This is a genomic window from Rhodococcus ruber (assembly GCF_027270735.1).
GTDB classification, from domain to species: Bacteria; Actinomycetota; Actinomycetes; order Mycobacteriales; family Mycobacteriaceae; genus Rhodococcoides; species Rhodococcoides rubrum_A.
The window spans coordinates 1-56923 of sequence record NZ_JAPWIJ010000008.1 but is presented as its reverse complement, the minus strand read 5'-3'; the positions used below and the strand labels follow the sequence as shown (position 1 = coordinate 56923).

Genomic DNA, 56923 nt, shown 5'->3' with positions numbered 1-56923 from the left:
AAGCCGAAGCGCTCCGTGATCTGCTCGGTGGACCAGCCGAGAGCCTTCAGCAGCACCGTGACGGGCTGGCGACGCTTGCGGTCGATGCGGACACCGACGGTGTCGCGCTTGTCGACGTCGAACTCGAGCCAAGCACCGCGGCCGGGAATGACCTTGACGCTGTGCAGGTCCTTCTCGGTGGTCTTGTCGATCGAATGATCGAAGTAGACGCCCGGAGAACGCACCAGCTGCGAGACGACGACACGCTCGGTGCCGTTGATGATGAAGGTGCCCTTGTCGGTCATCATCGGGAAATCACCCATGAAGACCGTCTGGCTCTTGATCTCGCCGGTGTTGTTGTTGATGAACTCGGCGGTGACGAACAGCGGAGCTGCATACGTCATGTCCTTGTCCTTGCACTCATCGGTCGAGGCCTTGACCTCGTCGAATCGTGGGTCGGAGAAAGACAGCGACATCGAGCCCGAGAAGTCCTCGATCGGAGAGAGCTCGGTCAGGATGTCCTCGAGTCCGCCGGAGACACCGCTGTCTCCGCGGGCGGCGGCACGGTCGCGCCAACTCTGCGCACCTACCAGCCATTCGAACGAATCCGTCTGTACATCGAGGAGACCGGGTACCTCCAACGGCTCGCGAATGTTCGCGAACGAAACCCTCCTCGGGGCTCCCGGTGTTCCGACAACTGCCTTGGTCTGGCTAGAGACTGCCAAGATGCGTCCTTCCAGCACCTCACGCGGGTCGCGCCGTTCTGTCGACTGACAGGACCTGTCAGCTGACACGACATGGCGACCGCCGCTGTATCTGTTTGCTATATGTGGGGCGAATTTCGGCTGGTCGCAACCAGACCGAATCCCCATTACAGAGGCCCGAAGACGAGTCTTCGAGCAACAGCAATCGAGAGGTGGACAGGAGGCAGCCAGCGCAACGTCCAAAGGTACCCCAAATGTGCGCACAGCGCAACGGGGGCATCAAAAGTAGCACCCGAGGTCCGTTCGCGCGCCGAGTCGGCAGCAGCGTGTCGACCTTCCTCGCCGCGACCCGATCGAGAGCGTCCGCGAAACGAACGCCGTACGGGCCGGCAACCGACAACGAACAGCTGCGGCGAACAGAAAGCTGTGGTGAACGATCGTCTACGGTCGTCACACCACGGGGGTGCTCCTTCACGACAAGAGTGAACCCTGCGTCTTCCTTCGTCAAGAGGTCCGGGGGAATCCGCCGCCGCTATGGCAATCGAGCGCGGCTTCTGCTTGTATTTCTTCTGTCGCAACCGGGGGTGGCGTCGTCCGGCGATGGGGTTCGCCGCATGACAGATCTCCTCTGTGCCACAGGCATATTCACGGAGCGCTCACATCACGTCTCGCGGGGGGACAACATGGTTACGGTGGTAGTGGTCGACGCCCGATGCAGGTGTCGATCCTTCGGTGGTCCCGCGTGACCAGGGTTTCGCCCGTCGTCGACTTCCTCGTTGCCCGTGCCCGCTCGGTCCTGGCGGTCGTGGTTGCGACCGTTCTGCTCGCCGGAACCTGGGGCCTCGGCGTCGTCGACGAACTCAGTCTCGGTGGCTACAGCGACCCCGACAGCGAGTCGGCGAAGGTCGACGCTCTCGTCGAATCCCGGTTCGGCCGCGACGTTCCGGACGTCGCCGTGATCTACACCCCGACGGACGGACGAACGGTCGACGAGATCGCCGATGCGGTCGGAGCGAGCCTCGCCGGTATCGACGCGGGAGTGCTGGCCCGCAATCCCGTCACCTACTGGACGGTTCCCGACGCCTTTGCTCCAGGCCTGCGGTCGTCGGGCGGAAACTCTGCCCTCGCGGTGCTGACCCTGACCGGCGACGAGGATCAGCGCGTCAAGTCCTACCAGGACCTGCGGGAAAAGCTGACGATCGACGGCGTGAGCGTGCAGTTCGGTGGATTCTCGGCCGTCGTCGACGCGTACAACGAGCAAGCGCGAGCAGATCTGGTACGAGCCGAGACCATCACCTTCCCGATTCTTCTGGTTCTGCTCCTGATCGTCTTCGGCGGACTCGTCGCCGCAGCCACTCCGTTGGTGATCGGCGGACTGAGCGTGCTCGCGTCCCTGGCCGTGCTGCGAGCATTGAACAGCGTCTCCGAGGTGTCGGTGTTCGCGACCAATATCGCGTCCCTGGTCGGACTCGGAATGGCCGTCGACTACAGCCTGTTCGTGATCACCCGGTTCCGCGAGGAATTGCGCAACGGGCGCGGAACGGTGGACGCGGTACACCGCACGATGTCCACCGCAGGCCGAACCGTGGCGTTCTCGGCACTGTTGTTGATCTGTGGGTTCATCGGCATGCTCATCTTCCCGCAGGCGATGATCCGCTCACTGGGCTTCGGCGGCATTTCTGCAGTGGCCGTTGCCGCCGTGATCTCGCTGACTGCCCTCCCCGCCGCACTCGTCCTCCTCGGCCCCCGCATCGATTCGCTGAGCTGGCGCAAGGGTGCGATCGACCGAGGCGAGGCACGGGCGCAGAAGTTCTGGGGCACAGTGGCAGACCGCGTGATGCGCAGGCCCATCCTCGTCGCCGCTGCCATCATCGGCGTGCTGGCCGTGCTCAGCGCGCCCATCTCCGGAGTAACTCTGGGCGATCTCGACCACACCGGTCTGCCCCAGGACTCGCCCGCCCGGATCGCCACGCAGAAACTGATCACCGAATTCACCCTCGCCAACAGCGGTGCCACTGTCGTCGTCGAATCGCTCACCGATGCACCGCCGAGCCCTGCCGCGATCGCAGAAGTCACCGACGCCATGGGCCGCGCGGACGGAGTCGCAGCAGCGTTTCCCAGTGGCAGCGCCGACAATCTGACCGTGGTCGATGCCATCATGACCTCGGCCGATCGCACCCCGGCTGCACTCGCGACACTCGATGCGATTCGGTCGATCCCCGCTCCGGCCGGGACCACGCTGAGAGTGGGTGGCAGCACCGCGCAGAGCGAGGACGGCATCGCCGCGATCTACTCCACAATTCCGTGGATGTTGGCCATCATGGTGCTGGCCACATTCACGATGACGACACTGGCATTTCGTTCGATCGTGCTCAGCCTCAAGGCAATTGCCATGGCGATGGTCAGCCTGGCGGCCACCTTCGGTGTGCTCACCTGGATCTTTCACGACGGCCACGGCAGCGCGCTGATCGGCGTTACTGCAGGCCCTGTGCAGTCCACGATGAGCATCCTGGTCATGGCGGTCGTGTTCGGCCTCTCCACCGACTACGAGATCTTTCTGCTCTCACGCATCGTCGAGGCCCACGACAACGGAGCCACCACCCGAGAGGCCGTGCGCATCGGGGCCGCTCGCACCGGACGCATCGTGACGGAAGCTGCGCTGCTGCTCATCAGCGTCACCGCATTCTTCTCGTTGTCCGAACTGTCGATGATGCGACTCGTGGGCATCGGCATCATCGTCGGTCTCGTCATCGACGCCACCATCGTGCGGATGATGCTCGTGCCCGCCCTCGTCACGCTGATGGGACACGCGAATTGGTGGTGGCATCCCACCCCGAAACGATCGACGGAGACCAGGCAGGACGGGGCCGGGCAGGACGGGGCCGGAGTCCACGAACTTCCGGGAACTCCGGCCCCAGCCGATTACTGACTACCTTCGCGCCATCGGGTGGCCTCGGCGAGCGCGAACCCGTGGACGTCGGCCAGCTCTCCCAACCGTTCGACACTCTCTCCGTCCAGAGTGGTGCCGATGCTGCGGAGGTCGAACTCACCCGACAACGCGATCAGCATCGTCTCGGCCATGCAGGCATACGTCAGGCCCGGAGCCAACCCGTAGGTCAAACCGAAATCCGAACCCGATGGCACCCGCACGATGCCGCCGTCGAACACCGTCACGTCCGGCCGCTCACCGCGCACGTCGCGGCCGATGTTCGGCGGCTGCGCAACATCGCAGACGATGGCCCCGTCCATCAGATCGGACGGGTCGATCAGTGCGTGCGGTGCCGACGTGGCCGCAATCACGATCAACGAATCCTTCACCGCAGCAATGGGATCGGTGAAGAACTCGATGTGCCGTGACCTGATCAGATCGTCCAGGTCGCCGTTCACCTCGAGTGCAGCGCCGGCGAGATCCCCTGAGCCGGATCCGGCCGTCGCACTCGCCACCATCTCCTGCGCCGCCGCCCACAACTTCGGCGCGATAACCGAGCTCTCACCCTGCCTACCGACCAGAGCAATACTGCCGACCTCGCCGGCCAACTGCTTGCCGATCGTCCGCCCGATGGCACCGGCAGCACCGAGAATCGTCACCCTGGCCTGTGCGACGTCGATTCCGCGTTCACGGCACACGCGTCGAACAGCCCGCAGACTCGCCGCGGCGGTGAACGTGTTGCCGGTGGTGATCGGCCGAGACGTTGCACCGAGACCCAACCCGTTCCCGGTGATCACCGACGAATAGCCGCCCAACCCGACGACCGTCGCACCGCGCGAGATCGCGAGTTCGACGGCACCGCCCACCACCCGCAGCGCCTGCTCGGTCGGCAGATGCAGCAGCTGCTCCGAGGTGTAGGGCAGACCGATCAGGTCACCGTGTGCCGTCGCGTCCCCTCCCCCGACTACCCGGCCACTGCCGATGACGAACGACGCGGGGTCGAGCTCGGACGTCGATGCAGCGAACCGCCGAAGCAGATCCTGTCGTTCGGAGTGGTCGAACACGTCGAGCGCAGGATCGAAGGCGGCGAAGAACCCCAGATCCAAAGGGTGTGCGATGAACGCGAACCGGCGATCCGCGGGGCGCACGGCGATGTCGGGGGTGCGACCCGGGCGCAGCGCGGTGAGCGATGGTGGGGTGCCGACGGTCGGGCGGCCCAGCAGGTGCCCGAACAACCCGTCCAAGTCACCTACCGCCGCATATCCCAGCGCCCGATCCAACGCGGCCACCAGACGCGCGCACTGCGCCGCCGACACCGTCAGCGGTGGCTCGATCCGAATCACTCGTGTACCGAACAGCGTCGGAGCAACCCGGATCCCTTCGACGTTGAGCAGGTAGGAGCAGATCACCGCAGTCAGATTGTGTTGCTGGGCAATCGAACCCAACAGCGACTGGCGCCCCACGAAGTTCACGTCCGCGGTCAGCTCGATTCCGAGCAACAAGCCGCGGCCGCGAACATCGGTGACCACGGACGGATACTTCTCGGCCAACGCACCGAGATCCTTCGTCAACTGCCGACCGAGCACGGCCGCATTCGTCACCACCGCACAGTCGTCCCTGGTGAGCTCGTCGATGACTGCGATACCCACCCGAGCCGCCAGCGCGTTGCCGGCGAATGTCGATGTGTGGCGCAGTGCGAAGCTCTCGTCGACCAGCCTCGGTGCGCACAATACTGCGCCCACCGGCACGATGCCACCACCGAGCGCCTTCGCCACGGTCAGAATGTCGGGCACCACCCCCTCGTGTTCCGCCGCGAACATCCGCCCGGTCCTGCCGAGACCGGTCTGCACCTCGTCGAGAGCAAGGAGCACCCCGTGCCGATCACAGATATCCCGCACCCGACGCAGATAGCCGTCGGGCGGACACACCACTCCGCCCTCACCCTGAATCGGTTCCACGAGGAACACCGCATAGTGATCCGGCGCGGCCGTCAGGGCCGCATCGAGTGCATCCGCGTCACCGAACGCGATGTGATCGAACCCGGCCACCGGTGCCCCGAATCCACTCTGGTACTTGATGTTTCCGGTCGCAGACAGCGCTCCGAGCGTCTTACCGTGGAAGCTGTTTCCGGTGGTCAACACGCCCAGTCGCCCGGTGTGCGCTCGCGCGAGTTTGAGCGCAACCTCGGTGGCCTCGGTACCACTGTTGACGAACGTCGTTCGCGTCAACCCGTCGGGTGCGATGCGCCCCAACCGATCTGCCAGTTCACCTGCTGCCGTCAGTACCGAGGGCTGCACGAAAATTGCCTCTCCACTGCACCGAACATCGTTGATCGCCTGCCAGATCGGCGTGGGGCCGTGCCCGAACGGAAGTGCCCCGTACGCCCCGGCAAAATCGAGATAACGTCGGCCCGAGGCGTCGAACAAGACGGTCCCGTCGCCGCGCACGTACTCGCGATCCAGATCGAGGGCAGACAACAATCGGTAGAGTTCGGGATTGACGTTCTCGGCGAAGCCCGATCGACCGGACCTCGATTCCAGCACGGATAGATCGATAGTTGTGTCAGTCATGACCAGCATGCTCCGTTTTCATCGGATCCACCCCTGGCTGTCGAGCGTCGAAATGGTTGTCCCGAACAACCAGGGCTCGTCCCAAGCCAGGACGCAAACGCGATGGTAATCCGGTTGTGCACATGCGACAGATGAGCGCACAACGCACGAAAAAGCCCCGTCCGAGCAGGGCTTCTGCGTCGAACGGGGCTGAATCGTAAAGCAGGGCTGAATCGAAGAGCAGGGCTAGCGGGTACCGGTCCTACTGATCGTCGATGGCCGACAGCTTCCAGGTGCCGTCGACCTTCTCCATGTTGACCGTCAACGGGCCCTCGGCACTACCCGATGCCACACCGTCCTGCGTGGCGCTGATGTTCACGTTGGCGATCAACTCGGCCTTGTCGTCTTCCAGGCGAGAGACACCGATGTCGGTAACCATGGCCTCGGTTCCCGTCTTCGTTTGCACCACAGCGGATTTGGTGGTGTCCGCGGTGGAGTTGAACTCATCGAGCATCGACTGATTGAGCACCGCACGGGCAGCATCGAAATCGGCATCGATCGTGTCGGCCTTGTACGTGTACAGAGTCTGAAGCGCGTCGGTCGCCGCCGAAGTGACTTCCTGGGTGGCTGCAGAATCCACCCAGGCAGCATTGTCGATCGTGGCGAACGGCTTGAACGCCGCAACCGCAGCGAATGCACCGAGCACCGCGGCGATGATCGCGACGACGATCACGTGCTTGTAACCGATACCCGACGCCTTGCGTGAAGTGACAGCCGAGTCGGCTACCGGGTCCGCGTCCGAAGCCTTCGAGGTCGCGGACTCGAGCGGAGTGGCGGCCTTCTCGGTGGCGGTCTTCTCGGTGGCGGTCTTGGCCAGTGAGGGCTTCGAAGTCGCGGGCTTGTCGACAACAGGCTTGTCGACCGCAGGCTTGTCGACCGCAGGGCTGCTCGGTACCGGTGTTGTGATCGCGGTCGTCTCGGTCGCGTCCGAACCCTCCGCGGTGGTCGAACCCGCGTCGGACGCTGTGGGCTTACCGGTGCCGGCCACCTTGCGGCGCACCTTGCTGGTGGTGGTGGGTGGGACGATCTTACGACGCTGGGGAGGCACTACAGAACTCCTTCGAAACTCACTGCACTACAGACGGAAACGACACTGCCCGGGAACGTCAGTTGCCACCGGAATCCGGCTGTGGGGCCGGCGTCGCTTCTGCACTGGGGGTTGCCGCATTCGGGTCGGTAGCACCCGGTTCGCTCGGTATGACGGGATTGGTGTTGGGATTGTCCAACGAGATCCGCGAACCGATGGGGTCGACCTTGTTGGTCTTCCACACCCCGTCGACCTCTTCCATGGCCAGTCGCATCGTGAGCTTGCTTCGCTCGACGCGGTCGGGCCACGTCGTAGTCGTCTTGATGACCACGAGAGCCGTAGCGGTGTTCTCGTCGGTACTGAGCTCCGTCACCGCGGCGTGCAACACCTCGGCCTCACTCTTGGCACCCGACTGACGGACCTGATCGGTGATACCCGAACGCGTCTGCTCGAGGTCGTTGAGCATCAAGTCACCGGTGATCGAGGACTTCATGTTGTCGAACGACTGATCGATGTTGGCGGCGTCGACCGTGTTCAGGTTGACGGCCGCCTGCTGGGCACCGGTGAGGGCAGAGTCGCGAGTATCTTCCGTCGGCTTCTGGCTGAACAACGCCGTGCCCCAGCCGTAACCGAAGAACACTGCCGCTGCGAGAGCAGCCACGGCGATCACCGTGACGACGGCAAGAAGAATTTTCGCTGTCTTGTTCTGCCCTGGAGTCGCTGGGGACTCCAGGGCTTCGGTGCTCGAGTTCACAATTTCACCCTACTACTCGGTAATATCCGGCCGAACCACTCTCGGCCCGACGGCAGTGCTGAGCAGCAGTTCTTCCTATCTCGCTACTTCGGCGTAACGCCGATGAGCGGTGCCAACTGGGTGGCGATGGGGTTGAGGTTGAGCTTCTCGGGATCGACCTTGGGGTTGAGGTCCCACGGCTGCGGCACGTCCGGATCGGCGAAGACGATTCGGTTCGCGCTACGAACACCCGTCACGCTGCCCTGTGGCGTCGCACAGTTCGCGTCGAGGTTCAGCGGGTAGTTCTCTCGGGTCGGATCGAAGTTCGGGTTCTTCCGCTTCTCCTCGTCGAGGATCGCCTGCGAGCCCTCGTAGCCGACCGTGCAGGGCGGCGGGTTGTTGACCTCGAGCAGCAGACCCTGATGGATCGTGCCGTCGTTCGGGACGATAGTGGAGATACCAGCACCGAGCGCAGGCAGGAATGTCAGGAACGGTCGAAGAGCGAGATACCGCGGCTCGGCCTGAGCGGCGACCAGCGCCAGGTTGTTGATGTCGGTCGTCAAGGCCGGGCCGGCTTCGGTGATCAGACCACCGAGCTGATCACCCGCGGCGGTTCCGGTGTCGATGAGCCGACGAATGTCGGGATCGCTGGACTTCAGCTGAGCCGTCACCTGATCCAAGCTGGTACTGAACTCGCGGATCAGATCCGACTGCTCGGACTGGGTGTCGAGCACCGGAACCGCGTCGCGCACCAAAGCCAGCGTCTGCGGGAGCGCCTCGTTGCCCGCCTCGGAAATATTGCCGAGCGAGTCGACGAGCGATTGCAAGTCGTTGCCCTTGCCGTCGAACGCCACGCCGAGCTCGTTGACCACCTTCGTCAAGTTCTCCAGCGGTACCGATCTGACCAACGTGTCGGTATTGGCGAGCACGTCCTGCACCGGAACGGGAGTCGAGGTGTTCGCCGCCGCAATCTGGGAGCCGTCGACCAAGAACGGTCCTTGATCGGTCTGCGGCTGAAGATCGACGTACTGCTCGCCGATCGCGGACCTGTTCGCCACGACGGCCTTCGTGTCGGACGGGATGTCCGGACCGCCGTTGTCGAGCTTGAGCTCCACCTGAACACCGTCCGGCGTCAACTGCAGGCCACCGACGGTACCGACCGGCACACCGCGGTACGTGACCTCCGCGTTGGTGAAGATTCCACCGGAATCGGCGAGATTCAGCGCCACCTTGTATTGCCCGAACCCGAGCATGTTGTCCAGACGAACGTACTTTCCGCCGACGAAGATCAACCCGACGAGGGCGATCACGACGAATACCACCAACTGGTACCGAACGAGCTTCGATCTCACTGGCCAACTCCGAACTGTTCGAGCAGATCATTCAACGGGGCCAACGGGTCGAACGGCGCTGGCTCTGCCGCGGCGGCCTGACCGCTCGGTGCACCCGGCCCGGGAACCGGTGACGGGATGATCGGCGGCAACGGCAGCAACGAGATCGTCGGCCAGCCCGGACGCGGTCCGTTTCCGTTGTAGTACGGGTTCGACGGATCGACCACCGGAAGCGTGTTGCCGTACTTCGGCTGGACGTAGACCGGATCTCCCTCGCCTACACCGAAGTTACGAAGCGCAGTTCCGATCGACAGGTCCAGTGACAGGAACAGGTTGGCCGAGTTGCCCTCGATGATCTTTTCCGTGCCGTCGGCGAACGGAAGTGTGGGGATCACCGACAGTGACGTCACCACGTCGTCCGCGGAATCTGCCAGTGCCTGCAGCGTGGGACGTAGCGCCCGTAGGTCTGCGATCAAATCGTCCTTGGATCGGTTGATCACGTCGGTGCCGACCGAGCCGAGACGATCGAGCGCACCGAGCATTTCGGTCAGCTGCGGTCGCTGCTGCTCGAGTACGTCGGTGGCGATCGGCAGGTCCTTGAGCACTCCGTCGATCTTGTCGGTCTGCGAGTTGACCCGCCCGCTGAGCGTGTCGAGACCGTCGATGGCACGGGTGATGTCGTCACGCTGCTGATTGAGTCCATCGATCAGCGTGTTCGCCTGCTGCAGAAGCTCTTTGGTCTTACCTTCTCGACCGTCGAACGCCGTGCTCAGTTCCTTGACGATAGGCGAGAGCTGACCGACGCCTCCGCCGTTGAGCAGCAGCGAAAGCGCGCCGAGGACCTGTTCGATATCGGTGGCGTGGCGAGTTCGATCGAGCGGGATCGTGGCACCGTCCTGCAAACGCGCGGCTTCCTCGTCACCCGGAGGTGCCGACAGCTGCACGAACTTCTCGCCGAGCAGGTTGGTCTGCTGGACCGACGCGATCGCGTTGGCCGGCAGGTCGACGTCGGAGTTCAGGATGACGTTGACGTCGGCGGTCCAACCGTCGTTCGGAACCGTGATCGTGTCGACGCGGCCGACCGCCACACCGTCGACCTTGACGGTCGACTGCGGGACGAGGTCCAGCACATCGTCGAACTGCACCGTCAGGTTGAACGGGTTGTCCCCGACATCGGCACCACCCGGTAGCGGGATGGCGTAGATGCCTGCCGACGAGCACGCACCGGCCGACAGGGCCACCACGCACAGTCCTGCGCCGAGGGACAACGAACGCTTCACGCGAGCTCGATTCCGATTCACAGAGGTACTCACTGTCCCCCACCTCCGATGTACGACTGCTCCAGACCCGGCATCGAGCTGGTTCCGAGCTTGGGCGAGACCACGCCCGGGACCGTGCCCGGCACGGACTGGTTCTGCTGGATGTCGTTGGTGAGAACACCGAACGGCAGCACGAGCCGGTTCTGGTCGGCGAGAGGGGCCTGAATCATGGTGGTGATGTTGGCGCACTGATCGATGATCGGCTGAATCTGCGCTCCCAGAGCCTCGAAGCGCGGATCACCGGGTACCAGCTTGCCCAGGTCGATCAACCGGCAGACGGTGCCGAGCGGATCCTGGGTCTCGTTCTGGAGATTGGCGCGCGAGGCGAGCGTGCCCGACTCGGCGTCGTACGCATTGACCAGGTTGCTGATCGCCAGTGGCAGCAACGTCAGGGTCTGCACCAGCTGCTCGCGGTTGTCGGCCAGGGTTTGAGTGGGCTGTACGAGCCCGTTGGCCGCGTCGGTCAGTTCGGTGCGGTTGTCCGCGACGAACGTTGCGACGTCACCGAGTGACACCGACAGTTGTTGCAGTGCAGCACCGAGGTCTTCACGCTGACCCGACAGGAAGCCGGTCAGGTCGGCCAACTGAGTGTTGAAGTTGCGTACCTGCTGATCGTTCACGGACAGAGCGCTGACGAAGGTCTGCAGATTCTTGATCGTGTCGAACACGTCGGTACGCGAGTCGCTCAAGGTCCGACCGGCCGCCGAGAGCTGAGTGATGCTGTTGCCCAGCGCTTCACCGTTGCCCTCGAGGTTGGCGGCACCGGTGTTCACGAAGTCCGTGAGCGCACCGTCCTTGTTGGCCCCGTCGGGTCCGAGAGCTTTGGACAGGTCGTTGATCGACGAGTAGAGCTCGTCGACCTCGACGGGTGTGGCCGTGCGATCGCGACCGATCGTCGTTCCGCTGGCCATGGTGTCGCCGCCGGTGTACGCGGGTGCGAGCTGAACATAGCGATCGGCGACGAGCGACGGGGTGACCTGGACGGCCTTCGCATCGGCCGGAATGTCGATGCCCCGGTCGACTCGGAGGACCACCTCGACATCGTCGCCCATCGGGGTGACGGAGTCGACGGTGCCGACCTTGACGCCGAGCACACGCACCTCGGAGCCGGAATAGATGCCGACCGACTTGTCGAAGTAGGCGGTGATCTTGGTCGTTCCGGCCCTGGTGAACAGCCACCAGCCTGCGACAGCTACGACCAGTGCCACCACCACCACGACGGCGATGATTGCGAGCTTGTTCTTGTTACGCGGCGCTGCCTGAGTGTCTGTCATCAGTTCCCCGCCAACTTGTCGACCGAGGGCTCGCGGTAACCAGGTATCAACGGAACTCCGGGTGGTGTGAGGTTGGCCAGGACGATATCGAGCCACCGGCCGTTACCGGTCACGTTGGTGTAGAGGCGAATGAACGGCTCGTACAGCTTCAGTGCCCGGTCGAGATTGTCGTTGTTGCGCTGCAGGATCTCGATGACACCGTTGAGCTGCTGCAGCATCGGGTTGATGGTCGCCTCGTTGTCGCGCACCAGACCGGTCAGCTCCTGAGATACCCGCTGTGTGCCGGTGAGGAGCTGCGAGATGGCCTGCTGCCGGTTGTTGAGCTCTTCCAGCAACGGGCCGGCATCGGTGATCAACTTGTTGAACTGCTCGTTGCGGTCGGCCAGCACCTTCGATGTCTCGCCGGTAGCAGCGAACAACTTCTTCAGTTCCTCGTCGCGGCTTGCCACCGTCTGAGACAGCCGAGTCACGCCGTCCAAGGAGGCACGAATGTTCGCGGGAGTCTCCGAGAATGCCTCGGACAGAGTTCGCATGCTGTTGGCGAGCTGATCGGTGTCGATGTCGTTGATGGTCGATGCCGCCGCTGAGAACGCATCGATGACGTCGTACGGAGACGTGGTGCGATCGAGTGGAATCGTGTCCTTGGGGCTCAGAGTGTCCGGGCCACTGGGGTCGAGGGCCAGGTATTTCTGACCCAGCAGCGTCTTGATGGCGATGGCCGCCCGTGACTCGTTGCCGACCCAGGCGTCCTGCACCGTGAAGTCCACGAGCACCCGGTCGCCTTCGAGACGCACATCGGTCACTTTGCCGACCTTGACACCCGCGATACGGACCTCGTTGGACGGCTTGAGACCTGCTGCTTCGCTGAACTCTGCGGTGTACACCGAGCCTGCACCGATGATCGGAAGCCGGTCGAGAAAGAAGACAGACATCGTGGCGAGCAGGATGATTGCGATTCCGAGCGCACCGATGGTTGCCGGACTACGACGAGATTTCATTGCTTGATCCCCCCAGCTTTGCAGCGCTCTGCCGAGTTCGTGTACAGCGGCTGGTTTACGGTCGGAAGCCCGGTCGGCAAGTTCAGGTTCGGCGAATACCCCGGTCCGGCAACGATATCGATGCCGCAGAGGTAGAACGTGAACCAGGATCCCTGCTGGGCTGTGCGGATGAGCTTGTCCAGCTTGTTCGGCAGAATTCCGAGGACCTTGTCGACGTCGTCGCTGCGGCGGTTGACGGTCTCCGACAGCGTGTTCAATGCCGTCACCGATCCCTGGATCGACGGCCTCGTCGGCTCGAGCAGATCGGCCGTTGCGTTGGTCAGACCGGCCAACGACGTGACCGCCGAACCCACGACATCACGATCGGCCGACAGTCCGGAGACCAACTTCTGGGTGTTGACGATGAGGCTGTCGAGCTGACCGTCGTTCTGATTGACCGTCGCCAGAACGTTGTTGAGATTGGTGATGACCTGGCCGATGACCTGGTCCTTGTCTGCGACCGTGTTCGTCAGACTCGCGGTGTTGGTCACCAGCTCGTTGATGGTGCCCGACTCCCCCTGGAACACCTGAATGATCTGGTAGGACAGCTTGTTGACGTCGTCTGCACTGAGTGTGGTGAACAGCGGCCGGAAGCCGTCGAACAGCGTGGTCAGATTGACCGCAGGCTTGGTCCGCTCCAGCGGGATCGTCGCACCCCCGTTGATCTTCTTGCCTTGGTCCCCCGAGCCCTGCTCGATGGCGATGTAGCGCTGGCCCACCAGGTTTCGGAAACGGATGGTCGCCGTCGAGCTCGCCGGCAGCCAGTCGCGGCTACTGAGCGTGAAGTCCACCTTCGCTTCGCGCTCGTTGGCGATCTCGATGTTGTCCACCTGGCCGACGCGAACGCCTGCGATCCGAACTTCGTCGCCCTTGTTGAGAGAGGTGACGTCGGTGAACATTGCCGAGAACGTGGTGCCGCCGCCGCCGCTCGAATTGGCGATGGTGAAGGCAAGGGTGGCCGTGGCGAGGATCGTGACCACAGCGAACACGACCAACTTGATGATCGGCGCGAGAAGGCCTCTCATTTCACGCTCACCTCCGCTCCTCTCAATGCCGGAGCGCCGATAGCGGCTGCCCACGACGGAATACTGTCCGGTGCAACGCCACTCGCCTGTCCGTAGATCACGGCAAGTGTGTCGCGCTCGAAGTCCGAGCCCTCGTAGCTCGCCGGCTCTGCGGATTCCGCGATGGCCGGAACGATCGAACTCTGAGCCGACTTGGGCGGTCCCTGTCCGGGGATCACCTGCGGACCCGGGTTGCGAGTCGGGACCTGGTACGAACCGTCGTTGATCGAGCCTCCCGGGTACTGCGGGAAGAACTCGCCGGGTGCTGCAGGCTCGAAGCACGTAGCTCCGCGATCGTCGAACAAGCGCGGCTCGTCCTGGTTCGGCAAGTAACGGCCCTTCGGGTTGACGAACGATGCCGACACGTTGATGCCGGGGTACGGGTCGCCTTCGCCGAGCACGATTGCGCCGCGCCTGGCGCCTTCGGCGAACTGGCTGAACGTGCAGCCGAACGTCGGTGAGAACTCGGCAAGCAATTCGAGTGCCTCACGGGAATTCGACGCCAAACTGATCAAGTTCTCGGAGTTCGCCTGAAGGAAGTCCGCGGTGACGTTCGAGGCCGACGTGAGCGAGCCGTACAGCGTTTCGAGACCGGACTGACGCTCGACGACGGTGTTGCCCGTCGTGCGCAGGTTGTCCAGGGCCGAAATCAGCTCGGGTGCCGCGTCGGCATACGTCTGGGAGAAATCTGCGAGGCCGACGAGGGTCTGCTGAATATTCGGCAGCTCCGTGTTCAGACCGGACACGATATTCGTCAGATTGTCGATGGTCTGCCCCAGTTGCTCGCCGCGCCCGCTGAGACCCTGAGCCAGTGACCCGAGCGTATTGGCCAGATCCTGCGGCGGAATCGCCTGCAGCAGGGGGAGCAAGCCGTCGAGCAGCTGCCCTACCTCGATCGCGTTTCCGCTCGTGTCCTGACGCAGAACCGTGCCGTCGGTGATCGGCGACGCCGAGTCGTTCTCGGGCACGATCAGCGAGACGTAACGCTCGCCGAACAGGGTCTTCGGAAGCAGCCGAGCCGTCGCGTTCGACGGGATCAGCGGTGCCTTGTCGGGATCGATGGCCAGCTGCGAGGTGACGACACCGTCGACGCTCGACGCCGATCGCACCTCGCCCACGATCATTCCGCGCACCTTGACGTCCGCGTTCATCGGCAGAGAGTTTCCGACCGAGTCGGTTTCGAGGCTCACGTTCACCACGGACTTGAACGTCTTGTTGTAGGAGGTGATGCTCCATCCGAGAAACAGGATGAGCACCAGGAAGAATGCAAGTCCGAGCAGTACTCGCTGCAGTCGCGACGGCGAGTCGATCATCCGGCAACCCTCACTGTGGTGGTCGTGCCCCAGATGGCGAGGCTCAGGAAGAAGTCCAATACGGCGATCGTGACGATGGCCGTACGCACGGCGCGGCCCACTGCGACGCCGACGCCGGCCGGTCCGCCAGAGGCGTGATAGCCGTAGTAGCAGTGGATCATGATCAGCACGAAAGCGAAGATGAGCACCTTGAGGAAGGAATACAGCACATCTTCCGGAGGCAGGAAGAGATTGAAGTAGTGATCGTACGACCCCGACGACTGCCCGTTGAAGATCGTGCTGATCCCCCTGGACGCGACGTAGGACGCAAGTAGACCGACGATGTAGAGCGGGATGACAGCGACGAAGCCGGCGATCATGCGGGTGGTGACGAGGAAAGGCACGCTCGGCACAGCCATGACCTCGAGCGCATCGATCTCCTCGGAGATTCGCATGGCACCGAGCTGAGCGGTGAAGCCACAGCCGACGGTTGCCGAGAGCGCCAGGCCCGCGACGATCGGTGCGATTTCACGGGTGTTGACATACGCGGAGAGGAATCCGGTGAGCACGGAGCTACCGAGCTGCTCCAGCGCTGCGTAGCCCTGGAGGCCGACGACGATGCCGGTGAAGCCCGACATCATCACGATCACGCCGATGGTGCCACCGATGACGGCCAGCGCCCCGCTGCCGAAGGTGACCTCCGCCAGCAGGCGGAGCACCTCCTTCTTGTAGTGCACGGCCGTCTTGGGAATCCACCCGATCGCCCGCAGGTAGAACGACATCTGCTCGCCTGCGCGATCGAGCACGTTGAGCGGAGCATTGCCGACGCGCTTGACGCGCATCAGTGTGCGGTCACCGCGACCTCTTGCGATAGTCATCGCGGTTACGCTCCCTTCGCTGGAACGACCTGGAGGTACACCAGGGTCAGAATGAGGTTGGCGAAGAAGAGCAGCAGGAACGTGATGACCACGGTCTGATTCACTGCCTCACCGACGCCCTTGGGTCCGGGATTGGGGTTGAGACCCTTGTACGAGGCGATGATGCCCGCAATGAGACCGAAGATCGCCGCTTTCGCTTCTGCCACATAGAGATCCGGAAGCTGTGCCAGCGCCGAGAACGATGCCAGGTACGCACCGGGGGTACCGCCCTGCAGGATCACGTTGAAGAAGTAGCCACCCGCGATGCCGACGACCGAAACCAGGCCGTTGAGCAACAGAGCGATGAGGATCATGGCCAGCACACGCGGAACGATCAAGCGGTGCACCGGGTCGATCCCCAGAACACGCATCGCGTCGATCTCCTCGCGAATTGTTCGTGAGCCCAGGTCGGCGGTGACGGCCGAGCCCGCGGCACCGGCAACGAGGAGGGCCGTGACCAGGGGTGAACCCTGCTGGATGACCGCGAGCACGCTGGCTGCACCGGTGAACGATTCGGCACCGAGCTGCTTGATGAGCGATCCGGTCTGCAGCGAGACCACCGCGCCGAAAGGAATGGCGACGAGAGCAGTCGGCAAAATCGTCACGCTGGCGATGAACCAGGCCTGCTCGATGAACTCGCGGAACTGGAACGGCCTACGAAAGGTGTTCCGAACGACCTCGACCAGAAGTTCGACGATATTGCCGGCTTGTGTCAGAGCGGCGTTCGCCGGAGCGAACGCGGACTTCTTCGATCCCCCCATGTCTGCTATTGACCCCGACCTTGCGTAGGAGCTTGGTAGCCCTGTTGATCATGACCTTGCCCGCCGTAACCCTGCTGGCCGTAACCCTGCTGGTCGTAACCCTGCTGGTCGTAACCCTGCTGGCCGGCGTATGCGGGGTACTGCTGACCGGGGTCGGTGGTGTCGAGGCTCTCCTGGATGGCGACCTGCGCGTTGTGCGGCAGCGTGTGCATGATCTGGCGGACCCGCTCCTGCCTGCGTCCGACTGCCTGCCGCACCGGGGTACCGGGGGTTGCCTTCATCTGCGGCACGATGCCTTCCACGTCGTCGACGCCACCGGCGTGGTGCCCGGCGTCGACGAGGGCCTGCTCGTGCGCCATCTGCGCCTCGTCCTTCTCCTCCGACATGCCGATCGGACCGATCATCGTGCCGTTGAGGAACTGCTTGACCACCGGCTCGTCACTGGTGAGGAGCACCTCGCGCGGGCCGAACATGACCAGCTGACGACGGAAGAGCATGCCGATGTTGTCCGGCACCGTACGAGCGAGATTGATGTTGTGCGAGACGATCAGGATCGTGGCATCGATGTTGGCGTTGATGTCGATCAGAGTCTGCGAAATGTACGTCGTACGAACGGGATCGAGGCCGGAGTCCGGCTCGTCGACGAGGATGATCTCGGGGTCGAGAACCAGGGCGCGGGCGAGGCCGGCGCGCTTGCGCATACCGCCGGAGATCTCGCCGGGCAGTTTGTCTTCGGCACCGAGCAGACCCGTCAGTTCGAGCTTCTCCATGACGATCTTGCGGATGTCGGACTCGGACTTCTTGGTGTGCTCGCGAAGCGGGAACGCGACGTTGTCGTAGAGGTTCATCGAGCCGAACAGCGCGCCGTCCTGGAACAGCACCCCGAACAGCTTCCTGATCTCGTAGAGCTCACGGGAAGAGCACTGCAGGATGTCGGTTCCGTCGATGAAGATCTTGCCCTGTTCGGGACGCAGTAGGCCGATCAAGGACTTCAGGAAGACCGACTTGCCGGTACCGGAAGGACCGAGGAGCGCACTGACTTCACCCTTCGGCAGGGTCAACGTGACGTCCTGCCAAATCTTCTGTACACCGAAAGACTTGGTCAATCCTTCGACCGAAACCTCGACTCCCACGCTGACCTCCACAATTCGTACACATCGACCCGGATGTGGGTTGCGTCACTGTATCCCATGCAGGTGTCCGCACCGACACAGGAGCTTACCGCCCAGTAAGAACTTCCCCGAGTCAGGCTGTAGAGCTTGCATCAGTGTGGCTCATCTCACGCGACACGGTCGGCGACTCGCCAGAACTGTGACAAGTACCAGTCGCGAAATGCTGTGACACACCACAAGTGAACCCAACCGAAACCCTTCGACGTGCTTCAGACTTCGGCGAGGTCGAGTAAACAGGGGCTGAATCCGGGTGTCACGTGATCCGGCAGAGTCAGTGATCGATCACAACGACGCGCCCTGTATAGCGCCTGAAGCACAGGGAAGGACAGGGCCCGAAACACAGAAAAGGGGCCGTCCTCACCGAGGTGAGGACGGCCCCTGTCTGCGCTCGTACGTTCAGAGCACGAAGTACGACTGCAACGAAGCGGTCTTACTTGACGGAGATCTTTGCGCCGGCAGCTTCCAGCTTCTCCTTGGCAGCCTCGGCTGCGTCCTTGGCGACCTTCTCCAGGATTGCCTTCGGAGCGCTCTCGACGAGGTCCTTGGCTTCCTTCAGGCCCAGGCCGGAAACGACCTCACGGACGACCTTGATGACCTGGATCTTCTTGTCGCCGGCCGACTCGAGAACGACGTCGAACTCGTCCTGCTCTTCGGCAGCCTCAGCCGGAGCACCGGCTGCGCCTGCAGCAGCAACGGCGACGGGGGCAGCTGCGGTGACCTCGAAGGTCTCCTCGAATGCCTTCACGAACTCGCTGAGCTCGAGGAGGGTGAGCTCCTTGAACTGGTCGAGCAATTCTTCGGTGCTGAGCTTCGCCATGGTGGCGGGTCCTTCCTGTAAGTACCTGGTCGCTGATCCGCGACTTGGTGTTGGTGGTGTGGAGCTGAGCTGTTCGCCAATACCAGCGGATCAGCTTTCGGCGGGAGCTTCCGCCGGTGCTTCTGCTTCTGCAGGTGCCTCGGCCGCGGCGGGTGCGCCGGCAGCCTTCTTCTCCTGCAACGCGAACGCCAGACGCGCGAACTGCGATGCGGGAGCGTTGAACAGGCCTGCAGCCTTCGACAAGTTGCCCTTCATGGCGCCGGCGAGCTTGGCCAACAGGATTTCGCGCGACTCGAGGTCTGCGATCTTGTTGATCTCGTCCACGGACAGCGTTGCGCCGTCCATGTAGCCGCCCTTGACGATCAAGGCCTTGTTGTCCTTCGCGAAGGCCTTGATGGCCTTCGCAGCGTCGACCGGCTCGCCCTTGATGAATGCAATGGCGGTCGGTCCGACGAACAAATCGTCGAGGCCGGTGATACCGGCTTCGGCAGCTGCGCGCTTGACCAGGGTGTTCTTGGCGACGGAGTACGTGGCACCTTCGCCGAGCGCACGCCGGAGCTGAGTCAGACCGGACACCGACAGGCCACGGTATTCCGTGACGACGGCAGCCGTCGAACCCTTGAACTGTTCGGTGATCTCCGATACTGCTGAGACCTTTTCGGGCTTTGCCATACTTCGCCTCCTCTCGTGGGAAGTTGTGTCGATCGCGAGAGGGCCGGGAAACGACGAACGCCCCGGCGCAAGAAGCACACGGGGCGTGAACGAGCGGGCAGCCGCAAGGGCTGCATACAGGTTCCCTACCTCGTTCTCCTGCGTGGGCCGTCCGAAGTGATCTCGGACCTTCAACCGCGCAACTCCCGGAAGCGAATCCTTCGAGAAGGCGGTGACCAACGGTCTTGGGTAGAACTTGATTGGGCGATCTGGATTGGAGTGCGAGCACTCGTGATCCGAACCGTCGACCAGGTTACAACACGTTCGGTGTCAACTCCAAAACGTTCGGCGTTCGCACTGTCATATGCGCACCCCGTACAGAACCAGGTTGCGCTCGTAACTGCCCACGGCTGCATCGAAATCACCCGAGCACGTGATCAGCCGGATCTCGTCGGCAGGCACCGCTCCGAAGACCACCGCCGTCGGGAACTCCGCTTTGCCGTAGTCGCCGATCCGATCGATACGGTAGTCGGCTCGGCCACCCGTCGCGTCCGCCACCGTGACGACATCTCCCGGTCGCAGCTCGGACAACCGATCGAACACCGCGGGACCGGTCGTGGAATCGACGTGACCGGCAAGCACTGTCGGACTACCGATCGCGCCGGGTCGACCGCCGCCGGTGAACCATCCGACGTCGTCGTAGTCGCTCGGCACCTGCATCTGGCCGTCTTCGGTGAGACCGAGGCCGATCAGGGGCTCGTCGAGGTCGATGGTCGGGGCGCTGAGCCGCGTCGGTGCCTGCCCCACGTCGTCCGACGTCGGGTCGGGTTCCGGTGCGGTGCTCCAACTCGGTGCCGCGGCCACGGCCGGCACTTCGGCGAGCGGTGGCGACGCGGCGGTACAGCCCGTCGCCACCACTGCCGTCGCCACCACTGCCGTCAGCGCCATCAGAAGTCGATATCTCAGCTGCGTGCCGTTCCGTTGCGGCGAGCAACCAACGTCACTCCCGCGATCGCCGTTGCACCCAGGACTACTGCGCCGAGGGCTACCGCGCCGACAACGGGCACTGCGGAACCGGACGCCGAATCGGATGCCGCGGCGAGCGCTGCGCCGCCACCTCCGGTTGCTACCGATCCGACCGGAATCTGCGTCAGTTGTCCTCGCACCGCTCCGGCCGAGAAGTCGACGGTGTGGGTGTCGGCCGCGAATCCCGCCGGGTTGGCTTCGATCTGGTCCAGAGTGAATCCGGTACCACTGTCTGCGTCGGCACCGGCCGGCGTCAGGCCGGTGGTGAACGGCCCCTGCATGCAGCCACTACTGGTACGTGGGCCGTCACCGATCGGAGTCGGGTTCGGGAACGCCAACCGCGGCGGCCCTGCGGCACCCGCCGCAGCCTGGTGAATGTGTGTGGCGGTCTTGGCCGGGCTCATGTAGTCGCCGGTGACGCCTTCGAGCGCGATGTCGTAACACACGATGTCGAGGTCGGAATTGATACGCAGCGTGAAGGTTCCCGTTGCGCCCGGCTGACCTGGAGTGGCCACGCCTTCACCGTTGAGCACCTGATCGGGGGTGGCCATTGCAGTGAAGGCACTGGTGAACGAATCCGGTTCGGCAACAGGGGTATCGGCCCCGGCCGGGGCGGCGGTGAACAGCATCAGAGCGGCGGCCGTGCCACCGACTACTGCTGTGGCGGTGCCTCGGACGGACATTGCCGGGCGGGTGATCGAGCGTCTGGTCATCTCGTGTGCCTTCCGTGGGAGTATCGGGCAGGCGAGCCCGTGTGAGGGTGTACGACCGTTGATGCCACGATGTTCAAAGCTAGGTAAAGAAATATTCCAGTCCCGGATATGAACGCCCGGGCGTCCGACGACGTAGTCACTGTCATGAGCATCGGGAGCGTGATCGAACTGGACTTCGACGTCGCTGCCGCGTACGACGAGCACGCGTCGGCCATGCTCGGTTTCGCCGTCAATGCACTTCGCGACCGAACACTCGCCGAGGATTGCGTCCAGGAGACGTTCCTTCGCGCGTGGCGAGCACGATCCCGCTTCGAGCCCGGACGAGGATCGTTGCGCACATGGTTGTTCGCCATCGAACGCAACGTCATCGTCGACGTGCAACGGTCGCTGAACAGAATGCCCATGTCGGCGTCGGAACGGATCGAGGACACCGACCGGCAATCGGTCGCGATCTCACGGGACACCAGCCCCGACGTCGACGAGCGGCTGCGCATCATCGCTGCGCTGGCGCTGCTCTCTCCCGATCACCGACAGGTCGTCGTGGCCGTGCACCTGGCCGGAACGACCTACGCGGAACTCTCCGAGTCGACGGGAGTGGCCGTACGAACACTGCGCACCCGCGCCTTCTACGCATTGAGGGCGCTCCGAGACCATCTCGACGGACAGGAGGAAGCATGAACGCCCGAGACGATCGCCGAGCCGAACTGATCGCCGCGGCCGTCGCCGACGATCTCGACGACAGCGAGACCGCAGAACTACGCGAACTCGCGGCGTCGGATCCCACCGTCGACACCGACATTGCCGAACTACGCGCGCTGACCGAGACTCTCGGTTCTCGCGGTCCGACCGCACCGTGGCTCGAATCCTCGACGTCGCCCGACCAGCGCGAGCGAGTACTGGGTGCGACGGGCGACTCGGTGTGGCGGTCACCTCGTGAAGAGCACGCGCCGCGGTTCGGTGGGCGGCGCAGGTCTGCCGGTCTGGTGGCTGCGGCCGCGATAGTGGGACTGGTGGTCGGCAGTGGCGTCGTACTCGGCGTCGACGCCTTTCGATCGAAATCCGAGGAGCCCTCTGTCGCGATCACCGGCCCACCGGGGACCCTCGGTGCCTACGAGCAGGTCGCCTTCACCACGAGGGTGCCGAACGTGGACATCGAGGGCGGCCTCGTCGCCCATACGTGGGGCACCGAGACCTTCCTCGACATGGACGGCGTATCCGATCGGGGCCCGTACGAGGTCGTTCTCGTCGATCGGTCGGGCACCGAACTTCCGTCCGGCACGTTTCTCGGCAGCGACGTCACCATCGAGTGCCGCATGAACGCAGCCGTTCTTCGCGGCGACGTCACCGAGATCGAGATCCGCAGTTCCGACGGCTCCGTGCTGGCGTCGGCTCAGTTGCCGACCACCTGACGACCCCGCGAACCGGGCCACCAGTTTCGAGCGCCGAACAGCTTCATCATCGCGGGCACCATCATCATCCGAACCAACACGGCATCGAACAGCACAGCAACCGCAAGCGCGAACCCGAACTGTTGCAACTCGAGCACGTCGGCGGTGAGGAAGCTCGCGAACACCGCGATCATGATCGCTGCTGCCGCGGTGATCGGCCTGGCAGTGTGTTCCAGCCCGTCGACGATCGCACTGTCGTTGGCCCTGTCGGTGTCGGTTCTGTCGTTGCGCACGAACACTTCTCGCATGCGGCCGATGAGGAACACCTCGTAGTCCATCGACAGCCCGAAGACCACTGCAAAGACGGTGACCGGCAGGTACACCTGAATGTAGCCCGGGCTCTCGAATCGGAGGAGCGCCGAACCCCACCCCCACTGGAACACCGCAACGGTGGCCCCCAACGCGGCGCCGGTCACCAGGACGTTCATGGCCACCGCCTTCACCGGAATCACCACACTTCGGAAGACGATGCCCAGATACACCAGAGAGAAGGCCAGGACTGCGGCGACGACCCAGAGAAATTTGCTCGATATCTCCGCAGAGGCGTCGACCACCAGAGCGGTGGTCCCACCGACGGACACGTTCGTCCCGTCACGTTCCGCCGCCAGCAGCGCCTGCGATCTGATCGACGTGACCAGGTCGGAAGCGTCGGTCGAATCGATCGGCACCGACGGAACCACGATCAGCAGCGTCCGACCACCGTCCTGCTGGGCGAGTGCGTATTCGACGCGACCATCGGAGCGAACGTCGTCGGCGAACGACGCTACCGTTGCCGTCTGGACCGGATCGAGTGGGCTGTCGTCCTCGCCGGTGAACACGATGGTGATGGGCGAGATGGTGCCGGGAGCGAACTTGTCGGTCAGTACGGCGTTGGCTTTGCCACTGGGTTCGGCGCTCAGCGCGTCGGCTCCGAGATCGACGCCGTACTGAATGGAACCGATCGGTGCGAGGCAGGCGAACAGGACTGCCGCGGTGACGGCGGTGTAGCGCCAGGGCCGTTCGATGACGTGCCGAGCCCACCGCGACCACCACGTAGGGACGGCTGCAGCGTGTTCGCCGACCGACGGTGGCTGAAAGCGTTGCGGGAGCGACAATCCGGAGATTCTCGAACCCAGAACGGCGAGGATGGCGGGTAGCAGGGTCCACGCCACGATGACAACACACGCCACCGTCAGAGCAACGACGAGCGAAATGCTCTGCACCGCAGGGACATCGACGATGGCCAACGCACCGAGAGCGATGAGTACCACCAAGCCGGAGATGACGATCGTGTGCCCGGCCGTCCCCATCGCGGCACCGACTGCCCCGTCCGTGCGGGCACGGCCCTCGGGCTCGCCCGGAACTGCTCGGTCCATCTCCTCGCGGAATCGGCTGACGATGAACAGCGCGTAGTCGATCCCGAGGCCGAGCCCGAACATCGACGCCACCGTCGTGACAAGCACGTCGAAGGTCATGACGTTGGACAGGAGTGCGAAGACGCCGAACGCGGCCAGCACTCCGATTCCGGTGGTGACAAGCGGAACGATGCCGGCGACCACAGAACCCAGGGCCAGGATCAGCAACACGAACGCGATGGGTAGTCCGATGCTCTCGGCGCGCACGGCGTCGTCGGATTCGACCTTCGTCAGGTCCACCGTCATCGGGGAGTAGCCGGTGACCGCCACTTCGATGCCGTCGCGGGATGAACCGCCGATCAGCTCCTGTATCCGTTCGGCCACGGCGATGCGATCACGTGGATCGCCGCCGACGCCGACGAACGCCAGCGCCGACGTCCCGTCCGCGGAGATCGTCGGGACGAATCCGGCGCTCTCGTAGGGATCGACGACACGCAGTACGTCCGGTGACTGCCGCAGTGACGAGACGACCTCCCCCACCCGTTCACGAAAGGCCGGGTTCCGGCTGTCGACCGAGTCCGAGGTGAACGTGACGACGAGCTGTTCGGACCCGAAGGACGCGAAGTGCTGCTCGACGAGTTGGTCGGCGCGGCTGGATTCGGTTCCTGGAACGGAGAAGTTGGCTCCCACCAACGAGTTCTGCAACGCGGGGTACAGGATTGCAGACCCCACTGCCAGCAGCAGCCACACGGCCAGCACCGCCCACCGATGACGCGCGACCGTGCGGCCCCAACGGTCGCCTATGCTGCGCCGGTGTCGGTGGGATTCCAGCACTGCAGCCCCGGTCATGTCTGCGGGAGCTCGCGGCTGAAGATTCGGTAGGTGCGGTGCGGTGATTGCTCCATCCGAGTGAGCACCGAACCTTTCATCCAGGGACTGTCGTCGAGAACCGGCGCAGCCTCGACTCTGGTGAATCCGAGATCCCGCATCCGCACCGACATCTCCATGATGAGCAGCGACGACACGGCTCGGTCGGGGCAATCGGGATCGACGAACAACATGTCGACGCGGACCCCGTCGATCACGTCGGTGCGACCGGGCCGTTTGACGTGCCACAGCGTCACCAGGTCTCGCAGCCACCTGGACTTCAGGTGCGCCGCCTTGGCCGCGGCCTGATTCACGTCCGGAATTCCCATCAGGAATCCCACGGGCTTGCCGTTCAACTCCGCCAAGAGGGTGAGGCGGCGATCGAGGACTGGCAACATCATCTTCAACAGCTCGAACAGTTCGACGAACGAGAGCGGCGAGTACCCCCAGAAGTTCACGAACGTCTTGTTGTACAGGTCCTGCACGATGCGCGCGTCGCGGCGTACCGTCCGATACTTCATCGACCGGAACGTCACCTCGGACCGCGCTTTGATCTTCTCGAAAATCTGCATGTGCCGGGCGTATTCGGGACGGTTGTAGATGACGCACGGATCGTCGAACAAGTAGCTGTAGAAGTCCTTGATGCCCACCAGGCCCCACTTCTCGAAGTGGGCGGCGTAGTACAGCGGGTTGTGCGGCATGCCCACCAGTGGCAGTGCGGGTACTTCGTCGACGACGATGCCCGCGCTGTAGAACATCGACGGCCCGAACGGCCCGGACATGGTCGCCAGCCCGCGCGCCGACAACCATGCTGCTGCGGCATCGAGCAGGCAGGTTGCGATCTCGTGGTCGTCGATCGCCTCGTAGAACCCGAAGAATCCGATCGACTCACCGGTGTAGTCGGTGAAACCGGTGTCGTGGATGGCCACGATCCGCCCCACGGCGACGCCGTTCTCACGGGCGACGAACGCACACGTATCCCGAGTCGCCGCAATGGCTGCGGGCGGCGAGATCAGGATGCGCTCGAGATCCATCGGCTCGTCCGGCAGTCGGTGCGGATCGCCCCGGTACACCAGATCGGTGACGGCCTCGAATTCCTTCCAGCCTTTTCGGGACGCGACTTGTTCGACGGTGATCATCGTTCCCTCTCACGAGATGGTGTGTCGGACACTGATATCGGCGACTGGGCGACGACGGTCTCCCCCGCGAACACGTACCGCCCCGGCCGCACGGAGATGCTCTCGACCAGTGCGTCGGGGACGAACACGTCGCATTGAGACCCGAACCGGATCATCCCGTACTGCTCTCCGCGCTCGACGGTGTCTCCCACCGCGACGTGCGCGACGATGCGGTTGACCCACAGATCGGCTATCTGCGTCACCGTCACCACAGCTCCGGATGCATGCTCGATCGACACCGTGAGCCGTTCGTTGGTGAGCAGGTAGTCGCAGCCCTCGTCGTACGGGGTTCGCCGCGTCAACAGATTGGCCCCGACCCGGGCCATCGACTTGTTGAACGGTGCCGCAGACCGGTGTCGGCGCATCCCGACGGTGCCCGAGATGGGAATTCGATTGCGGTGCACCGAGTATTCGGACATGTAGATGCCGATGAGGTACCCACTGTCGGCTGCGGCGACGCCGGCGATCTCGTCGAGGGCAATGGTTCGTCCCTTCTTGACGGCGAACGCGGTGCTGCCTGCCTCCACCCGTTTGACGTACGTGACGAAGCCGTCCGCAGGAGCCAGTACCGCCCGCGGATCGGCGGGCGGTACGCGATGCGGATCACGGAAGAAGAACCGGGTACGCCAGTAGACGAACACCGCGAACGGAAGAGCCGTCGTCGTAGCGATACCGACACCCCATCGAGTGACCGACATCAGTTGTGCCGCTGTTCGTCGATGCTCTCCGACCAGCCGACGAACGCGTCGGCCGCCCTCGTTCTCGCTGCGCCGGGCAGGAGTCCGATGAGTCCGCAGACGAGGTAGAAGCCGAGCGAGAGAACGCCATTGGTCACCTCGCGGCGTATCGGTACGTCTCGCAGACGTACCGACGTCGGCTCGAATCCGTCCGCCACGTCAGTGAGCGACGGCGGGCGTGAGCGCCTTGAGCTGTGCCTTCTCGAAGTAGAGCTCGAAGAGTCGGCGGTGATCGCACCACGAGATGTCGTAGTCGACAGGCAGAATGGCCTCTGGCTTGTGTACCAGGCGCATCAGCTGATCGATGTTGTCGGCCAGCATCGTCTCGGCGAACCGAGGCGAAATACGAGAACTGACGCGCTCTTTGAATTCGTCCCAGCTCACCAGGTCGAGTCCGAGTAGCTCGGCGTAGAGGTCGTGCCCGTAGCCGGTGGGGTTGCTCGGCAGCAGCCGCGTCAGAGGATGACTGCGGAGCGCATTGCCGGCCATGACGTCGCACATCACGTCCACCGGAACGTAGTTCATTCCCGGGCCGTCCCAGATGGCACCGGCGGCGATGGCCAGTTCGATGATGCGCCAGAAGCTGTACACCCGTCCGGGATCACGGCCGAGTTCGGTACTACCGAGAATGTAGGGAGCCTCGCACAGGGTGACGGAGTAGGTGTCCGACATCGAGAGCCATCCGAGAAGCGTTGCGTTGACCCACTTCATCTGCGCGTAGCCGGAGTACCACCACGAATCCGGGCGGCGGAAATCCTCGGGCTTCTGATAGAGGTGAGCGCCGATGCTGCCCACGTAGGTCAGGTGTTTGCGGGTGGAGGTGATGCTGAATTCGAGGATGCGCAGCACGCTGACGAACCAGTCGTCGCGCAGATCGGCATAACTCTCGGTGTAGTCGGTCGAGCTGGCGCAATTGAAGATCTGTCCCACTCCCGCTGCCAGATCGAAGTAGACGGACTTGTCGAGACCGAAACGGAATGCCGTCGGGGTGCCTTCGACAATGCGAATCTTGTCGGTATCCACCGCGATCTCGTACTGGTCGAACGTCCGCTGAAGACGCTCGAGAGCAGACTCCTCCTCGGTGGGGCGCACCATTGCGTACACGATCTCCACCGCCGCATCACGCGTCAGTCGACCGATCAGGTGGGCACCGAGAAAACCGTTGGCACCGAACACCAGCGCGGTCTCGGTCACCGGGGGTGCCATCGCCGCTACCCGGCGGCGGGTTTCCTCGTCGATGTGGGGCCGCAGCGCAGTGGGATCGCCGTTGCTCAGGGCAACGACGTCCGCGTACTTGCCGCCGAAGCGAAGCCCCGGGCATTCATTGGTGATCAGTGCATCCGCGTGCGGCCAGACCGGACGCAACGAACCATCTCCGAACAGTGCTTCTACGTGCATTCGTGCTCCCCTGCAACGATCGGTGTCCCATGTCACTTCGGACCGCCAGAACGTAGCAATCCCGCGGGCTCGAGACTCGCTGACCGGAAAAGTCTGGTAGCCCCCATAGCGCCACTCAACTTTTGTTGAGAGGGTTCCCAACAAAACACAGGACGACGCTCGTTTTGTTGGAGCTGATGACGACCGATCGGTGTTCCTCAGGACAAATGGGGTCGTTCGAGGGTCTAATCGACTTTCATGACTGCCGTGGTGCCCCACCCCCTCCTGCAACCCGTACGCGATCCCAGCGGCGGCGAGGCAGCAGCGGCGTGGGCGGAAATAGTGCGCGAGCAACCGCGCTTTCCGAAGGTCTCCATCTCGGCGAACGTTCGTATCCCGATGAGCGACGGGACGGCGCTGCGTGCGTACGTCATCCGCCCAGCGGACGCAGCGGGTCAGGCCGTCGAGGGGACGTTTCCCACCGTCCTGAACCTCACGCCCTACAACAAACTGCTGATCAAGGGAATCGACACGATCCTCGAGACGCCTGTTCTCGGCCGGACGATCAGATCCTTCTCGTCCGCATTCGACCTCACCGGAACGACATTCGACGGCATCACCGAAATCACTCGGGTGGTCGCGGGCGGGGCGGCGGACCTACTGTCGGTCAATCGTCATCTCGTACGCAGCGGGTACGTCCAGATGATCGTCGACGTCCGCGGCACCGGTAGTTCCTCGGGCACCTGGGACGTGCTGGGGACCAGGGAACAGCTCGACTCGCTCGAGGTGATCGACTGGGCCCGACGCCAGTACTGGTGCAACGGCAGGGTGGGGATGGCCGGGATCTCGTACTCCGCGATCAACGCACTGCAGGCCGCGGCCAAGCAACCCGCCGGGCTCGACGCGATCTTCGCGGTCGAGGGATCGGTGGACATCGTGCGAGAAATTTTTGCCACCGGAGGGGCCACCTCGGCGTTCATCCCGCTGTGGCTCGCCGCCGTCAACGGGTTGAAATGGGCACCGGCCATCGGCGGAGTCGATACGTTCACCTGGCTCCGCGATCGCGCTCGATCCCCCGCCACCAATCTGTTCGATCTGGCAAAAGGTTTTGTCACCGGCCGTGATCCGCGGATCTACGACGACGACTACTACGACACCATCGACGCCGTCATCGAGGACATCGCGGTACCGACCTTCCTGTACGGCTGCTGGCACGACATCTTCGGCGGATCCGCTCCAGACATCTACAACCGGCTCCCACTCGAACGTGGATCGAAGCAGTTGCTCGTCGGCGACGGCTACCACGGCAACCCCGGCATCGGGTTCGGCGAGCCAGGATTTCCACCGCGCCTCGACGTACTCGAGCGAGCCTGGTTCGACAAGTGGTTGCGCGACGTCGACAACGGAATAGAGGACTACGGCCCCGTCACGCTGCGGCAACAGGGCGGGAATTGGACTGCGCACGGCCGCTTTCCGGCACCGCAGGCGCAGCCTCGGAGGCTGTACCTGTCCGCTGCATCCTCGGGTACCGCAGCCCATGCCGTCGCCGACGGCAGCCTCACCACCGAACCCGCCACAGCCTGCGACGTCCTGACGGTACGGCCCTCGTTGCGAGCCGTCGTCTCGCGTGACACCACCCAGGTGCTCGCCGGCGTGACGGCCGTACTGGGTGGTGGATTCACCTACGACAACCGATTCGCCGAAGGTGCCGCCGTCACCTTCACCACCGGTCCGGCCGAGTCGGACGCCGTCCTCTCCGGTCCGATGAATCTGCATCTACGCGTGGTCTGCCACGCGCGGGAAGCGTTGTGGGCCATCATGATCTGCGACGTCGCTCAGGACGGGACTTCGACGGTGCTCAGCAACGGCGCACTTCTCGCCTCGCGCCGGGCCGTGGACGACGAGCGCTCGCTGTTCGCCCCGAACGGCGACTACACCCGGCCGTACCACCCACTCACCGAAGCGGCACTACTCCCTGTGCCCATCGGCAAACCCATACTTCTCGACATCGACATCCTCACCACCGAGGCCGTCATCGCGGCCGGACACCGACTGCGAGTCGACGTATTCGCCACCGACACACCACGGTTCATTCCGATCCTGCCGGATCTACTGCGTACGCGGCTGCGCAAACAGGACATCAGCATCGACCCGGAGAGTCCGAGCTACCTGGTGGTGCCGATACTCGGCGAGCCGGGCTGGTAGGAACGACATCATGAGAATCGAACAAGGTACTGCGCCGGCGAACTCAGTCGAGATCGCGTACGAGGACATGGGTTCGGTCGACGATCCCGCGGTCCTGCTGATCATGGGCCTGTCCGCGCAATTGACGTTGTGGCCCATGGATTTCTGTACCCGCCTCGTCGATGCAGGATACCGAGTGATCCGGATCGACAACCGCGACATCGGACTGTCCACGAAGATGACCGGCCAGAAGGTGCGGGGATCCCAGATCCTTCGAATGATCCGACACGAGCTGGGGATGTCCTCGGACGTCCCGTACACGATCGTCGACATGGCCGCAGATGCCGTCGGAGTACTCGATCACCTCGGGATCGATACCGTGCACGTCGTCGGTGCGTCGATGGGCGGGATGATCACTCAGGTCTTCGCCGGTAGCTACCCCGAACGAACCGAATCGGTGGGCATTCTCTTCTCGAGCACCAACGAGCCGTTCTTGCCTCCGCCGGACCCACGCGCCCTGCTCCCCCTGCTCGGTGGCGTCGGGAAGGACGCCACGAAAGAGGACATCATCGCGCATTCAGCGAAGACTCTGTCCACCATCGGCTCTCCCGGCTTCCGCACTCCACTCGAGGAGCAACTGGAAATCGCGCAGGTGATGTACGAGCGGAACTACAACCCGTCGGGCGTCGTGCGTCAGATGGCTGCGATCACCGGCACCGGCAGCTTGCGGCCGTACGCGAAGAAGATCACCGCACCGACCACCGTCATTCACGGCACCGCCGACAGACTGGTCCGACCGTCCTGCGGCAAGGCCATCGCCCGCGCCGTCCCCGGTGCCGAACTGACGCTGATCGACGGCATGGCACACGACCTACCCGCCGCGTTGCTCGACCGCATCAGCGGCATCATCCTGGCCAACTTCGCTCGCGCGAACGCGGCCTAGATCTTCGGCACGACCATACGACGAAGGCCGGCCTCCCACAGGGAGACCGGCCTTGGTTCGGAGCTGAAAGAATTACGCGTTCGCGTCGTCCTCTAGGAGGTTGCGCGTACGGTTCGGATCGACCTGGACGCCAGGTCCGGTGGTGGTCGAAACGGTGACCTTCTTGACGTAACGACCCTTGGCCGACGACGGCTTCGCACGCAGGATCTCGTCCAGCGCTGCGCCGTAGTTCTCCACCAGCTTGGTCTCGTCGAACGAGGCCTTGCCGATCACGAAGTGCAGGTTGGCCTGCTTGTCGACGCGGAAGTTGATCTTGCCGCCCTTGATGTCGTTGACAGCCTTGGTCACGTCGTTGGTGACCGTGCCCGTCTTCGGGTTCGGCATCAGGCCACGCGGTCCGAGGACACGGGCGATGCGGCCGACCTTGGCCATCTGATCGGGGGTGGCGATCGCGGCGTCGAAATCCAGGAATCCGCCCTGGATGCGCTCGATCAGATCTTCTGCACCGACGACGTCGGCTCCTGCTGCCTCGGCCTCTGCGGCCTTCTCACCAGCGGCGAAAACAATAACCCGAGCGGTCTTGCCGGTGCCGTGGGGAAGGTTGACGGTGCCGCGCACCATCTGATCCGCCTTGCGGGGATCGACGCCGAGTCGCACTGCAACCTCGACGGTGGGGTCGAACTTGCTCGACGCGGTCTCCTTGGCCAGCTTTGCGGCTTCGAGAGGCGAGTAGAGGTTGTCCTGGTCGATCTTTGCGGCCTGCTCGAGGTAGGCCTTGCTGCGCTTTGCCATGTCTTGCTGTCCTTCGTTCGAGTTCAGTGTGGTTGACGAGCCTGGCCGGCTCTCCCACGTGTGATGCTTGAGGGCTGAGAATCAGCCTTCGACGGTGATGCCCATCGAGCGAGCAGTGCCGGCGATGATCTTCGCGGCCTGATCGATGTCGTTGGCGTTGAGGTCTTCCTGCTTGGTCTTGGCGATCTCGCGCACCTGATCCATGGTCACCTTGGCGACCTTGGTCTTGTGCGGCTCGCCGGAGCCCTTTGCCACGCCTGCAGCCTTGAGCAGCAGCTTGGCAGCGGGAGGAGTCTTGAGCTTGAAGTCGAACGTGCGGTCTTCGTAGACCGAGATCTCGACCGGCACGACGTTGCCGCGCTGCGACTCGGTCGCGGCGTTGTACGCCTTGCAGAACTCCATGATGTTGACGCCGTGCTGGCCCAATGCGGGGCCGACGGGCGGTGCCGGGTTGGCGGCACCGGCCTGGATCTGAAGCTTGATGATCCCGGCCAGCTTCTTCTTCTTCGGGGGCATTTCTTTTTCCTTGTATTCGCTCGGGTTTCTTGCGGTTGCTACTGCAAGTCTGTGCGCGCGGCTTCTAGATCTTGGAGACCTGGGTGAAGCCGAGCTCGACCGGTGTTTCACGGCCGAAGATCGATACCAACACCTTGAGCTTCTGCTGCTCTGCGTTGACCTCGCTGATGCTGGCGGGGAGAGTCGCGAACGGGCCGTCCATGACGGTGACCGACTCGCCGACCTCGAAGTCGACCTCGATGGTCGGCTTCGACGTGGTGTCGCCGCTCTGGTCGCTTGCGCCTGCGGTCGCCTTCGCGTCCTTCTTGGCACCTTCCTGCGGCATGAGGAACTTGACGACCTCGTTGATGGTCAACGGTGACGGACGCGAGGTCGCGCCGACGAATCCGGTGACGCCGGGGGTGTTGCGTACCGCGCCCCAGGACTCGTCGTTGAGTTCCATGCGGACCAGGATGTAGCCGGGCAGAACCTTGCGGTTGACCTGCTTGCGCTGACCGTTCTTGATCTCGGTGACCTCTTCGGTGGGAACTTCCACCTGGAAGATGTAGTCGCCGACGTCGAGGTTCTGCACACGGGTCTCGAGGTTGGCCTTGACCTTGTTCTCGTATCCGGCGTAGCTGTGGATGACGTACCAGTCGCCGGGAGCACGGCGTAGAGCCGCCTTCATCTCGGCGACGGGATCCTCGGGCTCTGCCGTGACATCGGCGTCGGCTGCGGCATCGGCCTCGCCGTCTTCGGCGGGAACGTCGTCCCCGGCGGCAGCGGCCACATCGGCCTTGATTGCTTCGTCGGTCTCGCGGTCCTGAGCGGCCTGCTCCGCTTCGAGGCCCTGCTTGGTCGCCTCGACATCGGCGTCGAATGCGGCCACTTCGGTGGCGTCGTTGTGCGGCGTGCTCACGTCAGCACCCTTTCTCTAGTTTCCTGCTCGGTTCGATCGTCGAAAAGTCAGCCGTGTCGGTCAGCCGAACAGCCAGCCGACGCCCTTGAGGAACAACACGTCGAGACCGCTGATATACGCGACCATGAACGCCAGGAAGACGAGTACGACTGTGGTGTAGGTGACCATCTGCTTCTTGTTCGGCCAGATGACCTTGCGCAGCTCGGCGACGACCTCGCGGAAGAACTGCAGCAGACGCAAGAACACGTTCGGTCGCTTGTCGGCTTTGGCCTTGCCCGAACGTCCCTTGCCTGTCTTGGTCTTCGCCGGCGCAGCGGACGCGGCTTTCGTCATCGACACGCCCGCTGCACTGCCGCGGGACCTGCTCGACGATCGCTTACCGGTGGGCACCACTGCCTCTGCAGCGGATTCACCGGCGGTCGTGTCAGCATCGGAGAGACGGCCCTCGGAGCCAGGTACGACGTCGTCTGGGGCCGAAGAGTCCTCGAACTCCCCCGATCGACCGTCGCGCTTACCGCGCTCCTCGCTCACGTCGTTCCTCTCAGTTGCTGACACCTTGGGCAGGGGCGACAGGACTTGAACCTGCAACCTACGGTTTTGGAGACCGTTGCTCTACCAATTGAGCTACGCCCCTTCGGCCGAAACTTCTCGGCCGCTCTGGTGTCCATCCGGCTCGTACACGCGGCCCACGCACCCTCGGGAAGAGGACGCGGGCAGCGCAGAGCGCCGGATTACCCCAGAAATCTCAGTGTACTGCACACCCTTCGGAACAGATAAATCCCGTCGTCCCGGCGGTGAACGATCTCCGCCGAATCGACCATGCTCAGGCCAAGCGGACCGTAGCGGTCGCTCGCCCGAAAATCTTCTTGCCCGCGGACTTCGCGACGATGGCAACGGTCGCAGTTCGCGCCTCGGCGTCCATCGATTTGATCTTGCCGGTGAACTCGACCTGCGCTGCGGAATCTGCCGAGACGTAGACCGGGGTGGAGAAGCGCACGTTGTACTCGGTGACCGCACCCGGATCACCGAGCCATGATGTGACGAAGCCTGCGCCGAGGCCCATCGTGAGCATGCCGTGCGCGATCACGTTGTCCAGCCCGGCCATCTCGACTACTTCGTCGCTCCAGTGAATCGGGTTGGGATCGCCGGATACGCCTGCGTAGTTCACCAGGTCGCCGCGGGTCAGTGACACGACTCGCTCGGGCAACTCCTCGCCGACGGACACATCGTCGAAGTTACGAAGCGCCATGCCTGATCACTTCCTTGACCGCATGGGCGATGTTCTCGTCGATCTCCCCGCCTGTACGCGCCACGATGGTCGTCCAGGTGGTCTGAACGAGATCGCCGTTCTGATCGGTGATGATGTTCTTCGTGGTCATGATGTCGCTGCCACTCATCTGCCGGAACGACTCGAGATACACGTCGCAGAAAATTCGATCCCCGACCTGAATCGGGCGATGAAATTCCAGGCGCTGATCGGTCTGCAGAATTTGGCTGGGGTCATAACCCGTGATGACCTCTTGCAACATCCGGGTCTGCGACATGATGCCGAGCAGCGAAACGAAGGTCAAGGGCGCGAGGAGGCCGTCGTAACCGAGGCCCTTCGCTGCGTCCTCGTCGTGATGCGCGGGATGAGAATCCTGGACGGCACGCGCATATTCACGAATCTTCTCGCGGCCGACCTCGTAGAAGTCGTCGACGCGGAAATGAGAACCGACCATGGACGCCGCGTGTGCGGACGCATCCATGGTCGGGACGTCATGTGGAGCTTGTGACACGGTGGAGACCTTTTCTACCCTGGACGCAAGAGCCGTTAGGGGAAGAAAATGCGACCTAACGCCGGGCGCCGATTAGAGATCGGAACTGCGAACCAGCGAGCCGTGCAATCTAGCGAGATTCGCGGTGAGCCCGGTGCGTTCCGCAGTTGGAGCAGAACTTCTTCAGCTCGATACGGTCGGGATCGTTCCGACGGTTCTTCTTGGTGATGTAGTTGCGGTGCTTGCAAACCTCGCAGGCCAAGGTGATCTTGGGCCGCACATCGGTGGAGGAGGCCACTGGACGCCTACTTTCGGGTAAATCTGATCTGGGTCAATCAGGACTGTTCGTGGGTGCTGCTGGTCGTGCTTGCCTACTGTGTAGCGGTGACCGGACTTGAACCGGCGACGCAACGATTATGAGTCGTTTGCTCTACCAACTGAGCTACACCGCCTCAGGTGCTCATCGTCTACCATCCCACGTGAGGAACGCGACGTCGAGCAATCCAATCCAGCGAGCCCCCTAACGGAATCGAACCGTTGACCTTTTCCTTACCATGGAAACGCTCTACCGACTGAGCTAAGGGGGCGGGATCAGTTCACGACATTGCCGTGCGCTGAAGCCTTCAAGAGGTTACACATTCGGAGCGCCCAGTACCAAATTACGTGGTCAGCGACCCATGCAAGTCCTCTTCACATGGAAACCCCAGCGAGAGAAAGACTCGCCGGGGTTCCAGGTGTGGCAGATGTAGGATTCGAACCTACGTAGGCATAAGCCGACGGATTTACAGTCCGCTCCCATTGGCCGCTCGGGCAATCTGCCGTGCTGCGATCGAAGCTCGTACTGCTCTTCGGCGCGGTGAGAAGAATACAACGAACGTCCCCCCGGAACGCAAACCGGGTGGATACGGTCGGTAGCGGGCCGATAAAGTCCCTGCAGGATGTGGGCCGACACCATCGCCACATCAAATATTTCGATTCGACTGGAGAGTGTGAGAAGTGGCTGATTCGTCCTTCGACGTAGTGAGCAAAGTCGACCGCCAGGAAGTGGACAACGCTCTGGGACAGGCCGCGAAGGAGCTGGCGACCCGCTTCGACTTTCGCGGATCCGACACCAGCATCGAATGGTCCGGTAGCGGAGAGGCCGAGACCATCGTCATCACGTCCGAATCCGAGGAGAAGGTCAAAGCCGCCCTGGACGTGTTCAAGGAGAAGCTGATTCGACGCGACGTCTCGCTCAAGGCCTTCGAGACCAACGATCCTGCCGCGTCGGGCAAGGTCTACAAGGTCACCGGAAAGCTCGTACAGGGCATCAGTACCGAGAACGCCAAGAAGATCTCGAAGAAGATCCGCGACGACGGCCCCAAGGGCGTCAAGGCGCAGATTCAGGGCGACGAGCTGCGCGTCAGCAGCAAGAAGCGCGACGACCTCCAGGCCATCCAGCAGTTGCTCAAGAACGAGGACTTCGGTATCGCACTGCAGTTCGTCAACTACCGATAGAGCGACTTCTCACCTGGGTCGTTCCGCAGGCTCCACTCCTGCGCCGCTCAATACGGCCGGTGGCCGGCCATCCGTTCGAGGCGCTCGATGCGGTCGGCCATCGGTGGGTGGGTGGCGAAGAGCGCGCCCGCCTTGTCGCCGATCCGGAACGGGTTGGCGATCATCAGATGTGACTCCGCCGCCAGCCGCGGCTCCGGCGGCAGCGGTGCCAGCTGCACTCCCTGCTCGAGCTTCCGGAGCGCCGACGCCAGCGCCAGCGGATCACCGGTCAACTCGGCACCGGACTGGTCGGCCTGATACTCACGCGAGCGAGAGACCGCGAGGCGAACCAGGCTGGCCGCAATGGGCCCCAGCATCGACACCAGCAGCAGCGCGACCGGATTCGCTCCCCCGTTGCCGCGTCCACCGAAGACGTTGGCGAAGAAGGCCAGGTTCGCCAGACCCGAGATGACCGAAGCCATTGCACCGGCAACCGACGAGATCAGAATGTCGCGGTTGTAGACGTGCGACAGCTCGTGGCCGAGCACCGCGCGCAGTTCCCGCTCGTCGAGGATCCGCAGAATGCCCTCGGTGCAGCACACGGCCGCGTTGCGCGGGTTTCGCCCGGTGGCGAAGGCGTTGGGGTTGTTGGTCGGGCTCACATACAGCGCAGGCATCGGCTGATGAGCGGCCGTCGCCAACTCGCGCACGATGCGATACATCGCCGGCTGTTCGAGCTCGGTCACCGGCACCGCGTGCATCGACCGCAAGGCCATCTTCGCGCTGTTGAAATATGCGTAGCCGTTGACGCCGACCGCCAGGACTATCGAGCCGACCAGGATGGTCGCGTTACCGAACAGCGAGCCGATGAAGACGATGAGTGCAGACATTCCGACCAGCAGGCCGAAAGTCTTCGCGCCGTTCGCGTAACCGTTCATCTCCGAAGTGCCTCCTCGTACCGGGTAATTACTACCCGATTCAACGACAACACCCCGAACTGCGGTTCCCGGCCTACCCGACGCGTTCCACGGTGTAGTTCACCAACCGGCCGAGTGCATCGTTGGCCGGTCCCTGCGGCAGCTGCGCAAGTTCTGCATGGGCCCGAGCTGCGTATTCGCCCAGCGTCTTCTTGGCCGAGACCATTCCCGGCGAGCGCTGCAACAGCTCGAGGGCCTCGGTGACCAGGGCGTCCTCGGTGACCGGGCCGGCCAGGATCTCGCGCAGGCGGTCGCCGTCGGCACCCTCCTCGCGCAGCGCGAAGAGCACCGGGAGAGTGTGTACTCCTTCGCGCAGGTCGGTACCCGGAGTTTTACCCGACTGCTCGGTGGCCGAGGAGATGTCGATGATGTCGTCGGAGATCTGGAACGCGGTGCCGACGGCGTCACCGAGGCGCTCGAGGCGTCCCACGTGCTCGGCATCGCCGCCACTGAACGTGCCGCCGAAGCGCCCACAGGAGGCGATGAGCGACCCGGTCTTCTCCCACACGACCTTCAGGTAGTGCGCGACGGGATCCTCGGCACCCTTGGCTCCGATCGTCTCGCGCATCTGTCCGGTGACCAACTCGGCGAAGGTCTCGGCGATGATGCGGACGGCGTCGGGTCCGAGGGTGGACACCAGACGCGACGCGTGAGCGAAGAGGTAGTCGCCCGCGAGAATCGCCACACTGTTGCCCCAGCGTGAGTTCGCGCTCTCCGCACCGCGGCGCATCGACGCCTCGTCCATGACGTCATCGTGATAGAGCGTCGCGAGATGAACCAGTTCGACGACCGTGGCGGCGGTGACGATCGCCGGGTCGGTCGGTGACGGTCCGAGCTGGCCGGTGAGCACCGTGAACAGGGGGCGGAATCGCTTTCCGCCGGCCTTGGCCAGGTGCAGCGCGGCCTCGGTCAGGAACTCTTCTCCATCGGAGAGTTCGCTGATCATCAGCTCCTCGACGCGTGCGAGGCCGTCGGCGACGGATCGCGCGAGCTCCGGGTCACCCAGGTCGACTCCGGCAACGACCGTTGCTACGGCAGCGTCGTCTGTACTCACGATGTTGGTCCCTGTCCTGTCGTCGACATGCCGGCAGTGGCTTCAGCGCCGCTGCTCGCCTCTACCGTAGTGAACCTAGTGTGCACACCGACGGGACGGTGGCACCGACCACAGGTGACGCTTCACTCACCCAGGTTGCCGGAAATGACTTCCAGGGTCGCGGCCATCGCCGCCGACGCCCTGTCCCCCAACGCGTCGGTCAGCGCCGCCATCAGTCCCTCGAGCAGGATCACGTGCGGAATCCGGCTGGTGACGGCGAGTTCCCGTTGGAAACTGAGATCCCGCATGCCCACCACCAGAGCTATGTCCGACGCGGCCACGAGAGTCGAGCGAGCGAACGACGTCACCGACACCACGGTGGCTCCCCGCTCCCGCGCGGCCTGAGCGGCCTTGGTCGATGCACTCGTCGCGCCTGACCCGCTGATGATCAGGGCGACGTCACGGTCGGTCAGAAGACGTACGGCAACCTGCTGGGCGATGGAGTCGGTCGGAGCGTACGAGCGGAGACCCAACGAACGCATCCGGGCATCGGTATCGGCAGCAAGCGCGGCCGAGAGCCCGTTGCCGATGACCACGATGGACTCGGCACCGGCGAGGGTGGACACGGCGCGCGTGACGTCCTCGGTGGTGAGCAGAGCCGTCATCGCTGCGATGGACTCACCGACGTGGGCGAACGTCTCCGTCACGATGGCGAAGGGGCCGTCTGCCGAACGCTCCTGGGTGGGTAGCGCGCGCGCCGCATCGCGCGCAAGCAGCACCCGTAACTGCTGATACCCGCCGAAGCCGAGACTCTGGCAGGTACGCACCACCGAGGCCCGCGATGCGCCTGCCGCGTCGGCGACCTGCTGCGAGGACATCTCGACGATATCGGCGGGACGTTCGAGAAAGACTTCGGCGACAGCCCGCTCGGCCGGCAGCAACGACGGAATGATCGACCTGATGTGCGGGACGACTCCACCCGGCGCGAGATCCATGCTCATATCTTGCTCATACTTTTCCCTGCCGGCCCGATCTGGTCACTCCGCGGGCTGCGCTCCTGCCCCGTCTGGTCGCTCCGCGGGCTGCGCTCCTGCCCCAGTGTCCGTCGATGATGCGGCGACGCACCCGCCCGGAGATCTGATCGATGATCACGGTGATGACCACGACGACGATCAGCAGCATGCCCACAGCACCCCACTGCCGGTACTGCACGTTGTCGACGAGCATGCTGCCGATACCGCCTGCACCGATCAAACCCAGGATTGCCGACGCGCGAACATTGATCTCGAAGCGATAGAGCCAGAACGCGAACACCTCGGGGGCGACGTCGGTCCACAGTCCCCACCGCACGATCTGCGCCGTCGAACCACCCGCAGCCCGGGCTGCATCGATCGGCCCCTTCTCGGCACCTTCGATGGCCTCGTATCCCCATTTGCCGAGGGTGCCCACCGAGCCGATGGCAATCGCGAGCGCTCCGGTGAACGCGGTCAGCCCGGTGACCGACAGGATGAGAATCGCTATGACGACCTCGGGCACCGCCCTGATGACGGCGAACACCACGCGCAGCGGCCATCGCAGCCAGAGCGGCCCGATGTTCGCGGCCGCGAGGAAGCTCAGCGGAAACGACACGACGATGCCGAGCACCGTTCCGAACCACGCCATCTGCACCGATTCGATGGTGGCCGAGACGGCCTTGCCCAGCGCGGAGACGTCCGGCGGCACGAACATCAGTCCTGCGTAACGCACCAGGTTCTGCGGTAGGTCCAGGAGCCTGTCCCAGCGAATCTCGATGCCGTACAACGACAGTGCGAACAGTGCGACGATGCCCGCCCACACGACCGTGCGCAGGGTGCTCCGCGGCTTCCGCGGCCGAGCCGGTGTGACGCGGGCGGTGCGGTCGATGACGCTCATCCGACCAACTTTCGGCGGGCCCAGGACGAGATCAGTTCCAGCGCCAGGACGATGACGAGAATCTCGAGGATGATGAGGCTGAGTTGGTGATACTTGTAGAAGGTGCGGACGTTGTCGATGAGCATGCCGAGACCACCTGCGCCGACGAGTCCGATGACCGCCGAGGCGCGGACGTTCAGCTCCAAAGTGTAGAGACTCTGCGAGACGAACGCCGGAAAGATTTGCGGTGCAACAGCACTGCGATCGGCCGCGATCCAGGTGCCTCCGGCAGCGAGCGCCGCTTCCTGCGGACCGCGATCGACGGAGTCGAGTGCCTCGGAGACGAGCTTGACGATGATGCCGACGTTGAACACGATCAGCGCCAGAATTCCCGACAACGCTCCGGTACCGACCACCGCGACCAACACCGCCGCGTACAGCAGATCCGGCACGGCGCGTACGACATTCATGATTCCGCGCACGACCGTCAGCAACGGTCGATTCGGGTTGGTGACATGTGAGGCCGCAAAACTGAGTGGAAAGGAGATCGCGGCTCCGATCGCCGTCGCGATGACGGCCATCTGCAGCGTCTCGAGGATCGCGTCGACGGTCTCGGGGAAGAACCAGTAGTCGGGCTGAATCAATTGGATCAGCTTGCCGGTGGCGTTGCCCCAGTTGTCGATGATGTCGCCCACGTCAGCACCGACACCGATCCCGGCCCAGACTGTGATGACGGTGATGATGGCAAGGACAACAACGGTTTTCCATGCGTTCCGCGGTTTGCGCGGCCGTTCCACTACCTGACTGGTCACAGCTCGGCCTTGGCCTCTAGCACGTCCTCGGCGGTCAGCGAGCGGCCGTAGATACTCTCGAACACAGATTCGTCGGCGTCGCGGCCATGGCCGTCGAACACGACTTTGCCGTCGCGCAGTCCGATCAACCGGTCGCCGTAGCGCCTGGCCAGATCGAGGAAGTGCAGGTTGACGACGACGGTGATGCCGAGATCTGCGTTGATGCGTTGCAGATCCCGCATGACGACGTGCGAGGTCGGCGGATCGAGCGAGGCCACCGGTTCGTCCGCGAGGATCACCCGCGGCCCTTGCGCCAATGCTCGCGCGATGGCGACCCGTTGCTGCTGACCGCCGGAGAGCGACGACGCCTTCTCGTAGGCCTTTCCGACGATCTCGACGCGTTCGAGCGCCTGCATTCCCAACTCGGTGTCCTCGGCCGACCACGCACCGAGCAGCGTTCGCCACATTGACGAGCTGTGCAGCCGGCCCATCATCACGTTGTTCAACACGCTGGTGCGCTTGGCGAGATTGAAGCCCTGGAAGATCATCCCGATGTCGCCGCGCAGATCCCGTAAACCCCTGCTGCTCAGCGTGTTCACGGCTCGATCACCGACGGTCACGGTGCCGGAAGTGACCGGAACGAGGCCGTTGATGGTGCGAATCAGCGTGGACTTTCCTGCGCCCGACAATCCGACGACGGCAACCATCTGGCCCGCCGGAATCTCCAGCGTCACGCCGTCGAGCGCGGTATGGCCGCCCGCATAGGTGACCGAGACATTGTCGAATGCGATGCTGTCGCCGCTCATCCGTATCAGTTCCCCAGGCCGATGGAGTCCGCCTCGGTCTGCGCCTGCTGCAGCGCGGCGGGATCGGCCTTGTCGAGCCCGGTGATCTGGTAGATCGCCGTCAGAGCCTCGACGCCCTCGGGGGTGGACGCGTAATCCTCCATCGCGTCCGAGATGCGCTGCTGTAGATCAGGGCTGAGCGAACTGCTGATCGAGACACCGTCGTTGGGGATCTCGTTGGTCAGGGCGAAGACCACCAGATTCTTCGCCACATCAGGGGTGTCTTTCACGACGGTTTCACGGGCGTCCCAGAACGACACACCCACCTCGTCGTCGCCGTTGTTCACCGACAGCACTGCCGCCGGGTGCGAGGTGACCTGTGTCAGGTCGAGATCGGTGGTCGAGTCGATGCCGGCCTCTTTCAGCGCGGCGGAGGGGAAGACGAATCCGGCCGAGGACGCGGACTGCAACATGACGGTCTTGGCATCCTTCATCTTGCTCAGCGAATCGAGTCCGGCTGGGCCCGTACCACTTTCGGTGCCATTGCAGTAGAGCAGGCCGTTGGCTCCGGTGACGGGTGCGTCCTCGCAGTACTTGTCGGGATTGTTGGTGTAGAACTGCGCGGCGTACGTGGTCTTGCCCTTGCGCACGGTTTGCAGAGCCGGCTCGGCACCGTACTTGTTGCACGCCTGCACCATCTGCAGAGGCGGCAGCATGCCGATCTGCGCCTGATTCGCACCGATTGCCTCCACCGCCGCCTGGTAGTCCTGGGTGATGACGCCGCGGACGGGGATGCCGAGGCGCTCGGTCAGTGCGTCCTGCAGCGGCTTGACGGTTTCGACGAGCTTGTTTGCATCCCCCGAGGGGACGAGAGCCAGCGTCAACTCGGAGGGGTCGGCTGCATCTGCAGCACTGGACCCGGTGCAGGGCGACGCAGCCGAGGACTCGGTGGTGGACTCGTCGCGAGCACCGCATCCGGCCAACGAGGCAGTGAGCAGTCCGGTGGCGACCACCGCGAGCAAGGGCGTACGAATTCTCATGACTGTCCTTCGTGGGTGAGTGCGAATGCTGCTGGATCGGTGGACCATTCGAGGAGTTCGTCGTACATCGCCTGAAACGTCGAGGCGGAGAACGTCGCCTCGGGCCGAGGATGACCGTGACGGTCGATGTACGCGGTGACGGCACCGCGTCGATGCGGCGCGTCGAGATCGTTGCGCCAGATGTCACCAACGCTGGCCAGTAGGTGCGGTGGCCGTGTGTTCAGTAGCGAGTCCACCAGCTCGGGCATTTTCTCGGGCTTACCTGCATCGGTGAACACACGGTCCATGCGCCCGATCAGACCGAGACGTTCGAGGGTTTCCATCACGCCGTGCTGCGGGGCATTGGTGGCGAGGACCACCTCGGCCGAGACGCGATCGAGAAAGTCCGTGAGCCCGGCGGGAGCCCACACCTCGAGTTCGCCTACTGCCAAGCGTTCGCGCGAGTGCGCATACGCAGCGGCAAGGGTGGCAGCATCGACGCCCGTCGACAGGTGCTGGACGGCCGAGTAGCCGTCGAGGTACTCCCCCGCGCCGGTCTCCAGGAAAGCCGTCAACCCTGCGCGCAGCGTTTCGGCAGCGGCGGTGTCGAGGCCGTCGGCGACAGCGTCTGCGTAAGCCCGCACGGGGTCGTCGCCGAGGCAGACGGTGCCGTCGAAGTCGAGTAGGAGGATCGGTCGGTGCACGTGAGAGACGCTAGACCCGTCATGAACGTTCCGTCCATAGATTCTGAATCTATGAAACAAGCGTTCACACGGCGTTAACCGGAGGCCCTCGACGCACCGTCGGTAGAAATCGGGATACTGGACCATGTGAGCACTCCCGACCCGTCCCCTCCCACCTCGACCGACGTTCTGGTCGTGGGCGCGGGCCCTGCAGGATCGTCCGCAGCGGCGTGGGCAGCACGATCGGGCCGCGATGTCGTCCTCGTCGACGCAGCCGTCTTTCCTCGGGACAAGACCTGCGGCGATGGCCTGACCCCTCGCGCCGTCGCCGAACTCGATCAGCTCGGCCTCGGCGACTGGGTGCGCGGCAAAGCACGCAATCGCGGTCTGCGGTTGAGCGGATTCGGTCAGGAACTGCAACTCGAGTGGCCGAGCAAATCCCTGCCGACCGTCGGAAGTGCCGTATCCCGAACCGAATTGGACGATCGAATTCGCGCAGTTGCCGTCGAATCCGGGGCGGTCATGGCCGAGGGATCGAAGGCCGTTGCCGTCACCCGAGAGGGCAACTCCGTCCGGTCCGTGACCCTGCAGGCCGCGACCGGAACACACGAGATCTCCTGCCGCACACTGATCGTCGCCGACGGCGTCCGCTCGACCCTGGGCAAGCAACTCGGGCGGCAGTGGCACCGGGACACCGCATTCGGCGTCGCAGCTCGTGCATACATCACCTCGGGACGCAGCGACGACGAATGGATCAGCTCGCACCTCGAATTGCGTGACGCCGCAGGCACTCTGCAACCCGGTTACGGCTGGGTCTTCCCACTGAACGACGGCAACATCAACATCGGCGTCGGAACCCTGGCCACCGCCAAGAAACCCGCACCGGGCGCGTTGCGCCCATTGCTCGACCTCTACACCCAGCAGCGGCGTCCGGAATGGGCGTTGACGGGTGAACTGCGCTCGGTAGCGTCGGCGCTGCTACCGATGGGCGGCGCTGTCTCCGGAGTCGCGGGCACCAACTGGGCCATCATCGGCGACGCCGCAGCCTGCGTGAACCCACTCAACGGCGAGGGCATCGACTACGGTCTCGAGGGCGGCCGCATGGTCGTCGACCTGCTCGATCACTCCGACCTCACCGACGCCTGGCCCACCCTGCTGCGCGAGCACTACGGTCAGGCCTTCTCCATCGCGCGACGCCTCGCCGGCCTGTTGACCGTGCCGAGATTCCTGCCCGCAGCGGGACCGGTGGGCATGCGCTCACGAGCCCTGATGAAGGTTGCCGTCCGATGCATGGGCAACCTGATCACCGAAGCCGACAGCGACCTCGTCGCCCGCACCTGGAGGGCGTCGGGAACCGGGTCACTCAAGATCGATTCCCGACCGCCCTTCTCATGAGTCCGGTCAGGGTCGAATTGCCTTGTGCAACGCCACGATTCCACCGGTGAGGTTGCGCCACTGCACGTCGGTCCAGCCGGCGTCCGCGATGCGCTGCGCCAACTGTTCCTGCGTGGGCCACGCGCGGATGGACTCGGCCAGATAGACGTAGGCATCGGGGTTACTGCTCACTGCGCGAGCGACTTTCGGCAACGCCTTCATCAGGTACTCCATGTACACGGTGCGGAACGGGCCGAACACCGGGGTGGAGAATTCCGACACCACAAGACGGCCACCGGGTTTGGTGACGCGGGCGATCTCGCGCAGTCCGGCGTCGAAGTCCGAGACGTTGCGGAGGCCGAACGAAATGGTGGCCGCATCGAAGCTGGCGTCGGCGTAGGGCAGTGCCATCGCATCGCCGGCGACCATCGGGACACCGCGTTGCAGTCCCGCCTGCAACATGCCCTTGGAGAAGTCGGTGGCCACGCACCAGGCTCCACTGCGTCCGAGTTCGACGGTCGAGACGCCGGTTCCTGCCGCGAGGTCGAGTACTCGCTCGCCAGGTTTGAGATCGAGGGCGCGCCGAGTCAGTTTGCGCCAACTCCGGTCCTGCCCGAACGACAGAACCGTGTTGGTGATGTCGTATCGCCGGGCGACGCCGTCGAACATCGACGCCACCTCGTGGGGCTCTTTTGCCAGGGTTGCGCGTGATGTCTGGGCCACGAGGTCCAGACTACTCAAGCAACGTTCGCTGCCTGCGGCGCTGTGATGCCTTGCACGTCGTAGTAGTGAGAGATCAGCTCGTCGCAGATGGCCGGCCAGGTGCGGTGCAGAACCGACTTGCGGGCGGCGTCGCCGAAGCGGGCGCGAGCGATGGGTTCGGCCAGGGCTCCGACTGCGCTGGGTAGCAGTTCGGTGAACCTCTCGACCGGCAGCAGATAGCCGTTGCGGCAATGCGAGATCAGATCGCGCGGGCCGCCGGCGTCGGGTCCGATGACGGGCACTCCGCTGGCGAGCGCTTCCTGAACTGCCTGGCAGAAGGTTTCGTGCTCGCCGGGATGCACGAAGACGTCGAAACTGGCGTACGCCTGCGCGAGTTCGACGCCACCGAGTTGGCCGGTGAACACGGCGTTCGGCATCAGGGCCTGCAGTGCTGCCGTGTCGGGTCCGCCGCCGACGATCACCAGCTGGATCGACGGGTCTGCGGCGAGGACGGCGAGCCGCTCGACATGCTTCTCCGGTGCGAGCCGTCCGACGAATCCGACGATCAGCTTCTCGTCTGCTCCCCACTGGCTTCTGAGCGTCGGCGACGTGGCGGAGGGTGCGAATCGGACGGCGTCCACTCCCCTGGCCCACCGATGGACGCGCGGGATGCCGTGCAGCTCCAATGCGTCGACGGCGGAGGTGGACGGAGCCAGGGTGCGGGCCGCCCCGCGGTGCAGTCTTCTGGTCCAGCGCCACGCCGCCTTCGAGGTCAGCCCGAGACCGTAGCTCGCGGCGAAGCCGGCGACATCGGTCTGATAGACGGCAACTGCGGGCACGTCCAGCCGGTTGGCGGCGGCCAGGCCACCGGCACCGAGCAGGAACGGTGACGCCAGATGCACGACGTCAGGGGCGAACTCGCGCAACGCCGACACCATGCCGAGTCCGGGTACCCCGACGGGCAACGAGCTCACCTTCGGAACCATCACGGACGGCACCCGGTGCACCGGAACGTTGTCGTGCCACGTCGCAGCCTTCGGGCCGGACGGATTGTCCGGGGCGATGACGATGGCATCGTGCCCGGTCCTGTCGAGGTGTTCGAGGACACGGATCACCGAGTGGGTGACGCCGTTCATGTTGGGTAAGAACGATTCCGCAACGATGGCTACTCGCACGGTCCTCAGTCTGGGCGGCCTCGCCGTCGATCAGATGTGGACAGCGTTACGTGTGGGCCAACGTCACACGAACTGCGTGAGCACCCATGACGGATTCGGGTTGATGCGGTGCTCGGACGCGGCGAACACCGTCGGAACAGTCTCGTTGCCGTCGTTGACCGAACGAACTCGCGCTGCCGCGGCCGGATCCTGGCGAATGCTCGTCCACACTGCTTTCTTCCCGCGCAGCAGCAGCGCCACCCGCAGTCGCAGGCAGAAGATGCAGCCCGGGCGCCAGTAGACGAGCGGAACGGACTTCTCTGCTGCCAGAGCGCGCGAGGCGTCGTCGGACAGAGAACGCGGATACAGCACCGGAGTCGTCAGAACGAGTAGGAACACCACGACAAGCACCATCACGACGATCGACGACGCGATGTTGCCGAAATTCACCAACGCGAACCCGGCCACCGATCCGAGAGCGGCGATTCCCCACAGCTTTGCGTTACGCATTCTGCGCCTCCCTACGACGAATCCAGAACAACGCGGGCCCGGCGATCAACCACGTGACGACAATGACCGATCCGGCCGGAACGATGGCGACTGTGGCGTCACGGCCGGCGACCCGCACCAGCAATTCTTCGTCTTCGGGGTCGGCCTTGTAGTACTCGACCTCTATGCGTTGGCCCGCGACGAGGTTGGTGGGATACAGGACGCCGAGCGCCGGGTTGTGTGTCACGCCGTCCGGAGTGATGAAGCTGACGGCCGACCGCAACCGACCTGCCGACAGCACTTCGGCGGTGGCGGTGCCCTTGTCGGAGTCGATGGTGACGTCGTTGCGCCAGGCCCCGACCACCAGCAACACCGCCAGCACCGAGATCGCGGTGGCGACCACGAGCACGACCAGCCGGGTCCTGTGCAGGGTTCGGCTGCCTCGGGCTGTGTCGGTCACCTCGACAGATTACTTCGCAGCCGAACGGGCTCGGCTCGGGTAGCGTCTGCACTCATGTCTCGCAGCTTCGAATTCACCGTCGAATCGTCCAATCCTCCCGCTGAAGTGCACGCAGCACTCACCAGCGAAGCCCAGTGGGCAGCCCGCTTCGCCAAGGCGAAGAAGACGGACGGGTACGAGATGACCAAGCACGACGACGGCGGTCTGACGGTCGACATCACCGAAGAGGTCGGCACCTCCGAACTCCCCGGATTCGTCACGAAGGTCATCAAGGGCAAGCTGATCGTCTCCAGAACCGATCACTGGGGTCCACTCGACGGCGACCACGCCGAGGGAACGCTGATCGGCGGAACCACCGGTCTGCCCGCGAAGGTGAACGGCACACTGTCGCTTCGACCCGACGGCACCGGCGCGAAACTGATCGTCAAGGGCGAATCGACGGTGAAGATTCCACTCGTCGGTGGCAAGATCGAGGACCTGATCAACAAGATGATCAAGGACATGATCGATCAGGAAACCGGCGAAACTCTCGAATGGGTTGCGGCGCAACAGGGTTAGCAAGTCCGGCGGCCTCGGCCTGCAATTCACTCTCCACTTCAGGACCCGAGACCGAGGAACCCCCGGGCCGCATTCTGGAGTGGAGCATCCGCTGCGACAGGACGTCGGAGAAACCGTCAGGGCTGGGGTGGCTCAGGCTGCTCTGCGACTCGTTTCCACTCCGTAGCCGTGATCTCGTAGAGCACCTCGCCACGGTCCGCGCCGGGCAGCGAGTCAGTCCATTCGCGGACTTCCGTACGGACGTGACGCATCCCGATCCTGCGCATCACCCCTCGTGACGCGAGGTTGACCGCCATCGTCTCCGCCCAAATATGCTGCAGCCCAAGCGTATTGAATCCATGGTCCAGAAGTAGCAACGCACCCTCGGTCGCCAGACCCTGCCTCCAGCGTCGGCGCATCACCCGCCAGCCGATCTCGGCCTGATCATTGCCGGTGAGCGCACCAGCAGTCGACGGATTGCGGCCGAGCATCCACCAGCCGAGAAATTCGTCGCCGTCGAAGCCGACCCACCAACCGAGGCCCGCCGCGTCTGCCGCAGTGTCTGCGCAACGGGGTCCCCAGAATTCATCGATCTCGGCAGACGTCCGGGCTCTACCGAGGAGAAACTCCATCACCACGGGGTCCGAGTCCAGGCCATGCAACAGGGGCAGGTGATGCGCTGCCATCGGGTGAAGCGCGATCCTGGGAGATCTCAGCACGGAGCGCGATACCACCGTCACGACACAGACTTTCGAAACACGATCGCGCCCCGGATATGTCCGGGCGCAGTCTCATCGACATCGACGATCCGGTAGCCGGCTCGCTGGTAAAAATCGATGTTCCGGCTGCTTCGCGCGCCAGTGAACAACTCGAAGGTCGATGCCTCCGCGGGCGCGAGTCGCTCGCACTCGTCCAGGAGTCGCCGACCGAGGCCGCGCCCCGCGAGGTCCGGTGCCACCATGACTCGGCCGATCTCCCAGGTGTGGCCAACCAATCGACCTCGAACAGCGCCGACCAACCGATGGCCGTCACGCACGATCGAAACGTTCCATTCGTCGATCCACACCTTCACTTCGTCGAGGGTCTCGCGAAGCGGCGGGATGTCGAGGGTCTCGTTCGCAAACGCTTCCTGAACCCAACAACATCGCTGCAGAACAAGCAGTTCGGCCGCATCTCCCCCAATGGCGACACTCAACGGCAGCGAACGAATCGGTACATTCACAACGCTATTGGAACAGATCGACTCGACACCCGTCGACTGGACCGGTGACGCCGGCCATTTACTCGGCGCAGGAAGGACAACGCTCAGCGAGAACCATCAGCCACTGCTGCCCACCGCCGGACATCTCGGATGTAATCGATACCGACTCCCACACAGTCGGATCGAGGCGTGCGCGAACGTCCGGTTCCCGCCAGTACTTGAAGTAGCGCGGAAGATCGAGCTTTTCGTTACTCCATTCCTCGCCGTCACCTTCTTTGAGGGTGAAAGCAAGCATCCCGCCGGGACGCAATGCCGCGGCTGCCTTGGCGACAACGGCCTCGAACTGAAGCGAATTCAAATGCAGGAGGACAGCGTTGGCGAAGATTCCGTCGTACATCCCACCGAAAGCGTCCGTGACGATGTCGAGCTTGCGAGCCGAGTAACCGTCCCTCTCCATCAATTCGACGAACGCCGCCGCCCCGTCGCTCCGCTCGACCCGAAGACCGCTGCGCTCGAGCTCGGCTGCGTGCCAACCGGGTCCACTTCCGAGTTCGAGCACCAGGCCCTCATCGACCTGTGCAACGAACTCATCGACGAATGTCTGCCACGCCCGCGTCGAATCGCGTCTCGTTCGCTGAACGTACACGTCAGCAGCCGATTCGTAACTCGTAAGGGTTCTGTTCACTCGTCAGCTCCTTCGTTCGATCGACCGAGTTCTGTGATCAGGCCGCGAGAATCTGTTCACGAAGGATGTCGGCATGGCCGCAGTGGTGGGCCAATTCTCTGAGCACCTGCAGATATACCCAATGAACTGTGCGAGGCCCGGTGCGATGGCCCGTCACGACGGCATCGAGTGACAGTGGAGCTACGACGGTTCGGGCTGTTGCGCACGCCTGTACGTGCGCCGAGACGACACCGGCGATGGTGTCGCCGCTCTCGACGACGTAAGACTCCGCGGGACTCCTCGCGAGGCCGAGCGCGGCCCTGGTCCCACCCCCGATGCACTCCTCGAACCACACTCGCTGCATCCATGTCACATGCTTCAGCAATCCGAGAAGCGTTGTGGCAGAGGGAACCAAGCGTCGGCGCGCCTGCTCCTCGGTGACGCCATCGAGGGTTGCCTCGATCGCGATCCGGTAGTCCTCGATGAACGCCTCGAGCTGAGTACGGTCATCGTCCACCAGCACCTCGAATGCACCCGTCACAGGCTTCCCTTCACAGCGAATATTCGGTCGGGCACGTACACACGCCTTCTAGAGACGGGCCCGGATCGCCGCGTGCAGATCCCGCAACCCCGACCGCTCGGTGGTCACCTCCAACACCCTGATTCCCGCGGCATGCGCGGTGAGTTCGGTTGCCAGCTCCGATAACTCGACCAAGCGATGCTCGACGCGGTAAGCCCCGCACAGCGCACCGAGATCCATTCCGTGTGGCGTGCCGAATACTCGCTCGAACACGCCCGCATACTGCGGATCGCCCTGCTCGAGCAGCTCGAATATGCCGCCGCCGTCGTCGTTGGCGACGACGATCGTCAGATCGTCCGGACGCGGCTCGCCGGTTCCGATGAGCATGCCCGCTGCGTCGTGCAGAAACGTCAGGTCCCCGAGAAGCGCTATGGTCCTACGCTTTCCTGCCATCGCGGCACCGATGGCCGTCGAGACGGTGCCGTCGATCCCGGCGACCCCACGGTTCGACAGAACCTTCACGCCCGGGATCGGAGTGGAGACCAGGGCCGCGTCGCGCACGGGGTTGGAGGCTCCGAGCACCAGCTGATCGCCGGGCTGCAATGCCGACATCACCGTGTCGGCCACATGTAGCCCCGTCGGCTTGGGGTGCTCTCGAAGTTGTTCGTGCACAGCTTTTTCCGCGCGTTCCGATACGGCAGCACAGCGCGCGATCCACGCCGGATCGGGTGCGCCGGTGGTCACCGCACGGGTGCCGGTCGCCAGCACGTTGCCCGAGACGTCCGGCCACCGCGGGCCGGTGGTGAGCGCGATGACGTCGACGGCAGGGTCTGCGAGGAGCGCCGAGACCTGGCGGTGCAGTGTCGGACGACCGGTGATGACGGCCTGACGCGGCTTCAACTGCGCCAGAGCCAAGGGGTGCAACGCAATTCCGTGCAGCGGCGCGGTCGGCTCGGCGACGGTCGGCAGGCCGGCCAGCTCCGGACGCACCCCACCGCCGTGACCGGAGACGACCACGGTGTCGATCGTCAGATCCAGCTCGACCGGCACGTCCAGCGTCGCCTGGGTGGTCGACGTCCACGGCATCCCGTCGGGACGTCCTTCGGGACGCGCCCCCGGATCACCGAGGGCGGGAACCAGGGGTTCACGCAACGGAATATCGAAGTGCACCGGCCCGGCATTGCCGGACCGTGCACCACGCGCAGCCGCGACGACGCGCGAGACCGCACTGCGCCACTGACTGTTCTGTTTCGGACCCTCCTCGGCGAGCCCGAGACTGATCGTCGCGCGAACCTGAGATCCGAACAGGCCGAGCTGCTCGATGGTCTGGTTCGCGCCCGTGCCGAGCATCTCGTACGGCCGATTGGCGCTGATGACGATCAGCGGAATGCGGGCGTAGTTCGCTTCGAGTACGGCGGGCCCCAGGTTGGCCACCGCGGTTCCCGACGTCATCACCACCGGGACGGGTTGTCCGCTGCCCAGGCTCAGGCCGATGGCCAGAAAGCCGGCGGTCCGCTCGTCGATACGCATGTGCAACCGCAGGCGACCGGCCACGTCCGCTTCCTGCAACGCGAACGCCAGCGGGGCGTTCCGCGAGCCGGGGCAGAGCACGACGTCTTCGATCCCACTGCGCGCCAGTTCGTCGACGACTGCGGTGGCCTGAGCGGTGGACGGATTCACAGTTTCCAGAGTGTCAGATGCTCCGGTCGGCCGCCGCAACCGGGCTTTGACAGTATGTGAGGTGTGCGTACAGTCTTCCGACCCGATGAGGTCACCCCACGTCGCTTCTACCAGCTCCTGACTGCGTCGGTGGTGCCCAGGCCCATCGCGTGGGTGTCCACCGTGTCCGCCGACGGTGTGGCGAACCTCGCGCCCTACAGCTTCTTCACGGTCTCGTCGGTGGAGCCGCCGGTCGTGCAATTCACGTCGGTGAGCCGAAAGGACAGTCTGCGCAACATCGAGGCCACCGGCGAGTTCGTCGTCAATCTGGCGACGGCACCGTTGGTGGATCAGGTCAACGACAGCTCGGCGAGCTTCGATCACGGTGTCAGCGAGTTCGAGGCTGTCGGCATCGAGAGCGAACCCAGTTCGATCGTGACGCCGCCGCGAGTGGCGGCTGCACCGATCGCCATCGAAGCGAGGCTGCATCGCGTCGTCGAGGTGGGCAACTGCTTCGTGGTCATGGGCACCGTCGTCGCGCTGTCGGTACGCCCCGAGTTTTTGGCCGAGGACGGCCTCCCCGAGTTCGAGACCATTGCTCCGCTCAGTCGCCTGGGCCGCACCGAGTGGGGACTGCCGCCCGAGGTTCGTGAGATCGAGCGACCTTCTTGATTCGCTGGCTGCTGCTGATTGCCGTCACGGTCGGACTGACCGTCGGAGCCGATGCGCTCGGTGTGCCGTCGGCGGCGTTGTTCGTCGCGCTGTTGGTGGCCGTGGTGTTCGCACTCGCCGGTTGGGCTCCGACAACGGGTACCGAACGGGCCCCGCTGCCGCGCCGACTCGGGATGGCGGCGCAGGCGATACTCGGCGTCGAAATCGGAACGTTGGTGCAGCGCGAGACCCTGAGCTCACTGGGCGATACCTGGCTGCCGGTGCTGCTGGCGTGCATCGGCACCCTGCTGTTGTCGATCGCGGCCGGAGCGCTGCTCGGGCTTCGCAAAGATATCGATTCGCTGACCGGCTCCCTTGCCCTCGTTGCGGGCGGCGCGTCGGGACTGGTGGCGATCACGCAGGAGCTCGGCGGCGACGAACGAGTCGTGGCGGTGGTGCAGTACCTCCGCGTCGTGCTGGTGACCACTACGTTGCCACTGGTCGCGACCTTGGTGTTTCGCGCCCAGCCCGGACAATCGACGGTCACCGCCGACGTGCACGAGGCGCTCTGGATCGATCTCACGTTCGTCCTGATCTGCGGCGTCGTCGGTGTGGTGCTGGCTCGCGCGATCCGGCTGCCCGCCCCCGCCCTGCTCGGCCCGCTGATCATGGCCACGCTCGCCGATGTGCTCGGCATCTCGTTCGACGCATCCGTCCCGACGCTGTTGCTGTGGGCGGCGTACATCGTCATCGGCTGGCAGGCCGGACTGCGCTTCACCGTCGCCAGCCTCAAGTCGATCTCACGGGTGCTGCCTGCATCGCTGATGTTGATCATCGCCGTCACGGTCGGCTGCGCGATGCTCGGATTGTGGTTGGCGTCGGCAACCGGAACGAGCGGATACGAGGGCTACCTCGCGACCACTCCGGGCGGGGTCTACGCGGTACTTGCGATCGCGGCCTCGACAGGTGCGAACGTGACATTCGTCGTCGCCGCCCAGGTCATCCGGGTCTTCATGATGCTGTTTGCAGTACCCGTCGGAGCCAAGGTGGTCCAGCGCTACCGGCGCGGCCGGCCCGAGTGAGGGAAATCGACACAGCCCCATCGCTGATTAGGGTCGGCTAACCTCTGCGGAATGAGCAAGTACCTCAAGCCGGACAAGCCCGCCTTCTACCGCCTGACCGTGCTCGAAACCGACCGACTCAGCCCCAGCTTCATCCGGGTCACCCTCGGCGGCGATTCGTTGTCGAACTTCCGATTCATGGGCTACGACCATTGGTTTCGACTGTTTCTGCCGCAGCCGGGCCAGGACGAGCCGCGTGTTCCGAGCGCTACTTCGATGCTCTGGTACGCGCAGTATCTGGCGTTCTCCAAAGACACCAGGCCGGTGGTCCGGAACTACACCATCAGCCAGTACCGGGCTCCGGGACAGGGCAAGCACGGCAATGGCGCAGAGCTGGACGTGGACTTCGTGGTGCACGGGAGTGGAGCCGGCGGAACGACTCAGAATATCGGGAGTGGAGCCGGCGGAACGGCCCATGCAGGTCCGGCGTCGACCTGGGCGCAGAAGGCCGCTCCAGGCGATCGGGTCGCGATCCTCGACGAAGGGCGGATATACACCTTCGAGCGGCAGTCGAGTTGGCAGTTGCTCGTCGGTGACGAGAGCGCGGCCCCGGCGGTTATCGCCATTCTGCGGTCGTTGCCGGAGGACGTTCGGGTCAAAGCCTTCATCGAAGTGCCCACCGAGGCCGACATCCAGAAGCAGGACATGCAGGCAGGCGTCGAGATCGATTGGATCGTGCGTCCCAACGCCCTTGCCAAGCCGGGTGAGGCTGCGTTGGCCGCGGTGGAGAAGGCCGAGCTTCCGGACGGCGACCCGTTCGTCTACGTCGCCGGTGAACAGGCGCTGGCTACCGGACTGCGCCGGTACCTGGTGAACGAGCGTTCGGTGCCCAAGTCGCAGATCTGCTTCACCGGATACTGGAAGTTCGGTAAAGCTGCCCCGTAGCGCTCGATTAGTGTGATCTCACATGTCCGGCTCCGGAAAAGGTCACACTGTCGTCACCGACTCGGTAGGGGTCGACGGCGCGCCGTACGCATCGTTGCGCGCTCGGCCGCTCCCCCGGGCCGAGCGCTACGAACTGGGTCGACGCCTACGCGAGAAGGTGCCGATCGCCTCGCTGGGGGAATGGACAGCGCCGCCGGATCGCCCCGATCCGGTCAAGCAGATCGAATACTCTCACCAGGGCCGAATCGAATGGTTGATCCCCACCCGCCTCGAGCGGATGGTCGAATCCCCCTACGGATTTCTGCGCGGAACGGCCATCGTCATGGCTCGGGACGTCGCGATGCTGCCCTCGACCGGGATCAACCCGGTGATCAGCGGTGACGCCCACCTCGGCAATTTCGGCTTCTACGCCTCGCCGGAACGTGACCTCGTCATCGACCTCAACGATTTCGACGAAGCGCATCCGGGAGCCTGGGAGTGGGATCTGCGACGCCTCGCCGCCAGCATCTGGGTGGCCGGGCGGCAGAACGGACGCAGCGAGGATCAGTGCCGCGATGCCGTCACCGCCTGTGTGTCCTCGTATCGGATCGAGGTGGCCAGGCTGGCGGACGAGCCGCTGATGTCGCGTTCGTTCCAGCGGCTGACGGCGGAGAAATTGCAACGGGACGCCACTGCCGGATCGTTGCGCAAGGAGATCAAGCGCGCCACCAAGAAAGCGCGTCGACGCACCAGTGACCGCGTGTTACCTCGATTCACCGAGGAGCACGAGGGCAAGCGCAGGATCGTCGAGGAGCCGCCGATCACGACGCGCATCTCGGCGAAGGACGAAGAACTCCTCGCCGTCGGGCTGGACGAATACCTGCTCACCCTCACCCCGCATTGGCGTCGGGTGCTGGGGGGATACACGTTGATCGACGTCGCGCACCGAGTCGTCGGAGTCGGCAGTGTCGGGCTTCGGGCGTACGTCGCGCTACTCGAGGGCACCAGCGAGGACGATGTGGTGTTTCTGCAGCTCAAGCAGGCCAGACGGTCGGTGCTCGCACCGTATGTGCACGGGGAATCCGCGTGGCACGACCATCAGGGCCAACGCGTCGTGGAGTACCAACAGGATCTGCAGACGGTGAGCGATCCGCTGCTGGGCTGGACCACCATCGCCGGCCGGCAGTACTACGTGCGGCAGTTCCGCAACATGAAGGGGACGATCGATCTCTCGTCGATCGATGCACCGGCCCTGGTGGACTACGCGCGGGTGGTGGGGCGCCTCCTGGCCAAGGGACATGCCCGCACCAGCGGCGCATCGATGATCTCGGGATACACGGGCGATTCCGATGAGCTGGACGTCGCCCTGGGCCGATTCGCGCGGCTGTATGCAGATCAGACCGAGGCCGATTGGGAGCGATTGAGCGCTACGCGCATGTGATGCTCCTATGAGTGTCAAGTGGCGGTTTTCTGGGTGAGAAGTTGGA

58 protein-coding genes and 4 tRNA genes (1 of these 62 cut by a window edge) are annotated in these 56923 nt (G+C 64.0%); 12 read left to right on the top strand and 50 right to left on the bottom strand.

Features of this window, described 5'->3' with window-relative positions; all coding sequences use genetic code 11:
• A protein-coding gene (gene rpoB, locus O4220_RS18980) for a DNA-directed RNA polymerase subunit beta (protein WP_269607038.1) crosses the window boundary here: on the bottom strand, window positions 1–722 show its 5' portion. 2785 nt of this gene lie to the left of the window's left edge; 722 of the gene's 3507 nt are visible here — the first part of the coding sequence; its start codon is at window positions 720–722; the stop codon falls past the left edge of the window.
• A 673-nt stretch (window positions 723–1395) separates the two neighbouring features.
• On the opposite strand from rpoB, the gene O4220_RS18975 reads away from it, so the two are divergent.
• Window positions 1396–3612: an MMPL family transporter gene (locus O4220_RS18975; RefSeq protein WP_420030429.1), complete on the top strand. Its 2217-nt coding sequence runs from the start codon at window positions 1396–1398 to the stop codon at window positions 3610–3612.
• On the opposite strand, the gene O4220_RS18970 is transcribed toward O4220_RS18975, so the two are convergent.
• From O4220_RS18970 to O4220_RS18895, 16 genes are all read right to left on the bottom strand, one after another.
• The gene (locus O4220_RS18970; RefSeq protein WP_269607036.1) at window positions 3606–6182 is read right to left on the bottom strand and encodes an aminotransferase class III-fold pyridoxal phosphate-dependent enzyme; all 2577 of its coding nucleotides are present in this window, start codon (window positions 6180–6182) and stop codon (window positions 3606–3608) included. The genes O4220_RS18975 and O4220_RS18970 overlap by 7 nt on opposite strands.
• A gap of 241 nt (window positions 6183–6423) precedes the next feature.
• Complete coding sequence (locus O4220_RS18965) at window positions 6424–7269, bottom strand: hypothetical protein (RefSeq protein WP_269607035.1); 846 nt, start codon at window positions 7267–7269, stop codon at window positions 6424–6426.
• A 58-nt stretch (window positions 7270–7327) separates the two neighbouring features.
• Window positions 7328–8002, bottom strand: a complete 675-nt coding sequence (locus tag O4220_RS18960) for a hypothetical protein (protein ID WP_269607034.1) — start codon at window positions 8000–8002, stop codon at window positions 7328–7330.
• An 83-nt stretch (window positions 8003–8085) separates the two neighbouring features.
• Window positions 8086–9333: an MCE family protein gene (locus O4220_RS18955; protein WP_032380468.1), complete on the bottom strand. Its 1248-nt coding sequence runs from the start codon at window positions 9331–9333 to the stop codon at window positions 8086–8088.
• Entirely contained in the window at window positions 9330–10592 is a 1263-nt protein-coding gene (locus O4220_RS18950; protein ID WP_269607033.1) for an MCE family protein, read from the bottom strand. The genes O4220_RS18955 and O4220_RS18950 overlap by 4 nt, the downstream gene beginning before the upstream one ends.
• 29 nt (window positions 10593–10621) lie before the next feature.
• Window positions 10622–11905 carry an MCE family protein gene (locus tag O4220_RS18945; protein ID WP_269607032.1) on the bottom strand — a complete coding sequence of 428 codons (1284 nt, stop codon included), beginning with the start codon at window positions 11903–11905 and terminating at the stop codon, window positions 10622–10624.
• Window positions 11905–12903, bottom strand: coding sequence for an MCE family protein (locus tag O4220_RS18940; RefSeq protein WP_094609534.1), 999 nt, complete (start codon window positions 12901–12903; stop codon window positions 11905–11907). The genes O4220_RS18945 and O4220_RS18940 overlap by 1 nt, the downstream gene beginning before the upstream one ends.
• Window positions 12900–13967: an MCE family protein gene (locus tag O4220_RS18935; protein ID WP_269607031.1), complete on the bottom strand. Its 1068-nt coding sequence runs from the start codon at window positions 13965–13967 to the stop codon at window positions 12900–12902. Before O4220_RS18935 ends, O4220_RS18940 begins: the two co-directional genes overlap by 4 nt.
• Window positions 13964–15319, bottom strand: a complete 1356-nt coding sequence (locus tag O4220_RS18930) for an MCE family protein (protein ID WP_269607030.1) — start codon at window positions 15317–15319, stop codon at window positions 13964–13966. The genes O4220_RS18935 and O4220_RS18930 overlap by 4 nt, the downstream gene beginning before the upstream one ends.
• Window positions 15316–16176 (bottom strand): MlaE family ABC transporter permease, encoded by an 861-nt coding sequence (locus tag O4220_RS18925; protein ID WP_032365270.1) that lies wholly within the window; start codon window positions 16174–16176, stop codon window positions 15316–15318. The genes O4220_RS18930 and O4220_RS18925 overlap by 4 nt, the downstream gene beginning before the upstream one ends.
• A 5-nt stretch (window positions 16177–16181) precedes the next feature.
• Window positions 16182–16976, bottom strand: a complete 795-nt coding sequence (locus O4220_RS18920) for an MlaE family ABC transporter permease (protein WP_057475238.1) — start codon at window positions 16974–16976, stop codon at window positions 16182–16184.
• Between the two features lie 5 nt (window positions 16977–16981).
• A complete protein-coding gene (locus tag O4220_RS18915) occupies window positions 16982–18109 on the bottom strand; it encodes an ABC transporter ATP-binding protein (protein ID WP_269607029.1) in 1128 nt (375 codons plus the stop codon).
• Window positions 18110–18578: 469 nt separating this feature from the next.
• Window positions 18579–18965, bottom strand: coding sequence for a 50S ribosomal protein L7/L12 (rplL, locus tag O4220_RS18910; RefSeq protein ID WP_032380460.1), 387 nt, complete (start codon window positions 18963–18965; stop codon window positions 18579–18581).
• A 90-nt stretch (window positions 18966–19055) separates the two neighbouring features.
• On the bottom strand, window positions 19056–19637 hold the full coding sequence (gene rplJ, locus O4220_RS18905) for a 50S ribosomal protein L10 (protein WP_032380459.1): 582 nt from the start codon (window positions 19635–19637) through the stop codon (window positions 19056–19058).
• 339 nt (window positions 19638–19976) lie between these two features.
• The gene (locus O4220_RS18900; RefSeq protein ID WP_269607028.1) at window positions 19977–20564 is read right to left on the bottom strand and encodes a class F sortase; all 588 of its coding nucleotides are present in this window, start codon (window positions 20562–20564) and stop codon (window positions 19977–19979) included.
• Window positions 20565–20578: 14 nt separating this feature from the next.
• Window positions 20579–21355: a CHRD domain-containing protein gene (locus tag O4220_RS18895; RefSeq protein ID WP_269607027.1), complete on the bottom strand. Its 777-nt coding sequence runs from the start codon at window positions 21353–21355 to the stop codon at window positions 20579–20581.
• Window positions 21356–21463: 108 nt separating this feature from the next.
• Here O4220_RS18895 and O4220_RS18890 point away from each other — a divergent pair, with 108 nt between their 5' ends.
• Both O4220_RS18890 and O4220_RS18885 read left to right on the top strand, forming a co-directional pair.
• A complete protein-coding gene (locus O4220_RS18890; RefSeq protein WP_269607026.1) occupies window positions 21464–22033 on the top strand; it encodes an RNA polymerase sigma factor in 570 nt (189 codons plus the stop codon).
• A complete protein-coding gene (locus O4220_RS18885; protein WP_269607025.1) occupies window positions 22030–22764 on the top strand; it encodes a hypothetical protein in 735 nt (244 codons plus the stop codon). The genes O4220_RS18890 and O4220_RS18885 overlap by 4 nt, the downstream gene beginning before the upstream one ends.
• Here O4220_RS18885 and O4220_RS18880 read toward each other — a convergent pair.
• The 5 genes from O4220_RS18880 to O4220_RS18860 are packed head-to-tail and all read right to left on the bottom strand — an operon-like array spanning window position 22746 to window position 28317.
• A complete protein-coding gene (locus O4220_RS18880) occupies window positions 22746–24986 on the bottom strand; it encodes an MMPL family transporter (protein ID WP_269607024.1) in 2241 nt (746 codons plus the stop codon). The two genes, O4220_RS18885 and O4220_RS18880, sit on opposite strands and share 19 nt — an antisense overlap.
• On the bottom strand, window positions 24983–26143 hold the full coding sequence (locus tag O4220_RS18875) for a hypothetical protein (RefSeq protein WP_269607023.1): 1161 nt from the start codon (window positions 26141–26143) through the stop codon (window positions 24983–24985). The genes O4220_RS18880 and O4220_RS18875 overlap by 4 nt, the downstream gene beginning before the upstream one ends.
• Window positions 26140–26880: a phosphatidylserine decarboxylase gene (locus O4220_RS18870; protein WP_269607022.1), complete on the bottom strand. Its 741-nt coding sequence runs from the start codon at window positions 26878–26880 to the stop codon at window positions 26140–26142. The genes O4220_RS18875 and O4220_RS18870 overlap by 4 nt, the downstream gene beginning before the upstream one ends.
• Complete coding sequence (locus tag O4220_RS18865) at window positions 26880–27077, bottom strand: serine/threonine protein phosphatase (protein WP_269607021.1); 198 nt, start codon at window positions 27075–27077, stop codon at window positions 26880–26882. The genes O4220_RS18870 and O4220_RS18865 overlap by 1 nt, the downstream gene beginning before the upstream one ends.
• A gap of 1 nt (window position 27078) precedes the next feature.
• Window positions 27079–28317: an SDR family oxidoreductase gene (locus O4220_RS18860; RefSeq protein WP_269607020.1), complete on the bottom strand. Its 1239-nt coding sequence runs from the start codon at window positions 28315–28317 to the stop codon at window positions 27079–27081.
• Between the two features lie 237 nt (window positions 28318–28554).
• Here O4220_RS18860 and O4220_RS18855 point away from each other — a divergent pair, with 237 nt between their 5' ends.
• Together O4220_RS18855 and O4220_RS18850 are read left to right on the top strand one after the other, a co-directional pair.
• The gene (locus O4220_RS18855) at window positions 28555–30501 is read left to right on the top strand and encodes a CocE/NonD family hydrolase (RefSeq protein ID WP_269607019.1); all 1947 of its coding nucleotides are present in this window, start codon (window positions 28555–28557) and stop codon (window positions 30499–30501) included.
• Between the two features lie 10 nt (window positions 30502–30511).
• On the top strand, window positions 30512–31423 hold the full coding sequence (locus tag O4220_RS18850) for an alpha/beta fold hydrolase (protein ID WP_269607018.1): 912 nt from the start codon (window positions 30512–30514) through the stop codon (window positions 31421–31423).
• Between the two features lie 72 nt (window positions 31424–31495).
• Here the strand turns inward: O4220_RS18850 and rplA are convergent, their stop codons facing one another.
• The 11 genes from rplA to O4220_RS18795 form a co-directional block, all read right to left on the bottom strand.
• Window positions 31496–32215: a 50S ribosomal protein L1 gene (gene rplA, locus O4220_RS18845; RefSeq protein WP_027498276.1), complete on the bottom strand. Its 720-nt coding sequence runs from the start codon at window positions 32213–32215 to the stop codon at window positions 31496–31498.
• 81 nt (window positions 32216–32296) lie between these two features.
• Window positions 32297–32731 carry a 50S ribosomal protein L11 gene (rplK, locus tag O4220_RS18840; RefSeq protein WP_008713829.1) on the bottom strand — a complete coding sequence of 145 codons (435 nt, stop codon included), beginning with the start codon at window positions 32729–32731 and terminating at the stop codon, window positions 32297–32299.
• A gap of 64 nt (window positions 32732–32795) precedes the next feature.
• Window positions 32796–33629, bottom strand: a complete 834-nt coding sequence (gene nusG, locus O4220_RS18835; protein ID WP_269607017.1) for a transcription termination/antitermination protein NusG — start codon at window positions 33627–33629, stop codon at window positions 32796–32798.
• A 60-nt stretch (window positions 33630–33689) separates the two neighbouring features.
• Window positions 33690–34160, bottom strand: coding sequence for a preprotein translocase subunit SecE (gene secE, locus O4220_RS18830; protein ID WP_269607016.1), 471 nt, complete (start codon window positions 34158–34160; stop codon window positions 33690–33692).
• Between the two features lie 30 nt (window positions 34161–34190).
• Window positions 34191–34263: transfer RNA gene (locus O4220_RS18825), tRNA-Trp, on the bottom strand.
• A gap of 189 nt (window positions 34264–34452) precedes the next feature.
• Window positions 34453–34878, bottom strand: coding sequence for a (3R)-hydroxyacyl-ACP dehydratase subunit HadB (gene hadB / locus O4220_RS18820; protein ID WP_269607015.1), 426 nt, complete (start codon window positions 34876–34878; stop codon window positions 34453–34455).
• Complete coding sequence (gene hadA, locus O4220_RS18815) at window positions 34865–35377, bottom strand: (3R)-hydroxyacyl-ACP dehydratase subunit HadA (protein WP_269607264.1); 513 nt, start codon at window positions 35375–35377, stop codon at window positions 34865–34867. Before hadA ends, hadB begins: the two co-directional genes overlap by 14 nt.
• Before the next feature lie 139 nt (window positions 35378–35516).
• Window positions 35517–35684 (bottom strand): 50S ribosomal protein L33, encoded by a 168-nt coding sequence (rpmG, locus tag O4220_RS18810; protein WP_027498281.1) that lies wholly within the window; start codon window positions 35682–35684, stop codon window positions 35517–35519.
• Between the two features lie 81 nt (window positions 35685–35765).
• Window positions 35766–35838, bottom strand: a tRNA-Met gene (locus tag O4220_RS18805).
• A gap of 62 nt (window positions 35839–35900) precedes the next feature.
• A tRNA-Thr gene (locus O4220_RS18800) sits at window positions 35901–35973 on the bottom strand.
• 150 nt (window positions 35974–36123) lie between these two features.
• Window positions 36124–36206: transfer RNA gene (locus O4220_RS18795), tRNA-Tyr, on the bottom strand.
• Window positions 36207–36382: 176 nt separating this feature from the next.
• Here O4220_RS18795 and O4220_RS18790 point away from each other — a divergent pair.
• Window positions 36383–36883: a YajQ family cyclic di-GMP-binding protein gene (locus O4220_RS18790; RefSeq protein ID WP_135041210.1), complete on the top strand. Its 501-nt coding sequence runs from the start codon at window positions 36383–36385 to the stop codon at window positions 36881–36883.
• 47 nt (window positions 36884–36930) lie between these two features.
• Here the strand turns inward: O4220_RS18790 and htpX are convergent, their stop codons facing one another.
• The 8 genes from htpX to O4220_RS18750 all read right to left on the bottom strand — a co-directional run bounded on the left by htpX (window position 36931) and on the right by O4220_RS18750 (window position 44061).
• Entirely contained in the window at window positions 36931–37800 is an 870-nt protein-coding gene (gene htpX / locus O4220_RS18785) for a zinc metalloprotease HtpX (protein WP_269607014.1), read from the bottom strand.
• A 73-nt stretch (window positions 37801–37873) separates the two neighbouring features.
• Window positions 37874–38893, bottom strand: coding sequence for a polyprenyl synthetase family protein (locus O4220_RS18780; protein ID WP_269607013.1), 1020 nt, complete (start codon window positions 38891–38893; stop codon window positions 37874–37876).
• A gap of 122 nt (window positions 38894–39015) precedes the next feature.
• Entirely contained in the window at window positions 39016–39873 is an 858-nt protein-coding gene (locus O4220_RS18775) for a MurR/RpiR family transcriptional regulator (protein ID WP_269607012.1), read from the bottom strand.
• Window positions 39874–39880: 7 nt separating this feature from the next.
• Window positions 39881–40783 (bottom strand): phosphonate ABC transporter, permease protein PhnE, encoded by a 903-nt coding sequence (phnE, locus tag O4220_RS18770; RefSeq protein ID WP_269607011.1) that lies wholly within the window; start codon window positions 40781–40783, stop codon window positions 39881–39883.
• Complete coding sequence (gene phnE / locus O4220_RS18765) at window positions 40780–41574, bottom strand: phosphonate ABC transporter, permease protein PhnE (RefSeq protein WP_269607010.1); 795 nt, start codon at window positions 41572–41574, stop codon at window positions 40780–40782. The genes phnE (O4220_RS18770) and phnE (O4220_RS18765) overlap by 4 nt, the downstream gene beginning before the upstream one ends.
• Entirely contained in the window at window positions 41571–42359 is a 789-nt protein-coding gene (gene phnC / locus O4220_RS18760) for a phosphonate ABC transporter ATP-binding protein (protein ID WP_269607009.1), read from the bottom strand. The genes phnE (O4220_RS18765) and phnC overlap by 4 nt, the downstream gene beginning before the upstream one ends.
• Before the next feature lie 5 nt (window positions 42360–42364).
• Window positions 42365–43378: a phosphate/phosphite/phosphonate ABC transporter substrate-binding protein gene (phnD, locus tag O4220_RS18755; protein WP_269607008.1), complete on the bottom strand. Its 1014-nt coding sequence runs from the start codon at window positions 43376–43378 to the stop codon at window positions 42365–42367.
• Window positions 43375–44061, bottom strand: a complete 687-nt coding sequence (locus O4220_RS18750) for an HAD family hydrolase (protein WP_269607007.1) — start codon at window positions 44059–44061, stop codon at window positions 43375–43377. Before O4220_RS18750 ends, phnD begins: the two co-directional genes overlap by 4 nt.
• 126 nt (window positions 44062–44187) lie before the next feature.
• Between O4220_RS18750 and O4220_RS18745 the strand changes: the two genes are divergently transcribed.
• The gene (locus O4220_RS18745; RefSeq protein ID WP_269607006.1) at window positions 44188–45435 is read left to right on the top strand and encodes a geranylgeranyl reductase family protein; all 1248 of its coding nucleotides are present in this window, start codon (window positions 44188–44190) and stop codon (window positions 45433–45435) included.
• 6 nt (window positions 45436–45441) lie between these two features.
• Here O4220_RS18745 and O4220_RS18740 read toward each other — a convergent pair whose 3' ends face one another.
• From O4220_RS18740 to O4220_RS18725, 4 genes are all read right to left on the bottom strand, one after another.
• A complete protein-coding gene (locus O4220_RS18740; RefSeq protein ID WP_269607005.1) occupies window positions 45442–46137 on the bottom strand; it encodes a demethylmenaquinone methyltransferase in 696 nt (231 codons plus the stop codon).
• A 14-nt stretch (window positions 46138–46151) separates the two neighbouring features.
• Window positions 46152–47291 carry a glycosyltransferase family 4 protein gene (locus O4220_RS18735; protein WP_269607004.1) on the bottom strand — a complete coding sequence of 380 codons (1140 nt, stop codon included), beginning with the start codon at window positions 47289–47291 and terminating at the stop codon, window positions 46152–46154.
• A 63-nt stretch (window positions 47292–47354) separates the two neighbouring features.
• Window positions 47355–47780: a glutaredoxin domain-containing protein gene (locus O4220_RS18730; protein ID WP_269607003.1), complete on the bottom strand. Its 426-nt coding sequence runs from the start codon at window positions 47778–47780 to the stop codon at window positions 47355–47357.
• The gene (locus O4220_RS18725) at window positions 47773–48219 is read right to left on the bottom strand and encodes a DUF3592 domain-containing protein (RefSeq protein WP_269607002.1); all 447 of its coding nucleotides are present in this window, start codon (window positions 48217–48219) and stop codon (window positions 47773–47775) included. Before O4220_RS18725 ends, O4220_RS18730 begins: the two co-directional genes overlap by 8 nt.
• A gap of 54 nt (window positions 48220–48273) precedes the next feature.
• Between O4220_RS18725 and O4220_RS18720 the strand changes: the two genes are divergently transcribed.
• On the top strand, window positions 48274–48777 hold the full coding sequence (locus tag O4220_RS18720; protein WP_269607001.1) for a DUF2505 domain-containing protein: 504 nt from the start codon (window positions 48274–48276) through the stop codon (window positions 48775–48777).
• A gap of 116 nt (window positions 48778–48893) precedes the next feature.
• On the opposite strand, the gene O4220_RS18715 is transcribed toward O4220_RS18720, so the two are convergent.
• Genes O4220_RS18715 through menD form a run of 5 tightly spaced genes read right to left on the bottom strand, consistent with a single transcriptional unit; the run spans window position 48894 to window position 52821 of the window.
• A complete protein-coding gene (locus O4220_RS18715; protein ID WP_269607263.1) occupies window positions 48894–49475 on the bottom strand; it encodes a GNAT family N-acetyltransferase in 582 nt (193 codons plus the stop codon).
• A gap of 17 nt (window positions 49476–49492) precedes the next feature.
• A complete protein-coding gene (locus O4220_RS18710; protein ID WP_269607000.1) occupies window positions 49493–49978 on the bottom strand; it encodes a GNAT family N-acetyltransferase in 486 nt (161 codons plus the stop codon).
• Window positions 49979–50036: 58 nt separating this feature from the next.
• Window positions 50037–50642, bottom strand: coding sequence for a class I SAM-dependent methyltransferase (locus O4220_RS18705; RefSeq protein WP_269606999.1), 606 nt, complete (start codon window positions 50640–50642; stop codon window positions 50037–50039).
• A gap of 37 nt (window positions 50643–50679) precedes the next feature.
• Window positions 50680–51162, bottom strand: a complete 483-nt coding sequence (locus tag O4220_RS18700) for a DinB family protein (RefSeq protein WP_269606998.1) — start codon at window positions 51160–51162, stop codon at window positions 50680–50682.
• Window positions 51163–51210: 48 nt separating this feature from the next.
• Window positions 51211–52821 carry a 2-succinyl-5-enolpyruvyl-6-hydroxy-3-cyclohexene-1-carboxylic-acid synthase gene (gene menD / locus O4220_RS18695; RefSeq protein ID WP_269606997.1) on the bottom strand — a complete coding sequence of 537 codons (1611 nt, stop codon included), beginning with the start codon at window positions 52819–52821 and terminating at the stop codon, window positions 51211–51213.
• 63 nt (window positions 52822–52884) lie between these two features.
• On the opposite strand from menD, the gene O4220_RS18690 reads away from it, so the two are divergent.
• The 4 genes from O4220_RS18690 to O4220_RS18675 are packed head-to-tail and all read left to right on the top strand — an operon-like array spanning window position 52885 to window position 56877.
• Window positions 52885–53472: a flavin reductase family protein gene (locus O4220_RS18690; RefSeq protein ID WP_269606996.1), complete on the top strand. Its 588-nt coding sequence runs from the start codon at window positions 52885–52887 to the stop codon at window positions 53470–53472.
• Window positions 53469–54533 carry an AbrB family transcriptional regulator gene (locus O4220_RS18685; RefSeq protein WP_269606995.1) on the top strand — a complete coding sequence of 355 codons (1065 nt, stop codon included), beginning with the start codon at window positions 53469–53471 and terminating at the stop codon, window positions 54531–54533. Before O4220_RS18690 ends, O4220_RS18685 begins: the two co-directional genes overlap by 4 nt.
• Window positions 54534–54584: 51 nt before the next feature.
• Complete coding sequence (locus O4220_RS18680) at window positions 54585–55457, top strand: siderophore-interacting protein (RefSeq protein ID WP_269606993.1); 873 nt, start codon at window positions 54585–54587, stop codon at window positions 55455–55457.
• A 22-nt stretch (window positions 55458–55479) separates the two neighbouring features.
• Window positions 55480–56877 carry a DUF2252 domain-containing protein gene (locus O4220_RS18675; protein WP_269606991.1) on the top strand — a complete coding sequence of 466 codons (1398 nt, stop codon included), beginning with the start codon at window positions 55480–55482 and terminating at the stop codon, window positions 56875–56877.
• Window positions 56878–56923 lie beyond the last annotated feature (46 nt).

Bases quoted from the DNA above. Each gene is read 5' to 3' on its own strand.
- O4220_RS18975 (WP_420030429.1), top strand. From the start codon at position 1,396: ATGCAGGTGTCGATCCTTCGGTGGTCCCGCGTGACCAGGGTTTCGCCC.
- O4220_RS18970 (WP_269607036.1), bottom strand. From the start codon at position 6,182: ATGACTGACACAACTATCGATCTATCCGTGCTGGAATCGAGGTCCGGT.
- O4220_RS18945 (WP_269607032.1), bottom strand. From the start codon at position 11,905: ATGACAGACACTCAGGCAGCGCCGCGTAACAAGAACAAGCTCGCAATC.
- O4220_RS18940 (WP_094609534.1), bottom strand. From the start codon at position 12,903: ATGAAATCTCGTCGTAGTCCGGCAACCATCGGTGCGCTCGGAATCGCA.
- O4220_RS18935 (WP_269607031.1), bottom strand. From the start codon at position 13,967: ATGAGAGGCCTTCTCGCGCCGATCATCAAGTTGGTCGTGTTCGCTGTG.
- O4220_RS18930 (WP_269607030.1), bottom strand. From the start codon at position 15,319: ATGATCGACTCGCCGTCGCGACTGCAGCGAGTACTGCTCGGACTTGCA.
- O4220_RS18925 (WP_032365270.1), bottom strand. From the start codon at position 16,176: ATGACTATCGCAAGAGGTCGCGGTGACCGCACACTGATGCGCGTCAAG.
- O4220_RS18920 (WP_057475238.1), bottom strand. From the start codon at position 16,976: ATGGGGGGATCGAAGAAGTCCGCGTTCGCTCCGGCGAACGCCGCTCTG.
- rplL (WP_032380460.1), bottom strand. From the start codon at position 18,965: ATGGCGAAGCTCAGCACCGAAGAATTGCTCGACCAGTTCAAGGAGCTC.
- rplJ (WP_032380459.1), bottom strand. From the start codon at position 19,637: ATGGCAAAGCCCGAAAAGGTCTCAGCAGTATCGGAGATCACCGAACAG.
- O4220_RS18900 (WP_269607028.1), bottom strand. From the start codon at position 20,564: ATGGCGCTGACGGCAGTGGTGGCGACGGCAGTGGTGGCGACGGGCTGT.
- O4220_RS18895 (WP_269607027.1), bottom strand. From the start codon at position 21,355: ATGACCAGACGCTCGATCACCCGCCCGGCAATGTCCGTCCGAGGCACC.
- O4220_RS18890 (WP_269607026.1), top strand. From the start codon at position 21,464: ATGAACGCCCGGGCGTCCGACGACGTAGTCACTGTCATGAGCATCGGG.
- O4220_RS18885 (WP_269607025.1), top strand. From the start codon at position 22,030: ATGAACGCCCGAGACGATCGCCGAGCCGAACTGATCGCCGCGGCCGTC.
- O4220_RS18880 (WP_269607024.1), bottom strand. From the start codon at position 24,986: ATGACCGGGGCTGCAGTGCTGGAATCCCACCGACACCGGCGCAGCATA.
- O4220_RS18875 (WP_269607023.1), bottom strand. From the start codon at position 26,143: ATGATCACCGTCGAACAAGTCGCGTCCCGAAAAGGCTGGAAGGAATTC.
- O4220_RS18870 (WP_269607022.1), bottom strand. From the start codon at position 26,880: ATGTCGGTCACTCGATGGGGTGTCGGTATCGCTACGACGACGGCTCTT.
- O4220_RS18860 (WP_269607020.1), bottom strand. From the start codon at position 28,317: ATGCACGTAGAAGCACTGTTCGGAGATGGTTCGTTGCGTCCGGTCTGG.
- O4220_RS18855 (WP_269607019.1), top strand. From the start codon at position 28,555: ATGACTGCCGTGGTGCCCCACCCCCTCCTGCAACCCGTACGCGATCCC.
- O4220_RS18850 (WP_269607018.1), top strand. From the start codon at position 30,512: ATGAGAATCGAACAAGGTACTGCGCCGGCGAACTCAGTCGAGATCGCG.
- rplA (WP_027498276.1), bottom strand. From the start codon at position 32,215: ATGGCAAAGCGCAGCAAGGCCTACCTCGAGCAGGCCGCAAAGATCGAC.
- rplK (WP_008713829.1), bottom strand. From the start codon at position 32,731: ATGCCCCCGAAGAAGAAGAAGCTGGCCGGGATCATCAAGCTTCAGATC.
- hadB (WP_269607015.1), bottom strand. From the start codon at position 34,878: ATGGCGCTTCGTAACTTCGACGATGTGTCCGTCGGCGAGGAGTTGCCC.
- hadA (WP_269607264.1), bottom strand. From the start codon at position 35,377: ATGGATGCGTCCGCACACGCGGCGTCCATGGTCGGTTCTCATTTCCGC.
- htpX (WP_269607014.1), bottom strand. From the start codon at position 37,800: ATGAACGGTTACGCGAACGGCGCGAAGACTTTCGGCCTGCTGGTCGGA.
- O4220_RS18775 (WP_269607012.1), bottom strand. From the start codon at position 39,873: ATGAGCATGGATCTCGCGCCGGGTGGAGTCGTCCCGCACATCAGGTCG.
- phnE (WP_269607011.1), bottom strand. From the start codon at position 40,783: ATGAGCGTCATCGACCGCACCGCCCGCGTCACACCGGCTCGGCCGCGG.
- phnC (WP_269607009.1), bottom strand. From the start codon at position 42,359: ATGAGCGGCGACAGCATCGCATTCGACAATGTCTCGGTCACCTATGCG.
- phnD (WP_269607008.1), bottom strand. From the start codon at position 43,378: ATGAGAATTCGTACGCCCTTGCTCGCGGTGGTCGCCACCGGACTGCTC.
- O4220_RS18730 (WP_269607003.1), bottom strand. From the start codon at position 47,780: ATGCGTAACGCAAAGCTGTGGGGAATCGCCGCTCTCGGATCGGTGGCC.
- O4220_RS18720 (WP_269607001.1), top strand. From the start codon at position 48,274: ATGTCTCGCAGCTTCGAATTCACCGTCGAATCGTCCAATCCTCCCGCT.
- O4220_RS18680 (WP_269606993.1), top strand. From the start codon at position 54,585: ATGAGCAAGTACCTCAAGCCGGACAAGCCCGCCTTCTACCGCCTGACC.
- O4220_RS18675 (WP_269606991.1), top strand. From the start codon at position 55,480: ATGTCCGGCTCCGGAAAAGGTCACACTGTCGTCACCGACTCGGTAGGG.